Raw genomic sequence first — 56447 nt, forward strand, 5'->3', positions numbered from 1 at the left:
GAGACGCGTTACTGAAGCAAAGCAAGCTTCGCGCCATAAGCCAGGTTCTAGGCCTCGTCGTTAATTAAACTGCCAGTACCTTCAATAAACGTACGCGTGATATTTAACAGCTCTTCCGGCGGAATCTGCCGAATCACCTCACCCGATTCTGCATGAATGACCTTTAAAATGGTTCTACCGGTTACTTCATCGATAGAGAACTCAAGGTCTCGCTCGCGATCACGCATGATCTCATTGAGCTTATCCAGGGCCTGTTCGGTGCGCTCGATACGCTCTGCTGGGTCAAACTCTGCAACGAGTGCCTTCGCTATTCTGCTCAGCTCTTCGCCTTCTTTACTATCCGGATTTGCCGAAGTCACCGCGCGTGGCACCGCCGAAGGCGGCAAACTTTGTCCGTTAGCAGGTAAGCCTCTGCCGCTGTCTGGGCGCTTTGCCACCCCGTCAGCGAGGGGGCTAACCACACTGCGAACACTTGCTAGATTCAGACTGGTATCCATATGCATTCACCTTTTCAGCCCGTCACCGATTTTGCGAAGCACGTAAAGGGCCTTGCGGCCCTTATTCGAAATACATCACCCGGTGCGGGGCCAAATTACCCGCTCATTGGAGCGGGCGGTTTGCGACTTACTGGAGCAGACTCAGGGCTGCCTGGGGCAGTGAGTTTGCCTGAGCAAGAATCGCAGTGCCGGCCTGCTGGAGGATCTGCGCCTTGGTCAAGTTAGCCGTTTCAGCAGCGAAGTCTGCATCCAGAATCCGGCCGCGTGACGCTGACAGGTTCTCAGAGATCGTCTGCAGGTTGGTAATGGTGGATTCAAAGCGGTTCTGTACCGCACCGAAGGTGCTGCGCAGGTCACTTACCGAGGTCAGTGCCGCATCCACACGCTGGATGGTGTCTTCAGAGTTGGAGACGGAGGTCACGCTCACTGAGCTCAGGGTTGTTGAGTCCACCGCGATGTCGAAAGTGGCATCCGCCGCGTTCAAGCCCAAGCGCTCAGTTTCGCCCGTTACCTGAATCGCTTCAGAGGCAGACAAAGTGACGTTGCCGCTGATAACGCTGGTCAGATCACCCACTGCGGCGTAGGTGTCGTTCACACCGTCGTTGGCAACCACTGTCGCATCGGTAATACCCTGCTGTGTGGTGTTGCCGGTGGTGTTCTGATTGATGGTGATATTACGGCCATCGTCAGCGCTCAGGGTTAACACACCGCCAGTGAAGCTAGCGCGCACGCCCGTGTCATCTGCCTGGAGGTTGATGGCATCGGCAACATTAGTACCGGTGATGTTGCCAGTGGGCACACTACCGTCGTAGATGTTAACGCCATTGATGTTCAACTCGTAACCCGAGTCAGAACCGGCAGCAGTGATGGTAGTGAAGTCCAAATCCACCGATGTAGACGCTGTCGCGGTCAGACCAGTGATACCAGCAGAGTTGATCGCCTGTACTTTAGAGTAAGCACTGTTGGCTTCACGACCTGCGCCGGTTGAGGAAAGGTCTTCGCTAGCGCCGACGGAGATGGCCGTACCACCGCCAATCGAAATGCTGGTTCCACCCTCGGTCAAGGCCGCAGAAGTATCTACCAACAGTGTTTGCGCATTGCTGGTGTTGGTTGCGATTTGGCCGATCTGGTTAGAGCGTACGCCAGTGTTGAGGCTCACCGAAATGGTTTCGCCGACGTTGGCACCCACCTGGAAGCTGGCGTTGCCGAAGCTACCGTCGAGAATTTTCTGACCGTTAAAGCTGGTTTGACCACCGATGCGGTCGATCTCAGCCAAGCGCTGCTGTACTTCTGCGTCCAGTGCCGCGCGGTCTGAAGACGAGTAAGTTGAGTTGGCAGCCTGAACGGCCAGCTCACGAATTCGCTGCAAGTTGTTGGTGATCTCGTCCAATGCGGCCTCACCGGTTTGCGCGAGTGAGATACCGTCGTTAGCGTTACGCACTGCCTGGTTCAGGCCGTTGATCTGTGTAGTGAAGCGCGTGCTGATCGCCAGGCCGGCTGCATCATCTTTTGCGCTGTTGATACGCAGGCCAGTCGAGAGGCGCTGCAATGAGGTGCTGAGTGATTCCTGTGAGCGCGACAGGTTTCTCTGGGCGTTCAACGAGGCAACATTTGTATTGATGCTAAGGGCCATGATGACTCTCCTTCCACTTTATTTCGGTAAAGACGCTAGTCTTTAATCTTGCCCAGCCGCAGTGACTGCGCGTTGCTTTCAGCCTATATAACGGCGCTGGCGTGGCGAACTTTATGGTTTTTTTTGCTCTCTACGGGTAATTACGTAGTAAAGGAAGGAGAAGCTAGGTAGGGCTACGTAGTCAGCCAACGGCGGGGCTTTACCGCCATTGGCATTTTCCAAAATACTGGGGGGCGCTAGGCCTTAAAGGTAGTTAAACAATGACAACCCCTGAACTTTCGCAAAGGCTTGCTGAGCCGCCTGCAAACCGAGGCGCTGTTGCTCAAACCGCGATACCGCCTCGGCGTAGTCCAGGTCATTAATCACGCTCAGGTTTTGTTGAACCTGCAGGTTCACGCTTTCATTCACCTCGCGCTGCCGGTCCAGCGCCTGCATTCTGGCACCGCTGTCCGCCTGCTTGGCGATAAGGTGGTCGAGGGCTTGGTCAATGTTCGCCAGGGCGCCGTTTATCGATGAGGTTTGCAGAGCGCGACTTGCGCTGCCGCTGCGCGGCTCGGCAAGCGTTCGCGCTAAATCGGCAACCATTGAGAACACATCTTCGGCCTCACTGGCACGCAATGAGAAGCTGTCTCCCGCTGCTGGCTCACCCTGAATACTCACCGTCATACCCGCAACATCGATACTATCACCACTGCGATAGCTGGCCGTTGCAATAACCGCAGCGGAGCTGTCACGCAACTCATATTGATCTGGCGCGATAAAAACAATATCGATGGCATCGCCGTTATACAGCTGCTGATCGCTGACAGCGCCCGCATCGATCACCGCTTGTCCGGTATTCGAAGCCCCGGCAATAGCCTGAAAACGGCCATTGCCATTAGCAATACCGGTGAATAGCTCCGAGCCCGGGCTGGTATCTGCGAGCTGGCGGTTCGCCCCAACCTGGAGTAAACGCTGGCCGTCATCGCCATTGTAACGAAAGCCGTTTACATCTCGGCTAAACGCCTGGGTGTCCTGCTGATAGCCGGAGAAGATATAGCGGCCGTCACTGTCGCGGGTGTTGGCCAGCGCCAACAGACTGTCGACTTGTTGTTCCAGTTCCCGCGCGATCGCCTGACGCGATTCATTATCCTGGCTGGCATTATTCGCCTGCAGGGCCAGGGTGCGCACCCGCTGCATAATTTCAACGCTCTCCGCCAGGGTGGACTCTTCCATGCGCAGCCGGTTGTCCAGGATCACTGCATTGCGCTGAAACTGCTCGCTGCGGTCCAGCGAGCGACTGAGTTCCAGGCTGCGTACGGCGCCCACTGGGTCGTCGGCGGGCGACAGGCGTTTTTCCCCGGTCGCGAGCTGGGTTTGGGTATCAAGCAGCTTGCTCTGCTGTTCGAGCATCGCACTCAAGCCGCCGGCATAAATTTGCGCTGTGGAAATTCTCACCCTACTCCCCCACTAGCGAAACGAGCTAATCAAGCTCTGGAATAATTGATTGGCGATACTCGTTGCCTGAGCAGCCGCCTGATAAGCCTGCTGATATTTCAACAAATTGGCCGCCTCCTCATCGAGATTGACGCCGGAGATGGCTTCGACATTTTCACGGGTCTGACGAAGCAGGTTTTCTTGTGAGTCTCGGTTCAGCTCCGCGCTGCGCGTGGCCACCGCAATATCACCAACCAAGCCGCTCACCGCGTTTTGTACACTGCTGGCGCCGCCATCTAACAGCTTGCTGTCTTCCACAGCAGCCATGGCGAGCATATTTCGGTTATCGCCACTCGCCCCGCTGTTGGCCTCAATGTAAAAACGATCACCGGCAATGGGGCTACCGGTAATCGCCACGGCATTGCCGTTGACGACAATCTCTGCACCGGGGCTGTAACTAAAACTGCCGCTGCCATTAATTTGGTAGGTATTCGCATCCAAAAACTCAATGGCAACGCTGGCCGACAAGTTTGGATCGCTGGCATCAACAATACGCGTTTCGGTAATTTGCGCTGCGCCGGTATTGGCGCCGTCAGCGCCGCTGCGCGTTGGCGCCGCAGCCGCTAGCTGCGCCGGGTTACTCATTATCACCGATACCTGCGCGGCGGCATCGGCGGTCGGCGTCACCAAAAAGCGATCCCCAGCCGCCGCTGGGGCGTCCAAGGTCAGCGACACGCCATCAATCAGAAAGGGATCGGCGGCCGTGCCACTGCCACTCCAGGCTGAAATTTGTTGGCCATTGGCCGCGTTGCGAAACGACCAGGCAGCCCCGTCAAATTGCACCAGCAGATTTCGGCCGTCTAAGGCTGAGATGTCTTCAATCGTTGCCGAGAGTTGGGCGCTACTCGCATTACCGGTGGCCGCGATTGCCGACGGACTCAACGTATTAAAGATATCCGCGCCCAGGTTGCCATCCAGATCCAGCCCCTGACCATTTTGCTGATTGAGCGAGGTTGTTAGCGCTGTCGCAATGCGCCCCAATTCATTTTTCGTGGTATCGAGTAAGCCGTCTCGAAAGCTCAGCGACGCGCCGAGACTGCCACCTGAAAGCACCTCACTGATCGGCGACTGTGGACTCGATGCCATCGCCAGCTCTAGCCGATCTGAACCGAAAGGGCTGCGAGTAGTGGTCATTGCCCGGGACTCTTCGCCGAGCACCAACGATTGGCCGTTGCCAATGAACACATTGGTGGCGCCGTCATCCTGCTCCACTGTCTTGATGGAAACGAGATCATTCAGGCGCTGCAAGGCCAAATCGCGCTGGTCGAGCAGGTCATTGGGCGCGGCGCCAAACTTTCCTTGCGCTTCGACAACCAAACCGTTGATATCGGCCAACTCCTGAGCGAGGTCATTAATATCGTTCACATCGCTCTGAATGCGCGCATTGACCTCCTTGCTCAACCCCTCCAGTTGCGCCGAGAATTCAGCGAATCGACCACCGAGGCTCTCAGCTTCAGACAACAATAATTGCCGCGAGGGAATTGAGGCCGGGTCGTCAGCGAGATTCTGCACGCTGTCATAAAAGCGCGATAGCGCGGCGCTGATCCCCAGCTCCGGGTCGGACAGACTGTTGTCCAGTTGCGTTGCCAATTGGTAGAAGTTATCGAGCTGGCTAAATGAACCGCTGGCATTGCGCATTTGCAAGTTGGCGAACTCATCGTACACGCGGCGCACATCGCTCAACTTCACCCCAGAGCCAATGGACAGGTCGCCCATTTGCTGGGGGATTCGTGTCGCAAAGTCGACCCGCTGGCGGCTATAGCCCTCTGTGTCGGCGTTGGCGATATTGTGGCTAGTGGTCGCCAGCGCCCGCTGATATGACACCAGAGCAGATAGCGCATTACCCAACATATCTGCCATGTTAAATTCCTCGTTTCACTGCCAAGTTATCGGCCGTTAGCGGCGACACTTGAGCGGCTTTTGTTAACAGCTGCTGACGAAGTTGCGCGCCCTGCTCCGTTAACGCGGCGCCAGGGGCGACGCCATGGCCACTGAGCTGCTGTGCAATGGCATCGGCTAAACCAATGCCGCCCTGCTCTGAGAGCGTGACGGAAAGCTGTTTGTCGTGCATTTCCTGGTACAGCTCACCGCCATTACTGTCGAAGAGCCCACCCTCGGGTACGGCGTCGCGCATGCTTTTTAGCATCATTTGCAAAAACAGCGCTTCAAACTGGCGAGCCACTGGCGCAATTGCCTGTTCACTGTCGGCTTGCGCCTCACTGCGCAGCGCAGCCAGGCCAGAGAAGTCGTGGTAATTACCCGCCTTTGAAATATCCATTTAAATCACCAGCAACTCGGCGCGCAGCGCGCCAGCCTGATTCAGTGCTTCGAGAATCGCCACCAAGTCGCCGGGAGCCGCGCCGACCTGATTGATCGCCTTAACAATTTCTTCCAGGGTGACGCCGGCATCGAGTAAAAACATTCGCGAGCCGCTTTCTGCAACATCAATACTGGAGCGCCCGGCCGCAACGGTTTGGCCATCGGCAAAGGCATTGGGCTGACTGATATCGACCCGCTCGGTCACCGACACGGTGAGTGAGCCATGCGTCACCGCCGTGGGCATCACCCGTACATTGCCACCAATCACGATGGTACCGGTGCGGGAATTAACCACCACGCGGGCACGGGCTTCGGCGGGATCGACCTCAAGCTCCTCAAGCATGGAGATAAATGTCACGCGGCGGTCAGCACTGGAGGGGCCGAGTACTTTGACCGTCGCCGAATCCATTGCACTGGCCGTGCCGGCACCAAAAAACTCATTAATTTTCTCCGACAGGCGACGCGCAGTGGTGAAGTCCGGCGTTTTTAAATTCAGCATGACCTCACCATTGCTGGCCATTTGGCTCGGCGCAGGCCGCTCGACAATCGCGCCGTTAGGGATGCGGCCAGCGCTGGGGATATTCACCGTCACGCGGGAGCCGTCATTACCTTCAACGCCTAGCCCACTGACCAATAAGCTGCCCTGGGCGACGGCATACACCTGACCGTCGGCGCCCATCATCGGTGCCATCAGCAAACTGCCCCCACGCAGGCTGGCGGCGTTGCCGATCGACGACACCGTCACATCGATGGTCTGTCCCGGCTTGGCAAAGGCAGGAAGATTGGCGTGAATGGTTACCGCCGCGACATTTTTCAGCTGCGGGTTCACGTTGTCGGGAACGCGAACGCCAAAGCCGGTCAACATATTGCGAATGCTTTGTATTGTAAACGGCGCCTGACTGGTCTGGTCTCCGGTGCCGCTTAATCCCACCACCAAGCCGTAGCCGACGAGTTGGTTTTCACGCACACCCGCCACATTGACCAGGTCTTTCACGCGGTCGGCTGAGGCGGGTATGGCCAGCATAAAAAGTACGACTGCCAGCAGGCGTGGAAATAGAGATGGGCGGTGGTTGTTCATCGTTCTCACCCTCAAAATGGTGACAGTACTGACTGGAACAGACGCCCCAGCCAGCCCATGGAATTGGCATCGGCCAGCGCCCCTTTGCCGCTGTAAGTAATGCGTGCGTCGGCAACTTTGAACGAGGGCACCGAATTGTCGGCAGCGATGTCTTCCGGGCGAACAATGCCCTGAATACGGATAAACTCGTCGCCCTGGTTGATGGTTACCCACTTCTCACCGCGCACTCGCAGACTGCCATTGCGCAACACCTGTGACACGGTAACAGTGATACTACCGGTCAGACTGTTGCTCTGGCTGCTGCTGCCCTGCCCGGCAAAGTCCTGGTCGCTGGACACACCCGTCGACAGCACTGGCGTGCCGTTATGAGTCACGCCTCTGCCGAGTAGCGTCACAGTAGGTACCGAGATATTGCTCTCTTTAGCCGTCGCCGTGTTGGACTGCTTACTCGCGTCTGTCTTCTCGGACAAAATAACGGTGATGACATCGCCTACCTGCCGGGCGCGGCGATCCAAAAACAGGCTCATGCCATAGCCCGCCTGATAGATCGAACCGGGATTTTCGCTGTTGCTGTATTGCTGCTCCGGCAACTGTGACTCCCACACCTGTTCGTCGCGCTCTGGTGCTTGGGCGCAGGCCGTGAGTAAAGCCACAGTAGCGAGCAGAAAAAGGCGGAAGTAGCGTGATAGGTTCATGGCGTCGCCCACTTACAGGTTGTTATTCACGTACTGCATCATTTGGTCGCTGGTGGAAATCGCTTTGGAGTTCATCTCGTAAGCGCGCTGGGTCTCGATCATATTCACCAGCTCTTCCACCACATTCACATTGGAGCCTTCCAGCGCCCCTTGCGCCAGTGTGCCCAAACCGCTCAGGCCGGGCGTGCCAGTTTGCGGCGCGCCGCTGGAAGCCGACTCCAGATACAGGTTTTCACCGCGCGCTTCTAAGCCAGCCGGATTGATAAAGTCTGCCAACTGTATGCTGCCCAATTGCACCGGCGCGGAGTCACCGGCGATCATCGCGCTGACAACCCCATCGGTGCCGACGGTAATGCTGCGCGTATTGGCAGGCACTGTAATACCCGGCTCAACGATGTAGCCGCTGTTAGTAACGATCTGCCCTTGGTCGTCCAATTGGAATGAACCATCGCGGGTGTAAGACAGGCTGCCGTCTGGCATCCGCACCTGAAAAAAGCCGTTGCCATTGACCGCTAAATCCAGGTTGTTATTGGTTTGCGTCATGGTGCCTTGGTTAAAGATTTTCTCAGTCGACACCACTCGAACCCCGGTACCGACCTGCATACCGCTGGGCAGACGAGTTTGCTGGGAAGATTGCCCGCCCACCTGACGGTAGTTTTGATAGAGCAGATCTTCAAAAGACGCGCGGTCGCGCTTGAACCCAGTGGTATTGGCGTTCGCCAGGTTGTTACTAACCACCTGCATGCGCGTGTTCTGCGCATCGAGACCGGTTTTGGCTACCCACAATGATGAATTCATATACCTATCCTCTTATTCCATTCTCATCAGGCGCGCACCGGCTTCGGATACCGTATTTGCGGTATTCATCACCTTCACCTGCATTTCAAAACGCCGGGCCAGTTCGATCATATTGACCATTGCCTCAACGGTATTCACGTTCGAACCTTCCAAGGTACCCGGCGAAACGCGAACACTGGCATCGGCGGCTGGCGTGGTGCCATCGAGCGTTCGAATCAAACCGTCCTCGCCCTTGCGCAACTGCTCAGGTTCGGCGCTGACCAAACGAATGCGATCGACGGTTACTAATGACTCCGGCCCAAGACCCAGTGGCACTATCGACACCGTGCCGTCGCTGCCAATCGTCAAACTGTCGTGTTCAGGCACCGCCAGCGGTCCGCCATCGCCCATGACGGGCTGTCCGGCGCCATTGATCAGCATGCCATCGGCCGTCAGGTGAAGATCGCCACGGCGGCTCAGTGCCTCCTCACCCTGGGCGTCCTGCACGACAAACCAGCCCTGTCCTCGAATCGCGACATCCAGATCGCGACCGGTGGTCATCAGGGTGCCTTCACTGAAGTCGCTCAGGCGTGACTCCACCACCGAGTTGACGCGTGTTTGATGGCCCGCTCCCTCTACCGGCTTTGACATCAGCGCATGGAAGTCCGCGCGAAAGCCCGCAGTGCTGGCATTTGCCAGATTATTGGCATTGCTGGCCTGCGCCATTTCCGTGTGTTTGGCCGCGGTCATGCCGAGATAAAGTAGCCGGTCCATACCTGCCTCCTAAAGCGATGAATACCCGCCTTAGCGGATATTAATAATCGCCTGAGTAACGGCGTCAGATGTCTGGATCATCTGGGTGTTCGCCTGGAAGTTACGCTGCGCGGTGATCATTTCCACCAATTGCTCAGTAAGATCGACATTGGAGCTCTCCAATGCACCCGCCTGCAGCAGACCAAAGTTAGAGCTACCCGGCTCACCCACACGCGGACTACCGGAAGAGAAGGTTTCCGCCCAGGCCGTGTCACCCTGTTGTTGCAAACCATTGGGATTAGAGAAACCCGCCAATGCGACCTTACCCAACTGGGATGACTGGCCGTTGGTAAAGCGCGCAGACACGACGCCGTTGCTCGCCACTTCGATACCGGTCAATCGCCCTGTGGTGAAGCCGTCCTGCTGCAAGCTGTTCACACCAAACTCATTGCCGTACTGCGTTGATGAGGTGAAATCCAGCGAGAGGTCGATCGCTGCCGCGCCGTTGTTGGGGTCGTAGGAAGGCACAGTCACAATGCCCGAAGCGGGGCTTTGCAAGGTACCGGTATTATCAAATGACAGCGTATTGCCCAGGCTCACCGGGTTGTCGTCGATATAGACATTTTGCTGCCAGGTGTTTGCCGCGGGGTCTTTCACAAAGTACAGCGTTGCCGTGTGCAGGGTACCCAACGAGTCGTAGACGGTCATCGACGTGGCGTGGTTATAGCTCGACGCTACCGTTGGATCGAAAGGCGTCGAGGTCGGCACTGGCGCATCGCCGGGCAGGTTCACGCCGATATCAGCGCGTGTCGATGCTCGCGGCGCGTTCTCGGTGACCTGCAGTTGCAAATCAGACAGCGAACCGGTGGCAAAGTCGCCATTGGTGGTTGCCGGATACACCTGCAAACGGTCGTTATTGTTGTTCACCACAAAGCCTTCCCGGTCGACACTGAAGGCGCCAGCGCGCGTGTAGGTCACGCCACTTGAGCCCTTCATGGTAAAGAAGCCTTCGCCACTAATGGCAAGGTCCAGGTTGTTGTCGGTGAAGTCGATGTTGCCCTGCGAAAACTGCTGAACAATGGTATTCAAACGAACACCTGCGCCGGGCGTGGTTTTGGTTACATCGTTATTGGATGTTGCATACACATCGGCAAAGGATGTGCGGGAACTTTTAAAGCCAGTGGTGTTAACGTTGGCAATGTTGTGAGCGGTGACGTCCAGGTGCGATGACGCTGCGTTCAGTCCACTCAATGCAATACGAAAGCTCATAGTTATACTCCTGCTGCGATCACTCGCGAATTGATCAATGAATGCGCCGAAGCGCCTAGCTAATTTCCTTTATTTGCGACATCGAGACCGTACCGACACCATCAATTTGCACCGTGGGGCTACCGCCACCACTGGGCAAACTCACGCTGCGTACGGGGCTGCGAATATCCGTTTGCAAGGCCTCTACACTGTTGCCGTTCAGGTATTGCGCGCGAATTACATAATTGCCTGCGGGCAAGCGCTCGCCGTCCAGGCCGCTACCATCCCAACGAAACGACACCGGTCCCGCCGCCTGCGGTCCTAACGCCACCTTGCCCAGCACCTCACCCGAGGGCGCCAAAATCTCGACATCGACCGCTTGCGTGCTCACCGGCAGTGTTACCTGACCGCTTACCGCGCCCTCTGATGGCAGGGCGACAACATCACTGCCAACCAGCACCTCTTTACCGATCAGCGAGGACGCATCCAGCAATTGACCGCCGTACAGCGAACTCGTCAGTGCAGCCAGGTTGTCATTCATTTCGCTGATGCCGCTCACCGACGTTAGCTGCGCCATCTGGCTGATAAATTCCGTGTTGTCGGTGGGTTTAAACGGGTCTTGATTCTTAAGCTGCTGCAGCATCAGTTTCATGAAGTCGTCTTGGCCCAGCGAGGAGGCTTCTTTTTTTGCCGTACTCGCCGCACTCTGCTGCTGCAATTGTTCAAGCGTTCGCAATTCCATCATTCAGTTCCTACTGTTTACCGAGCTGCAAGGCCCGCAGGGTCAGGGTCTTCACCGTGGAAAACACCTCGGCGTTGTTCTGGTATGAACGGGAGGCGGACAGCATATTGGCCATTTCATCAACGGTGTTCACATTGGAGCCGTAGACATAGCCCTGCTCGTCCGCCATCGGGTGGCCCGGCTCATAACGCTTGGGAACAGGAGCATTGCTCTCGCTAATACCCACAACCTCGACACCGGCGACGCCCTGCTGGCGGTCCAGCACGGTGGCAAAAACCGGCTGTTTTGCGCGGTAGGCAGCCTGTTCACTGCTGGCCACCGTATCCGCATTTGCCATATTGCTGGCGGTGGTATTCAAACGCAGCATTTGCGCGTTCATCGCCGCAGCGGCAATATCAAGGGGATTCGCCATCGCTTATTGACCTCCCTGAAGAATCGATTTAATTCCAGAGAACTTACTACTCAGAAAACTCATAGTGGCCTGATAGCGCATGCTGTTATCGGCAAATGCCGCTTGCTCCACATGGCTCTCCACCGTATTGCCGTCGACTGAAGGCTGCTGAGGCATGCGGTACATCACCGGCGCCTGCCCCGCCGCTGGAGCGACCGCTTCGGTAATATGCGCCGCATTGCTGCGACTGAGCGATAACTGCTGGCCCTGCGCTGCCTGGCCCAGTGCTTGTTTAAAGTCGATATCGCGTGCCTTGTAGCCGGGCGTGTCAGCATTGGCTATATTGGCGGCCAGCAGTTCGGTACGCTGCTGGCGAAGCAGCAGTGCCTGCTGGTGTATACCGAGTGCCTTATCAAAATTAATCGCCATAAATCTGTCTCGCTAAAGTTATGGGCTGCGCTGCCGATACACTGGATAAGGGCGCAAAGCCTTTGGCGTTCGACATGTCCGACGCAAAGCGCGTGCCACTTTTTTATTCCTATATTTTTCAATATGTTATAAAACCGACGCCAACAAACCGTCGGTTTTTCGGCAAGCCCTTGCCGCCAGTTTCACCGGCGAGCGGCAAGTCTTTGTCACGCCTTCTAACACTCACTCTATTTCGCAAAACTGGCATAGCAATTGCTGCTCACCTCATAAAGCCGCCGCGCCGACAAAAACTTGGCGCCGCAAATTAGTAGTGAGGGAATAAGGTGTCATGATCTGGCGCGTAGCAATCACCATTGCTCTTCTGAGCAGCGTCTGCCCGAGCACTCTGGCAAGCGCTGGCGTGGAGTCAGCGCAGCGTATTAGTGCTACTGCCAGCCAGTTCATTGCCAAACGCCACCCCTGGCAAAACGAGAACACCCGTATCACCGTGGGCGAACTCGACCCGCGCACCCGTCTGGCAAAATGTAGTCAGCGACTACAGGCCTTTTTGCCGCCCGGCGCGAGCATCCGGCGGCGCACGACGGTGGGCGTGCGCTGCGAAGGTGTTAAGGCATGGAAGGTGTACCTGCCGGTAACGATCGCGGCATTCACTAAGGTCATGGTGAGCAAGCACCCTATCGCTGCCGGCCAGCGAGTGACTGAAGCGGATATCACTTGGACAGAGCGCGATGTATCGAGTCTGTCATACGGATACCAAAAGGGCCTTGGAGGTCAGGGAATGCTCAGCCGACGCAGTATTCCCCAGGGCGCGGTTATCACCGCGAATATGCTGGAGGCCCCAGCGATGATAAAGAGAGGACAAGAGCTCAAGCTCATTAGCCGCAGTACTGCCATTAACGTCAGCATGAAGGGCCGTGCCCTGCAAGACGCGGCGAAGGGTGCTCGAATACGGGTGGAAAATATCAGTTCAGGCAAACAGTTAGAAGGTATTGTCATTAGTGGTAATACGGTACGAATCGAATAAAAAAAAGCTAAAGTTTTATCGATAGCTGCCGTTAACTGTCATAAGGCATACCATCAACGCCAATGTAATGAGGAATTATCATGGTCGATCGAATTAATGGCGGCCCACTCGGCCAGCCAAGAAGGCTCGACAGTAACCCGTCTTCAAACGCGACCAACGCCGCGGATGCCGGTGCCACTTCGCCGCTCGAATCGGCAAGCACACCAGCTGCTGATAGCAGCCTGGTTGATCGCGCTCGAACCGCAATTGCCGGCAGCGACGGTATCGACCGTCAAAAAGTGGAGGCGATTAAAACCGCAATTCGCAACGGTGAGTTCACCGTCGACAGCGAACAGGTGGCAAAGGCCTTTGTCGATCTGGAACGACTGACAGATCCTAGCGCATGATGACCGATACCGAGCAACAGTTACTGGCCCATAGCCAGCGCTTTGAAGCGCTGTTAAACGAAGAGTTGGCGGTGCTGCGCGACCACGGCGACGCCGACCGCCTGCGCGAGCTTGCAGAACAAAAAATGGATTGCTGCCAGCAATTAGAGACGCTCGAGCGCCTGCGCCAACAGCAGCAGCCAGAGCGGGCGATGTCTGCAGAGGTGACTCAGAGCCTGCGCCGCTGTCGCGACCTGAATGAGCGTATCGGCAGCCTGCTTAGTCGACAGCAAGATTACAATGAACAGGCCATGCACATCCTCGGGCTGGGCAGCCCCGCCCTGCGCACCTATGGCGCCGATGGCCAAACAGGCGCGTCAGCCTACAGCAGACGCCTTGGCGAAGCCTGAATACAAACAACGCAATCTTATCAGCACCGCGCCGGCGCCCGCCGTCGCTAGAAAAGGCTGAGCTGCTGTTGCTCTACCGGCGCGGCGAAACGAACACCCACACCAATCAAGCGAACCGGGCAATGCAATCGCGCCCAGGCCTGTATCATCAGCGGAGGCAGGCAGGCGGGGTCAAGCTTGCCTTCCTGGCGCAATTCGATGGTCGTTACCTTAAATTCCCTGCTCTTCAACTTAACAAACGCGCCCGCGATAGCCTGTTTACTATGTGGCTGCAAACGCCGCTGTAGTTCGTCTATGAGTTGGGCAAGCGCTGCATCCGCGGCCTCCCCTGGCGACAGATCCTCGGCAAACGTGCGCTCAACGCTCAACGATTTGCGCTGCCTTTCGGCCTTTACCGGCCGCGCATCCACACCGCGCGCATAACCATATAACTGCCGCCCAAAGCGACCAAAACGCTCCACTAAGGCCAGCTCGCTCCACCCTTGCAGCTGCTCGCAGTTTTCGATGCCCAGTGCCGCCAACTTCGTCGCCATCACTTTGCCGACGCCGTGAATCTTGGTTACTGGCAGCGCACGAACAAAGTCATCGACCTGATCGGGCCGTATCACCGTAAGCCCGTCAGGTTTTTGCCAGTCGCTGGCAATCTTCGCCAAAAATTTATTCGGTGCAACGCCCGCGGAAATAGTAATTCCCACTTCGCGAGCAACCGCTTGCCGGATCGCTTCGGCAATGCGGCTGGCGCTGCCCTGAAAATGCGGCGACTCGCTGACATCCAGGTAGGCCTCATCCAGGGACAACGGCTCGATCAGCTCGCTGTAGCGACTAAATATTTCACGAATCTGCGCAGCAACATGGCGGTACTTATCCATATTCGGCGGGACCAAAATCAGCTGCGGGCAACGCTGCAATGCGGTTGCGGTCGGCATTGCCGAGTGCACACCATAGGCGCGCGCCTCATAGTTGCAGGTAGCGATCACGCCGCGCCGACTGGCCTTGCCACCAATGGCAATCGGCCTACCGCGCAAACGCGGGTCATCACGCATCTCCACCGAAGCGTAAAAACAATCGCAGTCGCAATGAATGATCTTTCTCGTGTTGAGCACCGACACCATGGCGCAGAAAACCCGCTTAAGCCAAATACTGTACAAACATACAGACTTTACGCGAGCAGCTAGCGCTTGTCACTCATGGTAGTGAGGTATACTGTGCGCCACACCACCCACGTTGAATTAAAAAGGAATGCCGTAGCAATGAGTATTGGCAGTTGGACCCCGGACTCTGAAAAAGCCGCTATCACCATTGATCGAGACTTTCTCGAGCGCTGTATAGCACTGAGCGATGACGCGTCCCTGGCAACACTCCCCTCGCCGTTCACTGAGGAGGAGCAGCAGCGCTATAGCGCCGTCATGCGACTACCCGCTGCGCCCTGGCAACTCGCTGTGGCCGATTTCGACAACGCTGAGCTACAGGCACTCATTCGCTTCTTCACTGTTGCCGAAGAACGGATTAGCGGCTGGGAAGCTGGCGCAGAATCCCCCGCCATTTGGATCAACAAAGTGTTGCGCAAACGCGGTGAAAAGCTATCTGTTGAGACACTGCGCTGGATTCGCGCAAATAGCCGCAATCGCTTTATCCCCAATGGGGGCCTCTAGGGCGCTGCTACTTCTGCTCTTTATTAAACGCTGCCAGCGCTTCGGGGCTGGCTTCTTTTTGGTATTTCGATTTCCATTGCGAATACGGCATGCCATAGACTCTTTCGCGCGCCGCGTCGTAATCCACCTCTATGCCCTGCTCTTCGGCTGCAGCCGCATACCACTTCGACAAACAGTTACGGCAAAAACCCGCCAGGTTCATTAAGTCGATATTTTGCACATCTTTGCGGCCGTCCAAATGCTCGAGCAAGCGGCGAAAAACCGCTGCCTCTATCGCATCGCTCTGTGACTTGTTCATAATTTGTTCACTCATTCGCTGCATTACTCTGTTCATTATCAGGAAATTTGCTATGTTAAGCCAACGAACAGACTTCCTGCTCGCGACGTACCCCAACACTTTATGACGGAGTCAGAAAGCATGGCTAAACAAAAACTAGACCCTGTAGCGCTGATCAACCGGGAGATTGAATCTCTGGAAGATAAAGTAGAAAAACTACGCGACCGCTTAATATCCGACGCGGATAAAGCACTGGAGCGCGCTAAGGCGCAAACTGAAAAAGCGCGAGCGAAAATTCGCCAGGAGCAGGAAAAGCTGCGCGAGCTGCAAAAGAAAGCCAAAGAAAATATGGATGCCCGCATACAGCGTCAGGTGGAGCGCGCCCACAAGGCCGTGGACTCTGCGCGCGAGCTTGAGGTGGACGCCAAGGCGCTGGTCATTATGGCCCGCGAACAAATGCAGGATTTAAAGGCTGACTATCAGCGTGCCAAGGCTCTGGCTAAGGCTGCCCGCGATGCTGCGCGCGACTTCGACAAGAAAAACCCACCTAAGAAAGCGGCCGCTAAAAAGGCAGCGGCAAAGAAAGCCCCTGCTAAAAAAGCCGCAGCCAAAAAGGCACCAGCAAAAAAAGCCGCTGCTAAAAAAGCACCAGCAAAAAAAGCTCCCGCTAAAAAGGCCGCAGCTAAAAAGGCCGCAGCCAAAAAGGCAGCCGCTAAAAAAGCGCCCACCAGCTAGTCGTGACGATCGCTGGCCGGCTCACCGGCCAGCGTGACGACACTATTCAAAATCAACTGAATTAACTGCGTTTGCCGCGCGACGCCGGTTTTCGAAAACACCGAGCTGAGATGCGACTTAGCCGTATTCCGAGAAATATTTAAGCTGAGCGATGCCTCGTCCAGGCTTTGCCCGTTAACCAGTCGCACCGCCAATTTAGACTCTGCAGGTGTTAAACCGAACAGTTCGATTAACACATCACTAGGTGCCTGACGCGGTGCCATGGGGTCACTAATGAACACCGCTACGGCCGGACGCCGCTCACCACCGTGGTCACTGTGCGGCAGGGGTCGTATCAGCAGGCTTAAGCCACTCAATGAGCTGGCACCTGCAAGGCGAAAGGCGCGAACACAGCCTGCCTCGCGCTGGTGATGCGCCTGTATTACCTCGCCAAGTAGCATTTTGAAGTCTTGCTGCTCACGCCGATTTTCAAAACTCAGGCGCCCTCCCTGCAATGCGACACCGCGCCCCTGTGCTAACAGGCGCTCGGCCACTGGGTTGCTATTTAAGCTATCGCCGTTGGCATCCAGGGTAATCACGCCCACCGACAAACTGTCGATGGTATTGGCATACAGCACTCGCTCGCGTTCACTTTCACGTAACCGGGAGTGGATTTGCACCGCCTGTTTAATATGTGGCAGCAGTTGCTTGCACAGGGCCTTTTCCCGCGCGCCAAAATCTTCGCGGCTCTCTGGCCGCGTGACGCGCAGCCGTGCCAGTAGCTCCTCACCGTGCCATAAATCAGCACCCAGGATGTGCCGCACATTGGCTGGCTCTATATAATTTTGATAGTACTCGGACGCCTCGAACTCCTCTGCCGACATGTACTCAGCCACGGTGACGACATCGCCATCGGGAAGATTCACAAAGGGGTCTAAGGCAAAATAGGTCTCGTTGTAGGCGCGATAGATTTCCGGTGAAACCACCAGCGCATTGAGTATCACGCCGGGGTCGTGCTCATTCGGCGGCCGCAGCAGCAAGGTCGCATAATTACCGCCCAAGGCGTCCCTGAGCTGATCCAGAAACGCCTGCCAGGGCGGCGTTTCCAAAGTGCCACCGTAGAGCGCGCGCAGCAGAGCGTCCATACGCGGCGAGATAGAAATCTCAGACATAGAAGATCGAGGCCATTGTGATGCAATAGCCTCGATTCTAAGCGCTGACCGCATGGAATTCATCTATAGCGCACTAAATCCTCGCAGCGGTTTAATGTGGCAAGAAATCGCCACCATTTACATCGAGCGCGGCACCGGTCAGCGCTCGAGAGTACTCCGACCCCAAAAACACAGCGGCTTTGGCGCAGTCGCCGTCATCGGGTATACGGCGCAGCGGGATATTGGCAGCTACAGCAGCTTTTTGCTCTTCGACACTGGGGCCGCCAGCCTCTGCATTCATTTGGAAATAGCCCTCGACCGACGGCCCCCACATCCAGCCCATATAGGCCGAATTCACACGAATATTGTCAGGCCCCAGTTCTAGCGCCAGGTGAGCGGTTGCACTGGCAAGCGCCGCCTTGGAGGCGCCGTAGCCGCCCTGAGTCGGCATGGGTTTGCGGGTTACCATGGTGTTGATCATCACGATCGCGCCGCCACCCTGCTTCTTCATTTGCGGCACGACTTCAAGCGTCAGCCCCATGGTGCCGAAGAAGTTCACATCCATGGCGTCTCGCCAGCTGTCCAAATCTGCCTCAGCGATAGGCCCAAAGTTTCCGGGGTTGTAGGCACTGTTAAACAACACGTCGATACGGCCAAATTCGGCAACTGTCTTGGCAACCAGCTCTGCACATTGCTTGCGGTCACTAATATCGGTAGCCACCTTCAATACCGCATTGTCTAAGCCCTCACTGCGAATCAGGGCTTCAGCATCATCGAGTTTACTGGCGGTGCGGGCACACATCGCCACTTTTGCTCCCTGGCGCGCGGCTTCAAGGGCCAGCTCCTGTCCCAAGCCCGGGCCGATACCCGACACAATGACGACTTTGTCTCTAAGCAACATTTTGACTATCCTGTTTAATTATTCGAATTACTTGTCCCTGAAGCCTACCTAGGCTCGACCCGAGCAGCACCACCCGAATGGGTGGAAGCGCCAAGCCAGAATATACAGCGAGGAAACATGCACCTACGTCGATATACCACCTCAACACTACTCTGCCTGGCCGTGAGCACGCCTGCGCTCGCCGACACATCGCTGCGCCTACAGGCTTCAACGATTGGCGGTGGCGCGGAGCTTGGATACAGCTTTACCCCGCAACTTGGCATTCGCGGTGGCGCCTTGTACGGCAGTTTTAAACTGGACTTTGAAGGGGATGACAACAACGGTATTGAGGGCGATGAGCTCAGCTACAAAAGCGATGTCGATCTGCGCAATGCCTATCTGCTGACCGACTGGCACCCCAGTGGCAAATGGTTTCGGGTAAGTGCAGGCATCTTAATTAACAACAGCTCTGCCAAGGTTATTACCCGCTGCGAAGAAAACTCTCCCGTACCTGGCACCACAAACTGTGAGTTCGGCAACAGCCGCTTTTCGCCCGCGATACTCGGAGATGTTATTACCAACATCGACTTCGAACCGGTGAGCCCCTACCTCGGTATTGGCTGGTCCAGAGCTACCGGGCAAGGTTTTCACTTCAGCGCCGACGTGGGCGTTGCCTACCTCGGGGACGCCAACGTTAAGATCCGCTCGACGGGGAGCTGCAACACCAACCAGCAATGTCGAGAGGAAGTGGCAGCCGAACAGCGCGAAGTTGAAAATGAATTGGATGACTTGAACCTGTTGCCTATCGCGATGCTCGCGCTGAGTTATCGGTTCTAAGGCCAAATTAGATATTTAAAGACCCGACGGGAAACGAATACGCACCTCAGTTCCTTCCCCTAAGGCAGACAAGGCCTCAACCTGCCCTTTCAGCTGTTGGCTGACAAGATTAAAGACAATATGCATGCCCAGGCCACTCCCGCCTGCGCCGCGCTTGGTGGTGAAAAACGGTTCAAAAATCTTTTCTCGCGCCTCTTCATCCATACCGCAGCCATCATCGCTATAGCAGATTTCAATATCGCCGTCGCATTCGGTTACCACCACGCGTATGCGGCCGGCTTCACCGCCTGGAAAGGCATGCATAAGGGAATTCATCAGCAAGTTGGTAAATATCTGCGAGATCGCGCCCGGCACGGAGTTGGCTTCCAGTGACGCCTCACAGTCTATTTCTACAGCGATCTGCGTATTCTTCAAGTTTGGTCGCAGACTCAGCAGGGTTTCATCAAAATAGCTTTTAAGATTAAATTTCCTGCGTTCAAAGCTGGTTTGATCCACCGCCACCTGTTTAAAGCTGTGCACTAAGTCTGCCGCTCTGCGCAGATTATTGAGAATAATCTCGGTGGATTGCATGCAGTGTTCGAAGTAATGCTTCAGACCACTGCCGGTCAATTTCCCGTCGTTGTAGGCCTGCTCCGCTTCTATACTCTCGGCGCGCAGCGTCGACGCGGCCGTGACACTCACACCAACGGGGGTATTCACCTCATGCGCCACACCGGCCACCAGGCCACCCAGTGAGGCCATTTTTTCAGTGGCGACCAACTGTTTCTGCGTTCGGTTCAAGTCCTCTACGGCCTTGCGAAGTTCAGTATTCGCCGCATCGGCCTGATGTATACGGAGCGTCAGCTCTTCCTTCGCTCTCGCCAAGTCGGTATCACGGGTGGCAATGTGGGAGAGCATAACATTAAAGCCATCGATTAATTCTCCGACTTCGTCGTCGCCATGCTTGTCGGCGCGCAAACTATAGTCACCCGACAGCGACACTTTTCGCGTGGTATCGAGCAACGCAAGAATCGGCCCGGCAATGAGTTTCTGTAAAGTATTGGATATAACAAAAGCAATACCCACACTGAGCAGAAGCATAAGCAGCAGCAACATAATATCGAGGCGGGTACTTGCCCACAGGTCGGATAGCTGACGTTCAATCACCAGGCGCCCAAGGCGCTCGCTGCCGAGCCAGACATCGCGATTCACTGTAAGCACCTGCAGCTTGGAGGCCTTCACGTCTAACAGGCTTAGCGGGCAGTCCTTGGCATCACTGCCGCGCACATAACTGGCAAATAGCTGCGCTTGTTTGGTTTCCCCTTGATACAAACACGCGCGATGGATTTCCGGCATGCCACGCAGCGATGACAATATTTCCTCAGCGGCCTGGGAGTCTGAAAAACTCATTGCCGCCGTTGTATTGAGCGAAAAAACCTCTGCAACGGCCAGCAAATTCTTCTGGACGGTTTCCCGTACGCTAAACCAGTTATACAGCACGAAAACCGTTTCGATCATCACCAACACGATCGTGACCGTGCCGACAATCGACACCAGTATTTTTCGCTGTATCGGCAAATCCCTTAGCATCAGGAACTACCCTTCGCAGCAGAGCGGCGCACCGTTCTCGCCAAGCTCAAAAGCCGCGAACTCACCGACATACCGGAGCGGTGGATATTGGCCTGATTGATATCAAAGCGCAGCTTACCCGACACGATAACAAAACTGATCATGCCGCCCGCATCGATAAAGTCGCCGTTATCGGCGATGGTTAAGATGTGGTCCTGGGGTAATTTTTGCAGCCAGTAGCGCTGTAGCTCTCCGCTATTATCAGCGAGGTATAGCACCTCGCACCCCTCGCTCTCTTCGGGGAGGAGTATCAATCGGCTGCGTATGCCGAGGTCATTGCTCGATTTCGACTTGATTAATGCGGAAAGCGCGATGGCAATGTCGCGGTCACCGACCACGCATATATCAATTGCCTCCTCGCCACCCCGTATCGCCGCTGGGGGCCAACTGATAAAGCGCGTGAAGTTAACCAGATACGCCGCCTTAACGCGCTGCTCCAGGCCTTGCCCAAACGCATTGCCGGCCAGGCCCAACACCAAAGCTATTGCACAGAACCGCCTGCCCCAAATCATTAGAACATCCAGCTCAATTGCGCTTGCACACTGCGCCGTATCTCTACGCCGCCACCAAACTCCGCATGAGCATCGTCATTGAGGTTACTCACGCGCACAGACGCTTCGAGCTGGTCGTTGATACGCCACATTACATTCATATCAATTGCCGCGTAGGCATCAACATTTTGATCATCCAGAGGGCCAATCCATCGTGCCGCAAGGAACAGCGACCAGCGATCATTGATATCCCAATCCATGCGCGTTTTCAGCTGATGACTGGGATCGTTGGCATCGGCATCGGCAATAGACTGATCCAAACTGCCCGGCGGAGTGGAGGCATCCAGGTCGAAATAGCGATAGCTGGTCAGTAACTCGATGTTTGCTCTTGCTCGCCATCGCGCGGTCAGCTCAACACCATGGCTGCGCGCGCTGCCAATATTATCGATTAATATCGGTGGCGGCGTCTGAGGGTTAGTCAGGTCATCAGTGAGTCCACGCAGCTCCTCGTACTCGTTATAAAAGCCGGCGATGTCTATGGACAAACTGCCGCTCAACTGCTGACGATACCCCGCCTCCAGCGCCGTCAATTCCTCGGAGTGAAAACTGCGATCACCGCCGAAAAAGCCACCCGAAAACGAGACATCTTGATCCAGACGGTTGGGAATACGAACCGCCCGAGACCAGGCTGCCCATACCGTGCTGTCGGGATTAATTTTATAGCGAGCCCGGACACTTGGTTGAAACTCATCGCCACTGTAATCGTTGTGCTCGAGTTTAGCGCCCAGAGTGAGGCGCAGGCGCTTGTTTAAAAAATTGATTTGATCTTGGATAAACAAATCATAGGTTTCGTCCTCGCGCTTGCGAGGGCTAAAGTCGGTGAGAAAGGGGTTAACATCGCCGATGTGATCGCGACTAAACCTAAAGCCACCGCCGATCACCAGCTCCTGCCGCTGCCCGATCGGGCGATTATGCTTCACTTCGAAATCCAGCAGGCGTCGCTGCTCAGAGAAATTCAGTCGATTGTTAAAAGCGCTGCGATCATAGACGAGTTGGTATTCTGAATTCGCCGTACCGGCATGCTGCTGACTTAGACGCATTATCAGATTTTCGCCGCGGTGATATTCTTGCTTGCCCCCTGTCGGCACAGCCACGTGGCCGCGGTAGGCATCACCCTGAACGGTTAAGCGCAGCGCATCCGATAATTTATTATCAGTGCGAAATCCCGCTTGGCGGTGTACCCACTCATCACCGCTATCCCCGCCACTGGCAGCTTGCTGTTCGCTGTGCCACTGACTTTTGGCATAGACACGATAGAAACCGTCGCCAGCAAACTCATCGCCGTACCTCGCCTCGGTATAGCCTCGATAGTTTCCACCGCCGCCCGCGGCAACCCACCCTCCGAGCGTGTCCTTGGCTGAGCGCGTAACGATATTCACCACGCCATTGACAGCATTCGCCCCCCATAGCGCAGCGCCGGGGCCACGTATAACCTCAATGCGCTCTATGTCGCGCATCACAGTATCTTGGGTATACCAAAATACGCCGGAAAATAACGGCGTATATAAGCTGCGACCGTCCATTAATACTTCGAGCTTATCGGCAAGTGTGCTGTTGAAACCGCGAGCGGTTACCGCCCAGCTATGTGAATCAACCCTTGCTACCTGCAGCCCTGGCACCAAGCGCAGGGCCTCGGCAAGTGTGCGCACGCCGCTGCGGCGAATATCCTCCGCGTCCAACACAAACACTGCCGCGGCGGTATCTTGCAAGGGCTCCGCCCGCCTAGAAGCCGAGACCACCTCGATATCCATTAGGTCTTCGAGACTGAGTTCGCCAAGTGTTTCCAACGACGCTAGCTGGATTGTTGACGAGGCGGCGCTCAACGAGAAAGTGACCAGGCCGAGCGCAATACCCGTTTGCAATAAAAGGCGCATAACCATTGTCCGCGTCATTGTTGTTATTTGCTTAGTGGATGACTATTGCATCCACTTTTCAAACTAGGACAAAAGCGCCTACTGCACCATTGCAGCTTTTACCTACTCAGGCCTCCACTGCTGCGGCTTGACGGTATTTTTCTTGGAGGGGTTTCTTATACATTTTCCCGTTGTCCTTCCTCGGTAACTGCGCCTCAAAGAAAAACGCCTTCGGGCACTTCAATGCCGAGACAGAGTCACGACACCAGCCTCGCAACCGGTCAGCCAGCTCAGCATTACCAGTGCACCCCTGCTCTGGCTGAACCACCGCGACCACTCGTTCGCCAAACTCCTCATCTGGAAGCCCAAACACGGCGACATCAGCGACCTCTGGGTGAGCAATCAGGGTATTCTCCACTTCTTGAGGATAGATGTTCACTCCACCTGAAATAATCATAAAGTCGCGGCGATCGGCCAGATAGAGATAGCCCTCGTCATCGACATAGCCCATATCACCAACCGTAGCCCAGCCATCTCGGTGGTGAGCACCAGCGGTCTTCTCCGGCTCATTGTGGTATTCAAAGTCGCCAAAGCCAGAGAAGTAAATCATTCCGGTTTCGCCGCAGGGCAATTCATTGCCATCGTCGTCGACGATGTGTACCTCGCCCATCAAAGACTGGCCCACTGAGCCAGGGTGTGCGAGCCACTGCGCGCTATCAATGGCGGTCATGCCAATACCTTCACTGGCGGCGTAATACTCGTTGATAATCGGCCCCCACCATTCGATCATCTTGCGCTTCACATCAGCGGGACACGGCGCCGCCGCATGCGTCGCCGCCTTCAAGGAGCTGAGATCGTATTTGCTGCGCACCGCTTCAGGCAGTTTCAGCAGGCGGATAAACATAATGGGTACCCACTGACTGCAATCCACACGGTATTTTTCGATCGCTTGAAGCGACAGCTCTGGGTCAAAACCGTCCATCATTACCACCGTACCGCCCAGAGCCATTGCCGCCATAACGCTGTGCATGGGGGCCGCGTGGTAAAGCGGCGCCGGCGTCAGATACGTCGACTCACTATTAATCCCCAGGAACGCAGCAATACCCTGCATAACGGCTGGCACCTCGTCAAAGGTTTGCTCGGGTAGGCTGGGTTTAATGCCTTTTGGCTGGCCGGTCGTTCCCGAAGAGTAAAGCATCGGAACCCCCGCACATTGCTGCGCTAGCGGTACCGACGGACACTCGGCCATCGCCGCTTGCAGGGAGTCAAAATTGGGCGCCTCACCAGTGCTGATAAACCAGTGCTGTACGGCCGGCAATGCCGACCTGTCTAGTTGCTGCGCCGTTTCAAGGTAGCGAGGTGAACAGATAAACAGCTTGGCCCCTGAATTTTCCAGGATGTACGCCACTTCGGCAGGCCGCAAATGACTGTGCAGTGGCGTGAACACCAAGCCGCTGCGCTGGGCTGCCCAGGCAATTTGAAGAAAGCAGTGGCTATTTTCCATTTGATAGGCAATGTGGTCCCCGGCACGTAAACCGCGGCTGTAAAACAGTTGGGCGAGCTGGTTGGACTGGGCATCCAACTCGGCATAAGTCATTACCTCACCCGTGTTGGCAAGGATACAAGCGGCTTTTTGCGGTTGTTTCTGGGCGTGAAATTGCGGGTGCTGCACGATAGTCACTCCATAAAAATTATTATTGTTTTCGCTCACTACTTTTCTAAGTAGCTTGCTGACGATAAGCGCGCAGCGCTCTGGGATCAAGCCTTGCTCATACCAAAAACACGAGCCAAGACAAGCGGGAATGCACGGCCGTTGTTGTCAGTGAACACATTACCTATACTGGCAAGCACTATGTACTCAAACACAGGGAATCGGCAAATGAGCGCTTTTGACCAACTCATGGCAGCGGTGCGAGGCAGCGACGGCCTTTACACAGCAAATGTTGACGAAAGCTGGCTGCAGGGCCGCACCGCATTTGGGGGGCTTAGCAGTGCCCTGATCGCCCAAGCCATGCGCAGTGAGATAGAGCCAGCCCGCCGCTTGCGCTCCCTGGCGGTAAGCTTTGTTGGCCCGGCCCCCGCTGGCAATCACCAAGTGGCACTTCGCCACTTACGCGACGGCGGCTCGGTTACCCACATTCAAGGAGAGCTGCGCTGTGAGGGTGAAGTGGCTACCGCGATCAATGCGACGTATGGCAAGGATCGTCAATCTGCGGTCGTTGTCGAGGGACCGGCGATGCCGACCTCGATTCCGGCGCCGCAGGACTGCATGCTACTGCCTTTCATTGACGGCCTGACGCCCGCGTTTACGCAACACTTTGATATGGCGCTCGCCAGCGGTCACCTGCCATTATCGGGGGGAGACAGCGCTGATTTTTCACTGTGGCTGCGTTTTCGCGATACCACTGCGCTTACCGAAAGTGCGCTGATTGCCCTGGCAGATGCACCGCCAATGCCAGGCCTGAATATGATCAAACCGCCTGGGGTTGGCAGTTCGTTGAGCTGGTATTTGGAGTTTCCCAATGCGGTAAGTGCCGGCGATACAGCCGACAACTGGTGGTTTATGGACTACCGCAGCCAAGCCGGGAGTAATGGTTACTTTTGCAACTACGCAACAATTTGGTCACCGAGCGGCGTGCCCATAATGTTTAGCCGCCAAGTCGCTACAGTGTTCGAGAAGTAATGGCGTAGGCCAGTAGAGTCGTAACCAGAAGAAAAAGAGCGAGCCTGTCACACATGGCAGACTCGCATTGAGTCGTTATTTACGGCTGAGTGTTCTGAATGCTCTGTGCCGAATGGTCTTTAAAGTAAAGACGAAATGGCACGTTGCGCTGCTTGCCCAGATAGATGTAAAAACCGTAGCGGTCGTTGGCATAGTCCTGAACGAACTCATAGCGAGGGCTGATCGCTGGTGCCTCCGGGTCAACCCGAGGGGCAGTAACCAGCACTTCCTCTATCTCGGTTGGCGGTTGATCGCCCGATGCCGGTAGCGACACCAGTACACGATATTCTGTCTTGCCGGGGACATTCTCCACCGCCTCAACGCGCGCACCCGAGACCGTATCAATAAATCCTACCTGGCTTTCAATAATACCGCTTTGTCGTGAAACCGTTTGTGCCGACGGCTGCGGCTGAGCGCAGGCGGTAACTGCCACCCCCAGCAACAATAAACCGGCGCAAGACAAGCTATGACGCATAGACATGGGCGCATTCCTTTTTATACCGATAATGCGGGAATGCTAACACCTGGCCAAAGGAATAACAGCCAGCTATTTGCGTTCCCGCGCTATCTCTAGGCGCAAAAAGCCTCGCCCACGGCTATTTTGCTGCCCAGCGCGGCAAGGCTGCGTGCGGAGCTACCCAGCATCATTTCGTTGTGACGCAACCACGTACAGTAGCGCCACAGCGGGTAGTCGCGGTCAATGCCCGTGCCACCGTGCAAGTGCTGGGCGGCGTAGCTAACCCGATGACCAACATCCCCTGCCCACACTTTCGAAATCGCCACTTCGACACTCGCGTCGACACCATCGTCGAGACGACTGATCGCCTGATAGCAATTCAAACGCAGGCATTCCACGTCGATAAAACAATTAGCCGCGCGGTGGCCCACTGCCTGAAATGTCGCAATCGGCACGCCAAACTGCTGGCGCTCGGCCGTGTAAGACGCGGTCATCCGCATCGCTTTATCACTGGCACCAAGTTGATGCGCGCACAATGCTGCCGTCGTATGCTCGGCGACCGAAGCGAGCAACTGCTGCGCCTGCTCCCCGCGGGCCAGAATATTCTCTGCGCCCACACGCACATTACTGAGCGTCAGCCGGTATTGTGGCTCGTAAGTCGTCACTTCCATCGCTTCAAGCGCAACACCCTCTGCCTGACGAGGCAGCATTACAACAACGGCCCCGTCACCGTCGGTCGCGGCCAGCAGTACATAGTCAGCTTGCGCCGCAAAGGGAACGCAGAGCTTCTCACCGCTGATCAGCACCGCCTCGCCGTCAGCCCGCGCATTGCATACACGCGGCTGAGTGGGGTCCTCATTGTTCGCTTCCATCAACGCGGCTGTGAGCAACTGTTCACCGCTCACCACTCCGGGCAGTAAGCGCTGCTTTTGCTCGGCACTGCCGAATTGCTGCACCGGCATCGCCGCCGAAATACAGTGAGAAATAAATGGCAGCGGAGCAATATTTCGCCCGACTTCTTCTGCAATCAGGGCCGCTTCAAAAAAACCGAAGCCCATACCGCCATATTGCTCTTCAATGGCAACACCCAGCAGCCCCGCCTGAGCAACCTGCTGCCATAGTTCGCGGTCAAAACGCTCCGCCGCGTAGCTGTCGTACTTGGCGAGCTTTTCCGCTGTTACCTGTTCGCCGAGAATTTCGCGCGCAAGGTTTTGCACATCGCGCTGCTGTTCTGAAAGTCCGAAATCCATAACTGTTTTCTCTCTATTCGTTCACTCTTCGCCGGGGTAAACACGACGCATCTAGCGCGATGCCCGGGGCATCCACAAACCGGCGGCGGAAATGATGTCACGCTGAATTTCGTTGGTGCCGCCACCAAACGTAATAATTGATGCCGTGCGATACAGGCGCTCAATTCGCGATGCGATGGGGTCGGCACCCGGCGTGCGACGATTAATCAGTGACGCTTGGCCAATGACCTCGCCCAACAGGCGATACACCTCGATGAAAAACTCAGACCCGTAGACTTTCGCCGCTGAGGCATCGGCCATATCCAGCTGGCCTTCGGTCATTGCCCACGCCTGCTTGTAGCACACCAGTTTAAGTGCCTCGACACCGGCACGGACTTTCGCCAGGTTGATCTGCACCCAGGGTTGGTCGATGATTTTTCCACCCTCGGGCAGGTCAGTTTGCTGGGCCCACCGCACTACGTTATTAAACATTTCTGCAGTGGGTCCAAAGTTCACCAAACTGAGACGCTCGCGGTTCAGCTGGCTGGTAATCAGCTTCCAGCCCGCGTTTTCCTCGCCCACCAGCGCGTCGTCATTCACGCGAATATTGTCGTAGTAGGTTGCGTTGGTGCGCACGCCACCCAAGGTGACCACCGGACTGCACGACCAGCCTGGATCGTTAGTGGGCACCAAAAACATGGAAATACCTTTGTGCGGTTTCGCTGCGTCGGGATCCGTTCGGCAGGCAAGCCAAACGTAGTCGCAAAAATGCGCGAGGCTGGTCCACATTTTTTGACCGTTGATCAGCCAGCCGTCGCCGTCGCGCACCGCCGATGTTTTCAAACTCGCCAGATCGGTGCCGGCGCCCGGCTCGGAGTAGCCAATCGCAATCAAACATTCACCGGCGAGGATCTTGGGTACGATCTCTCGCTTCTGCCATTCATTACCGTGCTCGGCCAGCTGCGGCCCGACCGACTCGGTTGTCAGGAATGGGAAGGGGTAACCCGCGCGCATGACTTCTTCTACGAAAATAAACTGCTCGATGGGGCTCATACCGCGACCACCGAGCTCTTTTGGCCAGCCAACACCTATCCAGCCATCGCGCCCCATTTGCTTGAGCGCCTCGCGCCATAGCGGGCCACCGCCCTCTCCCATGCTCTCGTCGCACTCGGCCTTGAGCTCCGGCGTCATCAATGCCTCGAAATACGCGCGTAATTCTTTGCGCAGCGCATTCTGCTCTGCGCTAAACTCAACTTTCATTGTTGCCTTCCTCTGTGTCGCCGCCAGTCGTTGGCAGTTTTGGTTGACGCTTGTCACCATAATAAGCGGCCGGGTCACTGCGACAATTGCAAAAGCCGTCACCCACATGACATATGCGTTCATAACGCCTTTACGCTGCCACTCAACCATTCAGACGATAGCTCGCGCCAGCAACACTTGCGATCATTTGCGGCTGTTTACCCCTCACTCAATGGTGCCAAGGTTGCACCCTCAAGCGGAGATTCGGCATGAGTGACAAGCCTGTACAGGCGGCAATCGAAGGTTGGTATACCCTCGATACTGATACGCCCCACCTTATCGGCGCAAAGTGCGACGACTGCGGCACCTACTACTTCCCCAAAAATTTGTCCTTCTGTCGCAACCCCAACTGCGAAGGCGAGACATTTAGCGAGGTACAGCTCAGTCGCACCGGAAAAATTTGGTCCTACACCGATGCGTGCTACAAGCCACCCGAGCCCTTTGTCGCCGAAGAGCCCTTCGTTCCCTACGGCATTGCCGCAGTGGAACTGGAAAAAGAACAGATGATCATTCTGGGACAAACGGTCAAAGGCGTCGGCCCCAAAGACCTGAAAGTCGGCCAGGAAGTCGAATTGGTATTAGAAACACTGCACGAAGACGACGAGTCGGTAAAAATTACTTGGAAGTGGAAGCCACTGGGCTGAGCCGCAGACTCGATGACGGGAGAATTCAATGAGTAACGATATCGCCATCTTGGGCGTCGGCATGCACCCCTGGGGCAAATGGGGCAAGAACTTCAGCGAGTACGGCGTGCACGCTGCGCGCGCGGCACTGAAAGACGCCGGCATTCCCTGGCAGGATGTGGGCTTTGTTTCGGGCGCAGCAACCATGCGCTGCGGCTATCCCGGTTATGTTGCCGGGGCGACCTTCGCCCAGGCATTGGGCTGGCAGGGTGCGCAAGTAAATACGTCTTACGCCGCCTGTGCCTCCGGCTCTCAGGCGCTCGCCGCCGCACAAGCAAAAATTCTTGCCGGCGAATGCGAAGTTGCCTTAGTTGTCGGCGCCGACACCACCCCTAAGGGCTTCCTCGCGCCGGCCAAAGGCTACCGCCCGGAAGACCCGGATTGGCTGCGTTTTTACCTGGGAATTACCAACCCCACCTACTTTGCACTGTATGCCCGCCGTCGTATGGATTTGTTTGGCGATACAGAAGAAGACTTTGCACGGGTAAAAATTAAAAACAGCGAGCACGGTTTCACCAACCCCAATGCCCGCTACAAGAAAAAATTTACCATGGAAGATGTGATGAACTCGGCCATGGTGGCTGATCCATTGCGTCTGCTGCAAATCTGCGCCACATCAGATGGCGGCGCGGCAATGATTGTATCTAGCATGGACTACGCAAAGCGCCTGGGCAAAGCCGACGCCGTCCGCGTGGCGGCCGTATCAACCGTCACACCCACCTTTGCCAGCGCCGTGGTGGAAATGCCCGATATCGCCACCGACTCAGCGGCTGCAGCGGGCGTAGAAGCTCACCGCTTCCGCGCGGCACTGCCAGCAAAGGCCTATGAGCAGGCGGGAATCGGCCCGGAAGACGTCAACGTTGCCGAAGTCTACGACCTCTCCTCAGCACTGGAAATGGACTGGTATGAAGACTTGCAGCTGTGCCCGCGCGGTGAGGCTGCACAACTGGTGCGCAATGGCGATACCAAACTCGGCGGCCGTCTGCCTGTTAACCCCTCGGGCGGTCTGGCATGCTTTGGCGAGGCTGTGCCCGCTCAAGCGCTGGCACAGGTCTGTGAGCTGACGTGGCAGCTGCGCGGCGAGGCGGGTGAGCGCCAGGTTGAAGGCGCCCGGGTGGGCATTACCGCCAACCAGGGCCTGTTCGGCCACGGCTCATCGGTAATTGTTAAGAAATAGCCACGACGGCAAACCATAAAAAACGGGGCTCAGGCCCCGTTTTTTATGCGTATTATTTCAGTCCGACAGAGCCCACTACGAACACGACACACCTGTGCCACCCAAGCCGCAATACCCCCCGGGATTCTTATCCAGATATTGCTGGTGATAGGCCTCCGCATAATAAAACGGCCCCGCGGGCACAATCTCGGTCGTGATCTCGCCATAGCCCGCTGCGGTCAGCTTTTCCTGATACGTCTCGCGGCTTTGCTCGGCAGCAGCGCGCTGCGCGTCCTGGTAGGTATAAATGCCCGAGCGGTATTGCGTGCCCACATCATTGCCCTGACGCATCCCCTGCGTTGGGTCATGGCTCTCCCAAAAGCAGCGCAGCAGGGCATCAAGGCTTAATACCGCCGGATCAAATACCACCAACACCACCTCGTTGTGGCCAGTCATCCCCGAGCACACCTCTTCGTACGTGGGATTCGGCGTATGCCCACCGCTGTAGCCCACCGCCGTGGTGTACACGCCGGGCAGTTGCCAAAACTTTCGCTCCGCCCCCCAAAAACAGCCCAGCCCCACAACCACTGACTGCAAATGGTCGGGAAACGGCCCCTTAAGCGGTGCCCCCAACACCGTGTGCCGCTCCGGCACAGGCATTTCCTCACTGCGACCGGGCAGTGCTTCGCTCGCCGCTGGAATCGCACTCGGTTTGCGCAAACGGTCGAAAATACTCATGAAAATGCTCCTGTCGGTCACTTGTCGATAGGCCCACTATGCCCTGATTCACATGGCCCTGACTAGCCCTGAAACCCGCCAGGCCCCTGGCGCTGGGCAACATTGGCCGGCATTGAAATAAACGCCTAAAATTCACCCAGTTTTTTTATTGCTATTTGCCAATAAAACGGTTTAAATCGCCGCCTCTTTCAACCCTGCGGAGGATTTATGCTAGATGAAAAGCTTGGATCTTATGCCTTCTCTGGAGGCGGGCGCTGCCACGACTAACCCGATCACTGCATCGGATGAAAATCTCGATCACTTCATCGTGCGCGATGGCGTTGCCTACGCCGGCACACACCTGATCATCGACCTCTGGGGCGCCTCCCATCTCGATGATATCCCCCGTATGGAAAAAGCCTTCCTGGACTGCGTTAAAGAATGCGGTGCAACCCTGCTGCATATTCACATGCACCATTTCACGCCCAACGGCGGCGTGTCCGGTGTTGCGGTCTTGGCGGAGTCTCATATCAGCGTACATACCTGGCCGGAGCGCGACTATGCCGCCTTCGACGTCTTTATGTGCGGTGACGCCAAACCCGAATTAGCTGTCGGCATCCTGCAAAAAGCCTTCTCCCCCTCACGCATTGAGGTCGGGGAAAATCTGCGCGGGAGAATGGACGATGTCTGAATGGTTCGACGAGACCCTTCACAGCGGATACCACCAAGGATTCCGTGTTAAAAAGGTGCTGTTCGAAAGCAAAACCGAGCACCAGCATCTCGTCATCTTCGACTCTGTCGATTTTGGCCGTGTGATGGCCTTGGACGGTGTTATTCAGACCACCGAGCGCGACGAGTTCGTCTACCATGAAATGCTCGCCCACGTGCCACTTTTGGCCCACGGTAAGGCGAAAGACGTGCTGATCATCGGCGGCGGTGACGGCGGCCTGCTTCGCGAAGTGCTTCGCCATGCCAGCGTTGAGCGCGCCGTGCAGGTCGAGATTGACCAAGCGGTTATCGATATGTGTGTCGAGTACCTGCCGCGGCACTCCAGCGGTGCCTACGATGACCCGCGCGCTGAAATCGTCATTGGCGATGGCATCGACTACGTGCAAAATTGTGGCCGTCAGTTCGATGTTATTTTGTCAGACAGCACCGACCCCATCGGGCCTGGCGAGGTGCTCTTCACCTCACCCTTCTACGAAGGGATTAAGCGCTGCTTAAAACCCGGTGGTGTATTCGCTGCGCAAAATGGTGTGGCCTTTATGCAACCCGAGGAAGTGCGCACTACCCACCAGCGCCTCTCGCCCTTATTCGCGGACTGTCACTTCTATGCTGCCGCTGTGCCCACCTACGTTGGTGGCATTATGACTTTCGCTTGGGCCAGCGATGACCCCAGCTTACGAGAGCTCGACCTGGAAACGCTGCAACAGCGTTTCGCTGACAGCGGCATCACCAGCCGCTACTACACGCCGGCCCTGCATCACGGCAGCTTTGCCCTTCCGCAATATATTCTCAATATATTGAAAGGCGACTAAAGCCCCGGCCTGTCCGCTGCGTCCAGCTGGCAGGCCCAGCCAAATTTAGGCGGCCGCCGAAATATCGCGCCGCCCTCTCATTTTTTTTGCAAATCGACTAGTCTAGTGACAGCATCGCCCGTCGACGAGCACTGATATTTTAAAGAGCACCCGCTATGAAATTTCGTTTTCCCGTTGTTGTCATTGATGAAGACTTCCGCTCGGAGAATATCTCCGGCTCCGGCATTCGCGACCTCGCTGACGCCATCGGCCGCGAGGGCATGGAGGTTGTCGGCTTTACCAGCTATGGCGACCTAACGGCCTTTGCCCAACAGGCGAGCCGCGCGTCTTGTTTTATCCTTTCAATAGACGATGAGGAATTCTGCGACGGCAGCGACGAAGCAGCCAGTCACGCGCTGAGTGCAATTCAGGATTTCTTGCAGGCTGTTCGTCATCGCAACACCGATATTCCGGTTTTTTTATACGGCGAAACACGCACCTCGCGCCATTTACCCAATGAGATTCTGCGCGAGCTACATGGCTTCATCCATATGTTTGAAGATACGCCGGAGTTTGTTGCCCGGCATATCATTCGTGAGGCCAACAAGTACCTGGAATCACTGGCACCACCGTTTTTCAATGCGCTGATGAATTACGCCAGCGACAGCTCATACAGCTGGCACTGCCCGGGTCACTCGGGCGGCGTTGCCTTCCTGAAGAACCCTGTTGGGCAAATGTTTCACCAGTTTTTCGGAGAAAACTTATTGCGTGCCGATGTGTGTAACGCGGTAGAAGAGCTCGGCCAGTTACTCGACCACACCGGGCCGGTGAGCGACAGTGAGCACAACGCCGCGCGGATATTCGGCTGCGATCATCTGTTTTTTGTCACCAATGGCACCTCGACGTCGAACAAGGTTGTTTGGCATTCAGTAGTCGCGCCTGGCGATATTGTGGTGGTTGACCGCAACTGCCATAAATCGATTCTACACAGCATTATTATGACGGGTGCGATCCCGGTATTCCTCACGCCAACACGCAACCACTACGGCATTATCGGGCCAATTCCAAAAAGCGAATTTTGCCCGGATGAAATTCGTAAGAAAATTGAAAACCACCCCTTCGCCCGTGATTTTGCCGACCGCAAGCCGCGCATTTTAACCATCACGCAGAGCACCTATGACGGCATTGTCTACAACGTAGAGGAAATTAAAGGCATCCTCGGCGCGACCATCGACACCCTGCATTTCGACGAGGCCTGGCTGCCTCACGCGGCCTTCCATCCGTTCTACAAGAACATGCACGCCATCGCCAATGATCGCCCTCGCGCCGATGACACACTGGTCTTCGCCACGCAATCCACGCACAAGCTATTAGCGGGTTTGTCGCAGGCTTCACAAATTCTGGTGCAAAACGCCGAACACAGAAAGCTGGACACTCACCGCTTTAATGAATCTTATTTGATGCATTCTTCCACCAGCCCGCAGTACGCCATTATCGCCTCCTGCGATGTTGCTGCCGCCATGATGGAGCCGCCCGGCGGCACAGCGCTGGTGGAGGAGTCCATTCTGGAAGCCATCGACTTTCGGCGCGCTATGCGCAAAGTCGATGCCGATCACGGTGACGACTGGTGGTTTAAAGTCTGGGGACCGGAGTATCTGGCTGAAGAAGGGATCGGCGAGCGCGACGACTGGGTGATTCACTCCGGCGATCGCTGGCACGGCTTCGGTGATATCGACTCGGGCTTCAACATGCTCGACCCAATCAAAGCGACAATCATCACCCCGGGATTGGATGTCGACGGCAACTTCGACGATACCGGCATACCAGCGTCGATCGTGAGTAAGTACCTGGCGGAACACGGCATCATCATAGAAAAAACCGGCCTGTACTCGTTCTTCATCATGTTCACCATCGGCATTACCAAAGGCCGCTGGAACTCCATGGTGACAGAGTTACAGCAATTCAAAGATGACTACGATGCCAACCTTCCTCTGTGGCGTGTGATGCCGGCTTTCGCTCGCAAACATCCGCAATACGACAAGGTCGGCTTACGCGATTTATGTAACGATATTCACAGCGTATACAAGGAGTACGACCTAGCTCGCATCACAACGGATATGTATACCTCGAAAATCGAGCCCGCGATGATACCTGCTGATGCGTGGGCAAAAATGGCACACCGCCAAATTGAGCGGGTCGCCATTGACGAACTGGAAGGGCGCACAACCGCCATGCTGGTAACGCCCTACCCCCCTGGCATTCCTCTGCTGATTCCCGGCGAGCGTTTCAACCGAACGATTGTCCGCTACCTGCAGTTTGTCAGGGACTTTAACTCGCGCTTCCCCGGCTTTGAAACCGATTGTCACGGGCTTGTGCGAGAAAACATTGACGGTGAAGATCATTACTTCGTCGATGTCGTCATTAACGAGGACAAAGCGTGACGACGGTCACACTTTGACACCTTAAACAGCACTTATTCCTCCAGCGCCCTCACTACGTCACAAAACGCAGCGATAATCCCATTCACGGCGTGTGCGGGGCGCTACCGCTTTTTTTCGCGATTACGCCCTTCCACAAATACCCAAATACTAAGCTCTGAGTTATCTTGGGTAGCGTATGACACACAATTTGCGACGCAAGTCGGTATTTTTCACAGGTAAGCTGTTAATTCCTGCGGAAAATACTTATAAAGTAGAGAGAGCTTTAACGCTTTTGCTAAGCCGCGGCGATACTTCACAAAGCTACCCCGGTGCGCCGCTGACCAGAATCACCATGTGCCACCACTGTCAGGAAGACCTGTTGGCAGCAACGATTGCTAAATACAAATTTTGACTGCTCGCTCCTTATTCTCAGCGAGCGGAGCGATATCAGTTTCGTTTTACATTAAAGCGCAGCGCATGCTGCAGAATGACCAGAGAGGCAACGGATATGTTCCCCCCATCACGTTTTAAGCTACGCAAATTGCTGATCGCCACCGCGGTTTGCAGCCTTGGCGCCAGCCAGTTAGCGAACGCGCAGCTATTGGGCATCATCGGTATTGGCAATGACGGTAAAGGAGCCGTGCTTATCGACCTGCCAGCGCTGCTCGGGCCCATTACCGAACCCCTCGGAGCGTCCTTAAACCCCTTAGTCGACGCGCTGGATACCACGCTAGACCCCGTCACCGACACGATAGACCAGCAACTCGCACAGCCCTTATTGGGCGCACTGAGCCCGTTGACCACCCCTCTTCTCACCGGACTCGACCCCATTGTGGCGCCCGTAGACGGCATTGTTGAAGATCTCACCGGCGGTTCACTGAGAGACGCTCTCACGAATGACGACATGTTTAACCCCGGCGACGGTGATGGCCTGGTCAACGACTTACTCGGCGCCGACGAGAACCCCAATAGCGGCACTGAGGCGGGAGAACTTTCCCCTCTTCCGGCAATCACCGCCCCCCTGGGTAAAGCGCTCACCCCACTGATCGACGCACTCGACAGCACTCTCGACCCGCTCACCGACGCACTGGATGACACCCTGCTTGAGCCCGTCCTGGATGGCCTGAGCCCGGTTACTGAGCCGCTGCTGGATGTACTGGAGCCCGTGACCGACCCCGTTGACGGCCTGGTTTCCGACCTCACCGGTGGTAGCTTGGAAGATGCCTTAACCAATAATGGCGACAACCCGGGCGACGGCAATGGCGTGGTAAACGACCTGCTGGGTGGCCCGCAAGATCCGAACAGCGGTACCGAAGCAGGCGAGGCGTCACCGCTTCCCTTAGTAACCGGCCCACTCGGCAAAGCATTGACGCCGCTGGTTGATGCGCTGGACAAAACACTCGACCCAGTGACCGACGCCCTCGACGACACTTTGTTAGAGCCCTTGCTAGACGGCTTGAACCCTGTGACAGAACCGCTGCTTGATACCCTGGCGCCGGTTACCGACCCTGTCGATGGCCTGTTAGCAGAAGTCACCGGCGGCAGCCTGGAAGACGCCCTGACCAACAACGATGACAACACCAGCGATGGTAACGGTGTTGTTAACGACCTGTTGGGCGGCCCTGAAGATCCGAACAGCGGCACCGAAGCGGGTGAAGCCTCACCCCTACCCCTCACGGCTGGCTTGGGTGAAGCCCTTGACCCGCTGCTGGAAACTGTCGACACATTGCTCGACCCACTCACCAATGTTATCGACAACCAAATTGGTGAGCCGCTGCTGGGCGCGCTGAGCCCGGTTGTTGACCCGGTTACCGACCTGCTGGAGCCCGTTACCGACCCTGTTGACGGACTGATTGGCGATGTCACCGGCGGTAGCCTGGAAGACGCCCTGACCAACAACGATGACAACACCGCCGATGGCAATGGTTTGTTAAACGACACCCTGGGCGGAAATGTTGACGCTATCGATAATGGCAACGATCTCAACGGCAACAACAACCCCGCGCTAATTGGCTTGGTCGATGCCGACAGCCTGAACGGCGGCCAGTGTGCTGACGCAGATGCCGACGGTGTCTGCGACAGCCGCGACAAATGTGCCGATACGCCAGCTGGCGCTGCCGTCCTGCCAAATGGCTGCCACCTGGACGACCTGCAACCGCTGCGTCTGGAAGGCGTGTTCTTCGAGTTTGATAAGGCGGTACTGACCCCAGAGTCGGTAGCAACACTCGACGCCGCGATCAAGGTCATCCAGGCTTCAGGCGCCGAGCGCCTGGAAGTTGCTGGCCACACTGACAGCAAAGGCAGCGATGACTACAACATGGACTTGTCACACCGCCGCGCCGCTGCTGTGCAGCTGTATTTCATTGAACACGGTATTGAAAGCGAGCGCTTACAGGCTCGTGGCTACGGTGAGAGTCAACCTACCAGCGACAACGACAGCGAAGAAGGTCGTGCACAAAATCGCCGCGTAGAACTCAAGGTTTTGAATTGATAGCGCGTTCATCGCGCTACCCATAATTTGCTGAATACAGTTTAGGAGAAAATCACATGGCAATCGATCTGCCACCCGTAATGCCACCGGTCAATGCCAGCGTTGCACAAGTGCAAGCGGCAAAAAGCGCGTCGGCTACCGTAGTAGAAGCTGACGTCAACGGGACCACTGTGCGTGTTTACGGCAATGAGTACCTGAGTGATAGCGATCTGCGCGAGTTGTTGGCCAGCGCAAAAACCCCAGCAGAAGCTGTTATTGGCCTTGCAAAGCGCTACTACCAAGACGGCCACCTGCTGATGAAAGTGGACTACGCACGCATGCTCGACAGCGTGGCGATCATAGTCAAGCAGCTGAAACTCAATGAAGTGACCGGCGCCGAAGAAATGCAGCCGTATTTCGCAGGCCTGAGTGGCGATGCAGACCTCAGCATTGCCGAGTTCCATCGCGCTAAAGTGCTTGCCGACCTGCGCTCTCGCCGCGCTGGCTACGACTATGACATCAGCTATGTTGAACAGGGCGACGACGCTGTCGACATTCAACTGAGCCGCAAGGCGATCGAAAATCACGATGCCACCGAGATCATCGTCGAAGCCAACAACAAAGGCAGCCGCTTCCTTGGTCGCTACTTCGGCTTGGCTGGTGTTAAGCACAAGTTTGAGTCCGGCACCCAGGCCTCAGTCTCTTACCAAACCGCCTTCACCGATTTGGGTGAATCGCGTGACGGCGAAGAGCTGAACCAAGTCAGCATCAGCGTTGACCACCCTTTTGCTAGCGGCCTCTACGGCATTGATATCAACTATGTTGACTATCTGCGCGAGCCAGAAGCGCGGGTAACCACGCCAGGCTCATGTTTGATCCCACTGCTCAACCTGGGGTGTACACCTGCCCAAAGTTCAATGGTGGGTATCGAACTGGACGCAGAGATCCTCCAGGCCAGCCTTCGCGGCGAGCAGGTGCTTTACAGCACGCCTTGGCAGCAATTCAGCCTGACTGAGCGCATTGAGTTCATCGACTCAACCATCGACCAGGAAGGTCGCAGCGAGAAGCTACTCGACGAAAATTACCAAGTTGTCGAGCTGGGTGGTCGCTACACGCTCAACCGCTTCCAGAGCGAGGAGCAAAACGCCGCCAGACTGAACGCGTCGCTGAAACTGCGTGCCGGCTTTGGTGACGGCGGCACCCTCGACCGCTACGACGAATATCGCGCTGCCTACCAGCAGCAAAACCCCGGGCAGCCCGTGCCCGACATCGTAGCGCCTGCACGCACAGCAGAGTTCATTGCCCTGCTGCCCTCGCTTAGCTACGAACAGCGCATTACCGACGGCGTAACCATGAAAACCACCGCTCGTGGCCAGTTCGCTGACGAGCAGCTGCCACAGCAGCAACAGTTTGTGTTGGGTGGCATGGACAGCATGAGCGCGTATCTGCCAGGCGTCCTGATTGGTGATGAGGGTTACCACCTCAAGGTATCGCTGAACAAGGCCATTAAAGCCGCTGAAGGCCTGAAACTTACGCCTTCGCTGTTCGCCGAATACGGTGGCAGCTGGTACAACAATACCAACAGCGACTTTGGTGACGAGCAAGCGCTTGCCGATGCCGGTCTGCGTCTGAAGCTGGAATACGGCGACTTCCTTTACTCTGAGCTGGTTGCCGCCAAATCCATCTACGACGATGTGGTTAACGATGACTTTATCGAAGAACTGGAAGCCGACTTCTACTGGCGCCTTCGCCTAACCTTCTAAGATAGAAATAACGCTCGGTTCGCCGGGTGTCTTATTAAAAACCACCGTCTGCCAAGCAGCCGGTGGTTTTTTATGGCGCATCCAAAATATAGCTACACAGCGGCGGAATGCCATTAAACTCCACCGAACTATAGCTGGTGGTGTAAGCGCCGGTAGACAACCAGTACAAGCGGTCACCTTCCTCAAGGTTTACGGGTAGCTGATAGCGATGATCCTCGTAAAGAATATCCATACTATCGCAGGTGGGCCCGGCAAGAATGACTTCATCCTCGCCGTCACTGTCCACTTCCCACAACACGGGATACTGTATCGCCTCGCCGAGGGCCTCAATAAGGCCACCAAATAAGCCAACATCCAGATAGACCCATCGGTCGAGTGAGTCGTGTGATTTATAGGACACTTGCACGACTTCGCTCACCAACACCCCCGCTTCTGCAACCAAGGAGCGGCCGGGCTCAATGATCACCTGAGGGGGCGAGTCACCAAAATCTTCCTCTAAGAAGCGTGCAATTGCACGGCCGTAGGTCTGCAAGTCCTGCGAGCGCTGTTTGTAATTGGCGGGCATACCGCCGCCCATATTGACCATTTTTAGCGCAATCCCGGCCTCGCGGAGCTGATCGAAAATAAAATGCACCTTCGCAATCGCCGCGTCCCAGCTACTAATATCTCGCTGCTGGCTGCCCACATGAAATGAAATGCCGTAAGGCTCCAGGCCCAGCTCCCGCGCGAGTAGGATCAGTTCTATGGCCATATCACGCTGGCAGCCAAATTTTCTCGACAAGGGCCAATCAGCGGTCTCCGAGCCTTCAGTTAGCACTCGCACACACACTCGACTGCCTGGCGCACATTTTGCTAGCTTACGAATGTCCGATTCACAGTCGCTGGCAAAGAGGCGCACGCCCTGCTCGTATGCAAAGGCAATATCCGTGGCTTTTTTAATGGTGTTGCCGTAACTGATTCGGGCACTGTCGATATTTAAGCCGCGGAGTTTTTGCAACTCATAGATGGAGGCGATGTCAAAGTTCGCACCCAGCGCGTCCAAGCAGCGAATAATATCGGCATCGGGGTTAGCCTTGACGGCGTAGTAAATATCGGCAAACGGGAAAGCGCCCTCCAGTTCGGCGTACTTTTCCCGCAAGGTGGGCAGATCGAAGATCAAACACGGCGTCGGCTTATCGCAGGAAAAACGCTGAATGCGCTGCCAAGTCGCAGCCGCCAGCAATTGTTGAGACATGGCAGGTCGCCTCTCCAGAGTACACAGGGCGAAAAAACGCGCAGTCTAGCGCAAAGTGACGCAAGTTGCTCGGTTGTCATAACACTGCAATGCACAGCCGCCATGATTAGTCACGCTGGAAACAGAAAGACAAAGAAAGGAAAGTAACGCAGCGAATAAGCGCTGCCAGGAGAACAGAAGTGAACAACCAGAATACTGAGATAGACGTTAAAAACCTATGCAGCCGCAAGCTTTGGGAGCTGCTTAAAAATGCCGAGTGGCAGAATTCTAGCGAAAAATTTGCCATTGAGCAGGAGCTGTCCGGCCGTCGTCACTATATTGATGAGCTGGAAACCCTTACCGCAAAAGAAACCAGGCATTAAGTACCACTAAATAGGGGATCAACCCCAATAGCAGGAAGGGCAGGCTAGACGCCCAAAAGTTTAACTGCTCTTCACAGCTCTGATGTATCGCCAGGCTTAATTGCGCCGGCACTTGCCGAGCATCCCCCGCCCCCGCTGCGGGCAATGCCACCCCCGCCAACGCGCCACTTCTCATGAGAGCGACAGAGAACTTTTCTCCCGCGCCCACCTCACTGGCAATGCGCTCATAGCGCGCGCTCACCGGGCTATCGGGCATACGGCGCGCCGCTTGCTTTAGCGCCTGCGCCAGCGGCATTCCCGCGGCAATACATTCACCCAAGTGATTCACGTAGTGATAACTTTGATAGCCGGCTAACGCCCGTCCGATGCCCGGCAGCCGGTAACAAAAACGCTGCACACTCGGCGACTCACGGCGATGCCAAAGCCCTGCAGCAATAGCACACAACAGCCCCAACGGCGCCAAGCCAAACACTATTGCCACCAGCGCCTCACTCGGCTGCAGTTGACGCGATACCAACAACAGCAAGGGCACCAGCAAAATAAAGCCACCCACCAACAGAAGCGGTAGGCGTGACGCGCGACGAAAGCGCTGCTGAAACTCGGTAAGCAATCGATAATGCTCGGCCAGGCGTCGATATACATTCGCCAAATTCCCAACAGCCAAGCCCAGCTGCATAAAGCGCAGCTCCCAATCCAGGAACAGCCCGCCACTGCGCAGCTCGTCTAATACCACCTGCTGGCCACTGGCAAACTTTTGTGCCAAGGCATCGAGCTGAGCGCGGTGCGCAGCCTGCTCGCCCTTGCTAAGCAGGGCAATTAGTTGATCCCAGTTATTATCACCTGACTGGCTGGCTGTGTGCAGCGACTGAAACAGCATAAAACGCTGCGCAGAGGAAGAGGCTGAGCCCATAGCATCCCATAATTATTGTGTTTGCAGCTGCGACGGTAGGGTTGCGGCCGAGAAAGCCCTATACTCTACCACAGCTTGTTTTTAATCGGCCCGCACGCTGGCCAGCACTGCGAACGGAACCACAATGATCATTCGTTTACTCATCGCCGCCGCCATCCTCTACGCCCTGTACCGCTTTGTGAAGCTAGTGCAGAGCAAACCACCGCAGCAACGGCGTTCCTACTACATCACACTGCTAGTCAGTATGGCCGCCGCCGGATTGATATTGCTTTCCATAACCGGTCGCGTCCACTGGCTGGCCGGGCTGGTTGGTGGCGCCATGCCCTTCGTGCGACAGTATGTGCTGCAGCATATCTATCATAAAATCAGCAACAAACCACAGGGTGAGGCAGAGCCAAACGCCACCACACCGCCACCCCAAATGGATATGGACGAGTCCCAAGCCCTGTCTATTTTGGGGCTGAAGGCAGGCGCTAGTGACGACGACATCATCGCCGCCCATCGCAGCCTAATGCAGAAGTTGCACCCCGACAGAGGCGGAAACGACTACCTCGCCAGCCAACTGAATGCAGCCAAAGACGTCCTGCTTAACAAGAGAACGGGCTGAGGAAAACGCTACCGAATTGTGCGACGCGGGCTCGCTCTTGCCTGTAGCGGCTACATAATCACTCACGCTCGGAAACCCCAGCCGGGCGGATGCGGCTCCCCAGCACTTGAGTCACCCCACCGCCGCGCTAAAATGGGGCCCTCCGACTTTGTATCTGTGGAACAGGCCATGACCAACGTTTTCGTCATTCAAAATCAACACGGCCACTACCTGGGCAAACAGCAACAGTGGCTGGACGGCCGAGACCGAAAACTGCTTTACCGAACCGAGCACCACGACGAGGCGATAAACACCGTCTTTGAATTAAGCAGCAAGGATATCTGGCTGCGCGCCAATGCCCTGGCATGCCCGCTTGATGAGCATCGCCAGCCGGACGTTGAACCCGGGCCAGCGATTCCTGATGACACCGAGGTGGACTCACCAGAAAGCGCGATAGTAGAGGGTGAAAACTAAACGATAATTCATCCTTATACTTGAAACCCAGAGCACTCCCCCCCATCTAAACCAAGAGTTTTTAATTCGAGGGTCCACGCAACCATGATGCGCATTTTTCTCTTTCTTGCCACCAACATCGCTATTTTGGCCGTGGCGAGTATTTCGCTGAGTTTACTCGGTGTCGACAGCTACATGGCGTCGAACAATGTCGATCTCGACCTTCGCGCACTGCTGATTTTCTGTGCGGTATTCGGCATGAGTGGCTCACTGGTATCACTGCTCATCTCTAAGTGGATGGCCAAGCGCTCAACGCGCACGCAGGTAATAACACAGCCGCGCAACAGCGAAGAGCGCTGGCTGCTGGAAACCGTTGCCGAACTATCCCAGAAAGCCGGCATCAACATGCCAGAGGTAGGCATATTCCCCTCTCCGGCTGCCAATGCGTTCGCCACCGGCTGGAATAAAAATGCCGCGCTGGTGGCGGTTTCTGAAGGTCTGCTGCGACAAATGCGTCCCAATGAGGTTCGCGCTGTGCTGGCCCATGAAATCGGTCACGTTGCCAACGGCGACATGATCACCCTGAGCCTGATACAAGGGGTCGTAAACACTTTTGTGATGTTCTTTGCGCGGATTATTGGTCACACCGTCGACCGAGTGGTATTTAAAACCGAGCGAGGTCACGGCATCGGCTTTTACGTGGTCACCTTCATCACAGAAATGGTGTTGGGCATTCTGGCATCAACCATCGTCATGTGGTTCTCTCGCTGGCGCGAGTTCCGCGCCGACGCGGCGGGCGCTCACCTGGCGGGCAGGCAAGATATGATTGCGGCCCTGCAACGCCTGCAGGCGCAACAAGGCTTGCCCAACGATATGCCCGATGAACTTACCGCGTTTGGCATCCGCACGGGCGCTAAGAAAGACTTTGCCGCCCTGTTCAGCTCCCACCCGCCGCTTGAGAAGCGTATCGAAGCGCTTCGCAACGGTAGCTAACGGTGATTGCCAGCCACCGCGCCCTGTTAGATGCGCTCCATGAAATGGGTGCGGCGGGCCTGAGCCCAGGAGCATCGGGCAATATCTCTGTGAGGGTCGACGATGGGATGATAATCAGTGCCAGCGGTGCCGTTGCCGGTAAGGCCACTGACAACGACATCGTGTTTGTTGCCGAACAAACCACCAGCCTTATCGACTGGCCGGACGATCAGCCCCGCCCTTCCAGCGAATGGCAAATGCACCAGGCCCTGTATCGCAGCCACCCGCATATCAACGCCGTCGTGCACTGCCACTCCACCCACGCTACCGCGCTGGCCTGCATGCGCCGCCCGATTCCCGCCTTCCACTACATGGTCAGTGTTGCCGGCGGCGACGATATTCCGTGTTGCGACTACGCCTTGTTTGGCAGCGAGGCATTGTCGACAGCGGTTTGCCAAACTCTGGAGCATCGCCACGCTTGCCTGATGGCCAACCACGGGCAGATCTGTATCGCTGACGATGCCACTCGCGCCCTTGCCCTCGCCAAAGAAGTCGAGGCATTAGCAGCAAGCTATTTACTGTGCCTGCAAAGCGGTGAGCCCGTGCTGTTGAGCGACCAACAAATGGCCGAGGTCATGAACGCTTTTTCTCACTATGGCCAACGTCTGAAATAGTCGCCGGCTATTTTTAATCTGCCCTACTCCCACCCTTACATCGACTGTTGCACTGCTATAAAACAGTGGTAAGCTCAGCCTCGGACGCACTAATAGCGTGCAGCTAATGCACCGTAACAAGGCGTTCATCTTTGATCAGTATAAACACAACAAGAAATGTAACGGGCCAAACTGGTGCCGACAGTAAAACCAAAACGGGGAAAGACATGAAAAAAACGCTACTGGCTATCGCCATTTCAACTGCTGCTGCCGCAGCGAGCGCTGATTACCAAATGGAAGCGGGCGCTTTCTACGGTCAGGGTGAAGTGGGTGATGCCGTTGACTACGATGTAATGGGTGTTGCCGGCCGCTACAACTTCGAATCTGTCGACACTAGCAAAGGTCCTCACGCTGAAGCCGCGTTCCTGGATAAGAGTTCATCTGTTGGTTTTGGCTACAACAGCCTGGAGCCTGATGTCGCAGGTGCCGACGACGTAGACAGCTTCGACTTTGATGTTCGTGTCGTTACAGATACCAACCTGATTATTGAAGCGGCCTACGAAGAGTCTGAAGCCGGTGACGACGAATCTGATACATTCGGCGTGGGTGTGGGTACCTACCTGAATGACAACACCGACATCGTTGTTAGCTACCAAACTACTGACGATGACGGCGAAGATATCGACCAGCTCAATGTCGCCGTTCACGGTGTAAACCCGCTGACTCAGGGCGCAACACTGGCCTATGACGCGGCACTGTCTTACGTAGACACAGACGAAGACAGCGGTCACATGATCGAATTGGGTGCAACTTACTACTTCAACAAAGACCTCGGTGTTGGCCTGTCAGCCGACCTGACGGAAGTGGGTGACTACAACACTGACACCGTGTCTCTGGACGTAAGCTACTTCCCCCAGCCAAATGTCGAGCTGATGGCTGCGTACTTTGACCAAGGCGGTGACGTTGACGCCGACGGCATTATGTTCGGCGCTGCAGTGCGTTTCTAAACGCTAGCGCAACGAAAAAGGGCTGCTCTCGGGCAGCCCTTTTTTTATGCCTATAAAAACCTATTCCGTTATCCGATTTGGGTAATCGATATAACCTGCGGGCCCCGGCGTATATAGCGTTTTAGGGTCGATATTGGCCAACGCCCCTCCCATCGCCAAACACCGCGGTAAATCAGGGTTGGCAATAAATGCCCGACCAAACGATACCGCTGCGATCTGCGAATCGCCACACAAGGCGCCCTCGGCTTCGTCAGCGGTATAGCTGTCGTTAACGATCAATGGACCGGAGAAATTCTCTTTGGCCAATGCAATGTGATCGCCAATCTTGGGCATGCGAATAACATGTAAGTAGGCCAGACCGATCGCGTCCACCGCTTTTAACAGCGCCGCAAACGTCTGCTGGTAATCCTCATCGTTTAAGTCGTTAAAGGGGTTCCCCGGACAGATTCGCATGCCGACCTTTGATGCCCCGTCGACCTCCGCCATCGCCTCGAGCACTTCCAATACAAACCGCAAACGATTAGCCAAGGTGCCACCGTAGTCATCGCCACGCTGATTGGTGCCTGTGGAGAGAAACTGCGCGGGCAGATAACCGCTGGTGCAATGCAGCTCCACACCGTCAAAACCTGCCGCATAGGCGCGCTGTGTCGCCGACGCATAATCGTTAATCGTACGCCGGATATCCGCGCGACTCATCTCCTCGGGCACGGGGAAATCCTGCATACCTTGCTCGGTATATATCTGCCCTTTTGCGGCAATGGCCGATGGCGCCAAGGTACGCACACCCGGTGCTTTATTGTCCGGGTGAGCCACGCGACCACAGTGCATTAATTGCAGAACAATTTTACCGCCCTCGCCGTGCACTGCCTCGCAAATCTCGGCCCACGCGGCCTGCTGCGCGTCAGTGTATATTCCTGGGGTTCGGCAGTAGCCTTTACCCTCTGCGCTGGGGTGGGTACCCTCGGTGATAATCAAACCCGCTGTGGCGCGTTGGCGGTAGTATTCGCGCATCAGGTCATTGGGCATGTCACCACTCTCATCGGCGCGCGAGCGCGTCATGGGCGCCATCACAACACGGTTGCTGAGCGCTAAACCGCCCAGTTGCACCTCGCTTAATAACTTCATCATCTCACCCGAATTTTCGGTGCAGGCGCGCCGCGCCGCATGCGATTTAAAAACTCATTTACCGGCGCAGGCTCGGCCACTTCGGCCAGCCCCTCAGGGCGGTTTAGCCAAAATTCCTTCCAGCTGGGAAAGAGCTCATGGAACGCCCCTTCATAGGGTTCGCGGCCGGGCCAACGCATTTTCATATCCCCAATCGGTGGTTTATTGAGGTCTGTGGCATACCAGTAGCACGGCAAGCGGCGACGGAAAAACCAGCGGCCGTCTTTGCGCTCGTAATCGTCCCAGTAGAGCATTTGCATAATTACCCACTCACCGCCGCATTCGTGCTCGTTCTTGGAATACAGCACGCCGTGGGCATGGTCAGGGTCACTGAACTCGATGATGTGGTTGCCGGTATGGTGAGACGTGCCGGTAAACTGCAAACGCAGAGTATCATCGACCCACGCCTTCAAATGCGCGCGGCCGCTGAGCTCGCGGCTCACTCGAATATCCTCAGCAAATAGATTCACATGGGCGTCCAGGTCGCGCATATCCAGCGACAGGGCATACTTCGCCACCAGCTGGCGAATCTCATCCAGCGACTCAAGGCGATCAATACGTTGTTCCAGAGAGTGTGTCACGCCTTATCCTCCCAGCGCGCGCTACCGGTATTCAGTTCTGCCATGCGCCCGCCGTCGACATTCAACACGGCGCCGGTTACGTAAGACGCTTCGTCACTGGCGAGAAATAAAATCGCGTTGGCACATTCACGCGGGTCGCCAATGCGGCCCAGTGGAATCGTTTTCCCCGTGGCGCGCTGAGTCTCTTCGTCCGGGTTCACCGTTTCCAAGGCCGGTGTGAGAAACGCACCCGGTACCACCGTGTTGACGCGGATCGCAGGCGCCCATTCAATCGAAGCACTCTTACTCAGGGCAATTACGCCCGCCTTGGCCGCGCTGTAGCCAGCCGTGGCCACCGAGCCCGCCAAACCGCATACCGACGACACATTGACCACGGCCCCGCGGTGTTTCTTGAGCTCGCTGTAAGCCTCGCGCATGAGGAACATCGCGCCATCCAGGGAAACCTGAAAGTTTTGATGCCAGGCCCTGGTGCTGTGATTCGCCAGCATACCGGGCACCATCAGCACCGCATTATTCACCACAATATCGATGCGACCGAAGGTCGATAGCGTATCTGCCACCAACTGTTTTACTGCCGCCTCATCGCTCACATCCACCGACAGGGGCAGGCACTCACCACCGGCCTCGCGAATTTGCTCGGCAACAACTTCCAGCGGCTCAAGGCGGCGACTACAAATCACCACCTTGGCCCCTTCCTCGGCAAAGCGCAGCGCCGTTGCCGCACCGATGCCCTGCCCGCCGCCAGTGATGATCGCCACCTTGTTGTGCAGTCTATCCGCCATGTCTCTCTCCTTAACTAAATCGATATTTCAACGCAGGCACTGCTGCTGATCGCGCTGGTAATAACAGCGCCCACCAATCCACAGCTGTTCCACCTTGAAATTGAGTAATTGCTCAGGGCCTTGCAGAGGGTCGCGATCAAGCAACACCATGTCGGCCAGTTTGCCGGGCTCCAATGAACCCAGTTGTTCTTCTTGGAAGCTCTGCCATGCGGCGTCGATCGTTACCGAGCGAAGCGCCTGCATAATGGAAACTCGCTGATCGTCACCCAACACCTTGCCGCTGCGGGTTTCCCGTGTAACGGCTGACCACAACAGGCGGCCAATATCCATTGGCACTACGGGGGAGTCTAAGTGGGTGGTGAATCGCAGCTCGCGATCCAAGGCGTTTTTCAGTGGGCTGATCGCGGCGGCGCGCGCTGGCCCAAGAAATTGATCGCGGTGCCGGTCGCCCCAGAAGAAGGTATGCGCCACAAAGAAACTCGGCGTCATTCCCAATGACTTCATCCGGTCTAACTGGTCGGGCCTCGCTGTTTGCGCGTGAACCACGATGGCTCTGGGGTCGGCGTTTGGGCATTGCTGCTGGGCACGCTCGAAGGCGTCCAACAGCATATCGATAGCCGCATCGCCATTGCCGTGGATGGCCAATTGATAACCGCGGCAGTGATACGCAGCCACATCGTCGTCGAGCTGCTGCTGGGCATAACGGGCGAAGCCAACAAAATCGGCATCGCTATGACGGTGATACGGCATTGCCAGATATGCGGTGTATCCCTGAATGGAGCCGTCCGCCACTAGTTTAACGGCCGGTGTCGCGAATTTTTTTGACTGAAAACGCTGTAGGTTCAAATCACCCGTCAACATCTGTTCACCCACCTGTTGCCCCATCGGCCAGGCAATCACACGCTGGGGAACGCGGTTCAGCATCGACAAACCGTAAAGCCCCTGCAACATTCGGCCATCCACGCCGCCGCTCTGCACCGTGGTGACACCCGCTTGCAGGTATTGCTGGGTCGCCATGTCTGCCATGGCGACAAAATCCAGCAAGGTAAAATCCATCGCCAGCGGCGCAACCAGGTCCGTTGCATGCTCTAGCAATAGGCCGGTAGCGCGACCACTCTCATCGCGTTGAATTTCGCCGCCCTCGGGGTCGGGAGTCTCTGAACCAATCCCCGCCAATGCCATCCCGGCACTATTGGTCACCGCCAAGTGACCGGAGCTGTGCATCAGATAGATCGGCCGCTGCGTTGACACAGCATCTAATTCGTCGCGGGTGGGGTGGCGCGCCTCGGTCAATAGCGAATCATCATAACCGAAGCCAAACAACCACTGCCCCTCTTTCAAAGCCGACTCAGCGGCGCGTAACCGCGATTGAATATCGGCAATCGAATTCACGTTGCCGATTGGCGGGCTGCTTAAGTCGACACCCCGCGCGGAAAGTCCGGTGCCGGGAAAATGGCCGTGGGCGTCAATAAAGCCGGGAAGCAAGGTTCGGCCCTGCAAGTCGTAAACGGTGACATCGTCATCGATCAACGCGCGGATTTCCGCATTGCTCCCCACGGCCTCAATGCGCTCGCCGTTAAGCAGCAGCGCTTCGGCAGTGCGATTTTCCGCATCCATCGTGAGAATATGGCCGTTAACGAACGCTTGCTGGCTCGGTAATGGTGGTTGCGGCCCCCGCCAACTGAACCACAATGCCGCCGCCAGTAAGGCGAGTAAAACCAGCAGCAACGACAAGCTCTTTATTACTAAACGCATCAGCGCTTCTCCTTATGCCGACCTAATCTCGATCAACTAGCAATAGTTCACTCACAGAGAAACCGCCAACTCACGTGCACTGCGCACCGCGCCTTCGATGTAGCCGATCTGCGCGCTGTCGCCAATATTGTGCACATCCAGCCCGCTTGCACGCAGCGCTTCTTCAAGCGCGGTGTTCGCGTCTGCGCCCTGAGCAATAATGACGGTGTCGGCAGCAACGCGCTGGCTCTCGCCTTCTCGCTCGAACACCACCTCACTGGGCGTGATGGCACTCACCGTGGCATGGGCCAGCAACTGCACACCGTGCTCAGACAGGCCGTGCAATACCCGCCAGCGGCGCACTATGCTGAGCTCAGAGCCAAAGTCCCTGCCGGGCTCAAGCACGGTGACATCCCGGCCACGCTCTACCAGCAGTTCCGCCACTTCCACACCAACCAGACCGCCGCCGATGATCACCACGCGGCGACCAATGGGCATATACAAGCGGCTGAGACGGCGCATGCGTTCAATACTGCGGTTCAGGCGAAACGCGTGCATCAACCGCAGCATCAGTCGCTGTACAAGCGTCAGCTTGCCGTGGGCATCCCCTGCAAACAACATATCGCGTAGCGCCTCACCATCTAAAACGTGTGGTAGCTCCTTACCTTGCAGCGGCGGTGCCTGGCGACGTGCGCCCACCGCAAGCACAACAGAATCCGGGCGCGCCGCTCGAATATCGTCAGCACTTGCCATTTTATTCAACACCACCTGAGCAGAAGAGGCTCCAAGCCCGCGCGCAAGATAATCGATGAGTTTGCCATTGGGCTCATAGGCGAGCGCTGCCACGCGCAAGGTGCCGCCGAGCTGGTCGTCTTTCTCCCACAGGGTCACCGTATGACCGCGCTCGGCCAATACCCGCGCCGCCTCCATTCCCGCTGGGCCGCCGCCGACAACCAATATGCTCTTAGGCTGCGCTGCAGGCACGCTGCGCATCAAGCTTGCCTCCTCACCTGTTGCGGGATTTACTGCGCAGCACAGCGCCTTGTTGATAAAAATCTGACTGACGCAAACGTAGCAGTATATACAGGGGCGAATATCCTGCTGACGGCCGTCGCGCAGCTTATTGGGCAGCTCCGGGTCAGCAAGCAATTTGCGCCCCATTGCCAAGAAATCGAAATCGCCTTGGGCAATGTGCCGCTCCGCAACATCGGGCTCTATACGCCCCACCGCAATAACGGGAATAGTGACCGCCGAGCGAATCGCCCTGGCAAAATCGATATAGCCACCGGGCTGGTGAACCAGCGGCCCCTCGGTAAAGCCAATGGCGCTGTTGTTTGAATACGCACTAACATTTATTGCGTGGCACCCGGCTTTGTCCAACCACTGCGACACCTGCACGGCATCGTCCAGCCTTATCCCGCCCTCGGTGCGATACTCACAGGCATCGAGCCGCACCATAATGGGAAAATCATCCCCCACGGCAAGCTTGATCGCGTCCACCACTTGCAGCAGCAAACGCGCTCGGTTGGCTAGCTCACCGCCGTATTCATCCTCTCGGCGATTGGCATAGGGTGATAAGAAAGACGACAGTAAGTAGCCGTGACCGGCGTGAATTTCCACCGCATCAAAACCCGCCTTAGCAACACGCGTAGCGGCAGACGCGAAACATTCGATTACCCAATCGATGTCCGCCTGGTCCATTTCTTTGAAACGCGGGCCCTTGCCATCAGGCCCCGCAGCACGAACAAAATTGGCCATCTCAGCCATCGTCAGACCGTTACCCATATCGTTGGCTGCGGGCTTGGGTATAGACGGCACCAGTATTTGCCGCCCTTCGACCACATCGTAAGCAGAGACTTTTCCGCTGTGATTCAGCTGCGCGGCAATGCGGCAGTCATGACGATGAACCCGCTCAGCGAGGGTGCGCAAGCCCGGTAGAAACTCATCTGAAGACAGGCCCAACATGCGCGGCATCGACATTCCCAACGGCCACGCCACCGAGCTGGTCTCAAGCACGATCATACCCGCGCCGCCAGCAGCCCGCGCTTCGTAGTAGTCCATCGCTCGGTCACCGAGGCTGCCATCTTCCAGAATATACTCGGTGCCCATTGCGGCTAATATGGTGCGATTGCGCAGCCGCATACCGGCGATATCGCCCTCAGACATTAAATGTGGATGGCGGCACTCGCCCACTTCACGCACATCAATCATCGCGGGTCTCCGCTACCAGAAATTGTCCGTACCAGCGCCGAAACTTGGCAAAGGGGCCGTCGCCATCGCACAACATTGGTTTTTCAAGATAGCGTTTACGCGCCCAAATAATACGGTCTTCTTCCATTTGCTGGCGAATATCATCAATAATCGCCTGCCCCACGCGGCCCACTTTTTGGCCATTGCCATCGCGCTGAATAAAGGCGTACATCGCCTTGGTGTTGTGGGCGTCAATCGGCGTTAGATTCGCCATTAGCACCGTTTCACAAATGCCGCTGAAGCGCACGGTGGAGATCCCTGGGCCGATACTGCTGTTCTCAATCCGGCCTTCGATACGCCCCTTGGGAGTTTCCATTTCCGTTTCGAGCAACCCAAAACGGCAGTGTTCCTCAAAGCGCATCACCGTCGGCTCAGGCACTTCCGGTGTGCCGTGCACAAAGCGAAAGTGGGCAGCATCCACCGCATTTTCGCCAATCTCTTGCGGGTGAGTCGCAATATCCCATTCATAGATTTTTAGCTCTCCCCAATCATCTGTATCGGGCATCGCTTCATCAATCTGCGGCGGCTCAAACAGTGGCTCGACCCCCTCAGGGTGATACCAAACATAAATACACTGGTTTTGCTCGCGCACCTGCCAACTGGGTATCACCTGCTCACACTTGGCAACGCGCGGCGGCATTCTTTCAGCGTAGGGAATGCCCGTGCACTCACCGTCGCCATTAAATTGCCAACCGTGAAATGGGCAGACAATACTGTCGCCCACCACACGCGAGCCTCCACCTGCGTGGTCGCGAATACCATAACCAAGGTGCGCGCCCATGTGTGGGCAATAGGCATCTAGTACCTTGGCCTCACCGGCTTCGGTACGAAAAATCACCAATTCCTGGCCAAAGTATTCCAGCGGCAGCGACTGCCCCACTGCCAGTTGCTGGGAGTACAGCACCTGAAACCAGCCGTAGGGCATGGGCAGCTCAACGCGAGGCCGTTTTGTAGAAGCAATAATCGTCATAATCCTATCCTCGCACTGCACCGCCGCCGTCGACAGACAGCAGCTGACCGGTAATAAAAGACGCTTTGTCAGAGAGCAAAAACGCCACGGCATTGGCAATTTCTGCGGGCTCACCCAGGCGTTGCATCGGGGCGACCTTCCGCAATTGCTCCGCCATTTTGGGCTGCTCTTCAAAATACTTTTCCAAGCCTGGAGTACGAATAACGCCGGGCGACACGGCATTAATGCGAATACCCTGTGTGGCGTATTCAGTGGCGGCACTTTTCGTCAGAATATTCACACCACCTTTTGCCGACGCGTAAGCAGTATTAAATGCCTGGCCACGCAGCGAGGCGTTGGACGAAATATTCACAATGCTGCCACCGCCGTTAGCGAGCATGGCGTCGATCTCATACTTCATACACAGCCAGGTATTGGTCAGGCACAGCTCCAGCGTTTGGTCGAACACCTTGCGCTCAAACTGATGAATGGGGCCACTACCGCGACTCACCGCCGCGTTATTGCATGCCAGATCGAGTCTGCCAAAGCGCGCCCGGACGGCCGCGACAACTTGCTTCACCTCGTCCTCGGCACTGACATCACAGTGCATATATACCGCACGCTCCCCTTCCTGATTTAGCTCCGCAACACAACGCTGACCGGCCTCATCATTCACATCCAAAACCGCAACCCTGGCTCCCTGAGCAATCAATTCTTCGCAAATCGCGCGGCCAATTCCTGTCGCGCCGCCGGTGACTAATGCGACTTTATCCTGCAATGCTATAGACACTTTCTATCTCCTTAGGAAGCATGAACGCGGCGCACAGGGTGCATCGCGAATAAAACAATAAGCGGTACCACCAGCGCGGCAACCACCCCGGTATACACCGACTTCAACAAGGTAAAATCGACTCGGCTGAGCGTCTCCACGCCTGCCACAGAAAACAATGCGGCGAGCACCGGTACGCTCAACAAGGCCGCCACTAGCGCCAGCGCTAGGGCTTTTAGCGCATCGCGATGGGGCGCCAGCCAGCCCAGGTAGCGAATAAATGCGAATGGCGGTTGCACTGCCGCCAAGCCCAGCTTGGCAACTTTGCGGCGCTGCAGAGGCAGTACGATCAAACTGAGAATAAAAACCAGAATGGCGGCCGTTGCGATAAAGTCGACGATCACGCCCTGACCGCCCCACACCGCAAGGGTGGTTTTTTCCTCGCTGAGGTACCAGGCAAAGGCGCCGTTTACACAGCCATTAATCACACCGTTGGTGGACGCTTCCTTATAAATATGGCGGCTACCTGAAGTCATACCTACTCCAATTGCGTAATTGCTTTTAATTATTAGGCTCTTAGTATTGTTGGGTACACGCATTTGCTAAAGCACAAAAACTTTCAGAAACGCCGACATTAAATACCAATAACGCGGCGCAAAGAGTGTCCTATGACCATGCCTCAACCGACAGCCATGCACGAAATGCCCGTGCGCAAATTCCTGCGATTGCTCGACTATTTGGACAAAGTCGGCATCGACCAGCGCGCCATCGCCAAACGCTCTGGCTTGAATATCGACGATTTAATGGCGGCCGACGACGATAAAATGCTGCCCGGCTACCGTTATTCCAGCCTCTATGAATTGGCTGCCGAAGCCATGCAACAACTCAATATTGCGGTGCCCTGGGGCTCAGGAATAGGCAGCGATGTGTTTCGCTTTATGTGCTACAGCATTATCAATTGCCAAACCCTTGAAGATGCCCTGCACCGCGCACAGCGCTATCAGGAAATGCTCTACAGCATGACCGGCTATCGCATAGAACTGATTGTTGATGCCGGTACTGCAGAGCTGATCTATCACTTTGATGCCGACAAAATCAGCCCAGAATTTTTGCCTGACAGCTGGGATCGCACGGAGTTTTCAGACACCGTTGCGAAAGCATCGGGTATGCGGGTATGGCACGCCTTTATGGGCTGGCTGGTCGGGCGCGACATTGAGCTGAGCGGCCTGAAAATTGCCGCGCCAGAATTCTCCTACGCCTACTCAGACAGCGTGAACAGCGTGATGGGCGTGCCGCCGCAATACGACTGCGACTACACCGCGATTTGTTTCCCTGCTGAGTGCCTACGCTACCGCACAGTTCACACCAACGAATCGCTGGAGGCCTTTTTGCGCAACGCGGTTTACGCCCTCATTTCACAAGACTCGCGGCCTGCAAGTACCGGCGCCGCTATCCGCTCCCTGTTGGCCAAAAGCGGCGCAGGGGCACTGCCTAGCTTTGAAGATATGGCCGAAAACCTTCACATGTCGCCATCCAGCCTGCGCCGCCGGTTAAACAGTGAGGGCACCAGTTACCAGGAACTGAAAGACCACTATCGCCGCGACATCGCCATGCGCCACCTGCGCGATGACAAACTAAAAATTCACGAAATCGGCGAGCTACTAGGCTTTCTTGAATCCAGCTCGTTTATTCGCTCATTCCGCAACTGGACCGGCCTAACGCCAAAGCAGTACCGATCCGAGTTCATTGAAGAGCAATAAAAAACGCCATCTTTCCTCAGATACAAAAAAGGCGAGCCTAGGCTCGCCGAAATACTGGGGGGAGGTAATTCAACAATTAAAAGCGGTAACGCAGCTCTAGACCATATGTACGAGGTGCGCCGTATTGCTCTGTTTCGAGTCCCAAGGCCTGAAAGTTAATGCCATAGGCGGGGTAATCATCATCTGTCAGGTTGTTACCCCACAGCGAAACCATCAACTCACCTTTGTCCACGGGAATGTTGCTCAAGCTCAAGCGACCGTTGATAACCGTCCTTTCGTCCATTGAGCGCACAGGGAAGGAGTAAACACCTTGCCCGCCCATGCCGTCAGAGATAATCGCAGGCGCCAGACTGACTTGTTCCCAAGTGTCCTGCCAATTGGCATCCACGAACACACTGAAATCACCGATAGAAGTTTGCGCAAAAGTGTAATCAACGCTCAGGTTCACCTTATTGCTTGGTGAGTTGCCGCGTTTCGACTCTTTTGAC

At 56.0% G+C, this 56447-nt stretch carries 58 protein-coding genes (1 of these 58 only partly in view); 22 read left to right on the plus strand and 36 right to left on the minus strand.

The window, feature by feature from the left end; all coding sequences use genetic code 11:
• Positions 1-47 precede the first annotated feature (47 nt).
• The 13 genes from ABNS66_RS02700 to flgB all read right to left on the minus strand — a co-directional run bounded on the left by ABNS66_RS02700 (position 48) and on the right by flgB (position 12038).
• Positions 48-497: a flagellar protein FlaG gene (locus ABNS66_RS02700; protein WP_286694813.1), complete on the minus strand. Its 450-nt coding sequence runs from the start codon at positions 495-497 to the stop codon at positions 48-50.
• A 127-nt stretch (positions 498-624) separates the two neighbouring features.
• Entirely contained in the window at positions 625-2130 is a 1506-nt protein-coding gene (locus ABNS66_RS02705) for a flagellin (RefSeq protein ID WP_286694812.1), read from the minus strand.
• A gap of 243 nt (positions 2131-2373) precedes the next feature.
• Entirely contained in the window at positions 2374-3567 is a 1194-nt protein-coding gene (gene flgL, locus ABNS66_RS02710) for a flagellar hook-associated protein FlgL (RefSeq protein ID WP_286837684.1), read from the minus strand.
• 12 nt (positions 3568-3579) lie between these two features.
• On the minus strand, positions 3580-5466 hold the full coding sequence (flgK, locus tag ABNS66_RS02715) for a flagellar hook-associated protein FlgK (RefSeq protein WP_286837682.1): 1887 nt from the start codon (positions 5464-5466) through the stop codon (positions 3580-3582).
• Position 5467: 1 nt separating this feature from the next.
• Entirely contained in the window at positions 5468-5884 is a 417-nt protein-coding gene (locus tag ABNS66_RS02720; RefSeq protein ID WP_286694809.1) for a rod-binding protein, read from the minus strand.
• Positions 5885-7003 carry a flagellar basal body P-ring protein FlgI gene (locus tag ABNS66_RS02725; RefSeq protein WP_286694808.1) on the minus strand — a complete coding sequence of 373 codons (1119 nt, stop codon included), beginning with the start codon at positions 7001-7003 and terminating at the stop codon, positions 5885-5887.
• An 11-nt stretch (positions 7004-7014) separates the two neighbouring features.
• Positions 7015-7698, minus strand: coding sequence for a flagellar basal body L-ring protein FlgH (gene flgH, locus ABNS66_RS02730; protein WP_286837680.1), 684 nt, complete (start codon positions 7696-7698; stop codon positions 7015-7017).
• Positions 7699-7710: 12 nt separating this feature from the next.
• On the minus strand, positions 7711-8496 hold the full coding sequence (gene flgG, locus ABNS66_RS02735) for a flagellar basal-body rod protein FlgG (RefSeq protein WP_027872889.1): 786 nt from the start codon (positions 8494-8496) through the stop codon (positions 7711-7713).
• Positions 8497-8508: 12 nt separating this feature from the next.
• Positions 8509-9249, minus strand: a complete 741-nt coding sequence (locus tag ABNS66_RS02740) for a flagellar basal body rod protein FlgF (RefSeq protein WP_027872890.1) — start codon at positions 9247-9249, stop codon at positions 8509-8511.
• A 30-nt stretch (positions 9250-9279) separates the two neighbouring features.
• Positions 9280-10497, minus strand: a complete 1218-nt coding sequence (flgE, locus tag ABNS66_RS02745; protein ID WP_286694806.1) for a flagellar hook protein FlgE — start codon at positions 10495-10497, stop codon at positions 9280-9282.
• Positions 10498-10552: 55 nt separating this feature from the next.
• Complete coding sequence (locus tag ABNS66_RS02750) at positions 10553-11221, minus strand: flagellar hook assembly protein FlgD (protein ID WP_286694805.1); 669 nt, start codon at positions 11219-11221, stop codon at positions 10553-10555.
• A 7-nt stretch (positions 11222-11228) separates the two neighbouring features.
• On the minus strand, positions 11229-11630 hold the full coding sequence (gene flgC / locus ABNS66_RS02755; protein WP_286694804.1) for a flagellar basal body rod protein FlgC: 402 nt from the start codon (positions 11628-11630) through the stop codon (positions 11229-11231).
• Between the two features lie 3 nt (positions 11631-11633).
• The gene (flgB, locus tag ABNS66_RS02760; protein WP_204996955.1) at positions 11634-12038 is read right to left on the minus strand and encodes a flagellar basal body rod protein FlgB; all 405 of its coding nucleotides are present in this window, start codon (positions 12036-12038) and stop codon (positions 11634-11636) included.
• Between the two features lie 328 nt (positions 12039-12366).
• Here flgB and flgA point away from each other — a divergent pair, with 328 nt between their 5' ends.
• From flgA to ABNS66_RS02775, 3 genes are all read left to right on the plus strand, one after another.
• Positions 12367-13062, plus strand: a complete 696-nt coding sequence (gene flgA / locus ABNS66_RS02765) for a flagellar basal body P-ring formation chaperone FlgA (protein ID WP_286837679.1) — start codon at positions 12367-12369, stop codon at positions 13060-13062.
• Positions 13063-13142: 80 nt separating this feature from the next.
• Positions 13143-13448: a flagellar biosynthesis anti-sigma factor FlgM gene (gene flgM / locus ABNS66_RS02770; RefSeq protein WP_286694801.1), complete on the plus strand. Its 306-nt coding sequence runs from the start codon at positions 13143-13145 to the stop codon at positions 13446-13448.
• Positions 13445-13837: a flagellar export chaperone FlgN gene (locus tag ABNS66_RS02775; RefSeq protein WP_286837677.1), complete on the plus strand. Its 393-nt coding sequence runs from the start codon at positions 13445-13447 to the stop codon at positions 13835-13837. Before flgM ends, ABNS66_RS02775 begins: the two co-directional genes overlap by 4 nt.
• 47 nt (positions 13838-13884) lie before the next feature.
• Here ABNS66_RS02775 and dinB read toward each other — a convergent pair whose 3' ends face one another.
• Positions 13885-14949 (minus strand): DNA polymerase IV, encoded by a 1065-nt coding sequence (dinB, locus tag ABNS66_RS02780; protein ID WP_286837740.1) that lies wholly within the window; start codon positions 14947-14949, stop codon positions 13885-13887.
• A gap of 138 nt (positions 14950-15087) precedes the next feature.
• On the opposite strand from dinB, the gene ABNS66_RS02785 reads away from it, so the two are divergent.
• The gene (locus tag ABNS66_RS02785) at positions 15088-15489 is read left to right on the plus strand and encodes a hypothetical protein (RefSeq protein WP_286837675.1); all 402 of its coding nucleotides are present in this window, start codon (positions 15088-15090) and stop codon (positions 15487-15489) included.
• Between the two features lie 7 nt (positions 15490-15496).
• On the opposite strand, the gene ABNS66_RS02790 is transcribed toward ABNS66_RS02785, so the two are convergent.
• Complete coding sequence (locus ABNS66_RS02790) at positions 15497-15787, minus strand: DUF1244 domain-containing protein (RefSeq protein ID WP_286695034.1); 291 nt, start codon at positions 15785-15787, stop codon at positions 15497-15499.
• 120 nt (positions 15788-15907) lie between these two features.
• Between ABNS66_RS02790 and ABNS66_RS02795 the strand changes: the two genes are divergently transcribed.
• Positions 15908-16501 (plus strand): hypothetical protein, encoded by a 594-nt coding sequence (locus ABNS66_RS02795; RefSeq protein WP_286837674.1) that lies wholly within the window; start codon positions 15908-15910, stop codon positions 16499-16501.
• Here the strand turns inward: ABNS66_RS02795 and ABNS66_RS02800 are convergent.
• Together ABNS66_RS02800 and ABNS66_RS02805 are read right to left on the minus strand one after the other, a co-directional pair.
• Positions 16498-17652 carry a helix-turn-helix transcriptional regulator gene (locus ABNS66_RS02800; RefSeq protein ID WP_286837673.1) on the minus strand — a complete coding sequence of 385 codons (1155 nt, stop codon included), beginning with the start codon at positions 17650-17652 and terminating at the stop codon, positions 16498-16500. The two genes, ABNS66_RS02795 and ABNS66_RS02800, sit on opposite strands and share 4 nt — an antisense overlap.
• 91 nt (positions 17653-17743) lie before the next feature.
• Positions 17744-18532, minus strand: a complete 789-nt coding sequence (locus tag ABNS66_RS02805) for an SDR family oxidoreductase (protein ID WP_286837671.1) — start codon at positions 18530-18532, stop codon at positions 17744-17746.
• A gap of 117 nt (positions 18533-18649) precedes the next feature.
• Between ABNS66_RS02805 and ABNS66_RS02810 the strand changes: the two genes are divergently transcribed.
• Positions 18650-19348 (plus strand): hypothetical protein, encoded by a 699-nt coding sequence (locus ABNS66_RS02810; RefSeq protein ID WP_286837670.1) that lies wholly within the window; start codon positions 18650-18652, stop codon positions 19346-19348.
• 15 nt (positions 19349-19363) lie between these two features.
• On the opposite strand, the gene ABNS66_RS02815 is transcribed toward ABNS66_RS02810, so the two are convergent.
• The 4 genes from ABNS66_RS02815 to ABNS66_RS02830 form a co-directional block, all read right to left on the minus strand.
• A complete protein-coding gene (locus tag ABNS66_RS02815; RefSeq protein WP_286837668.1) occupies positions 19364-20917 on the minus strand; it encodes an ATP-binding protein in 1554 nt (517 codons plus the stop codon).
• A complete protein-coding gene (locus tag ABNS66_RS02820; RefSeq protein ID WP_286694795.1) occupies positions 20917-21468 on the minus strand; it encodes a YfiR family protein in 552 nt (183 codons plus the stop codon). The genes ABNS66_RS02815 and ABNS66_RS02820 overlap by 1 nt, the downstream gene beginning before the upstream one ends.
• Positions 21468-23381, minus strand: a complete 1914-nt coding sequence (locus ABNS66_RS02825) for a TonB-dependent receptor (protein WP_348655199.1) — start codon at positions 23379-23381, stop codon at positions 21468-21470. Before ABNS66_RS02825 ends, ABNS66_RS02820 begins: the two co-directional genes overlap by 1 nt.
• Before the next feature lie 106 nt (positions 23382-23487).
• On the minus strand, positions 23488-25032 hold the full coding sequence (locus tag ABNS66_RS02830) for an acyl-CoA synthetase (protein WP_286838493.1): 1545 nt from the start codon (positions 25030-25032) through the stop codon (positions 23488-23490).
• 207 nt (positions 25033-25239) lie between these two features.
• On the opposite strand from ABNS66_RS02830, the gene ABNS66_RS02835 reads away from it, so the two are divergent.
• On the plus strand, positions 25240-26043 hold the full coding sequence (locus ABNS66_RS02835) for a thioesterase family protein (RefSeq protein ID WP_204996943.1): 804 nt from the start codon (positions 25240-25242) through the stop codon (positions 26041-26043).
• A 79-nt stretch (positions 26044-26122) separates the two neighbouring features.
• On the opposite strand, the gene ABNS66_RS02840 is transcribed toward ABNS66_RS02835, so the two are convergent.
• The 3 genes from ABNS66_RS02840 to ABNS66_RS02850 all read right to left on the minus strand — a co-directional run bounded on the left by ABNS66_RS02840 (position 26123) and on the right by ABNS66_RS02850 (position 29028).
• Positions 26123-26563, minus strand: coding sequence for a hypothetical protein (locus ABNS66_RS02840; RefSeq protein WP_204996942.1), 441 nt, complete (start codon positions 26561-26563; stop codon positions 26123-26125).
• A gap of 89 nt (positions 26564-26652) precedes the next feature.
• Positions 26653-27789: an acyl-CoA dehydrogenase family protein gene (locus tag ABNS66_RS02845; protein WP_286838496.1), complete on the minus strand. Its 1137-nt coding sequence runs from the start codon at positions 27787-27789 to the stop codon at positions 26653-26655.
• A 51-nt stretch (positions 27790-27840) separates the two neighbouring features.
• Entirely contained in the window at positions 27841-29028 is a 1188-nt protein-coding gene (locus ABNS66_RS02850) for an acyl-CoA dehydrogenase family protein (RefSeq protein ID WP_204996940.1), read from the minus strand.
• Between the two features lie 248 nt (positions 29029-29276).
• On the opposite strand from ABNS66_RS02850, the gene ABNS66_RS02855 reads away from it, so the two are divergent.
• Both ABNS66_RS02855 and ABNS66_RS02860 read left to right on the plus strand, forming a co-directional pair.
• Positions 29277-29711, plus strand: coding sequence for an OB-fold domain-containing protein (locus ABNS66_RS02855; RefSeq protein WP_286838498.1), 435 nt, complete (start codon positions 29277-29279; stop codon positions 29709-29711).
• A gap of 28 nt (positions 29712-29739) precedes the next feature.
• Positions 29740-30927, plus strand: coding sequence for a lipid-transfer protein (locus tag ABNS66_RS02860; RefSeq protein ID WP_204996939.1), 1188 nt, complete (start codon positions 29740-29742; stop codon positions 30925-30927).
• Between the two features lie 75 nt (positions 30928-31002).
• Here the strand turns inward: ABNS66_RS02860 and msrA are convergent, their stop codons facing one another.
• Positions 31003-31644, minus strand: coding sequence for a peptide-methionine (S)-S-oxide reductase MsrA (gene msrA, locus ABNS66_RS02865; protein ID WP_286694790.1), 642 nt, complete (start codon positions 31642-31644; stop codon positions 31003-31005).
• A gap of 214 nt (positions 31645-31858) precedes the next feature.
• Here msrA and speD point away from each other — a divergent pair, with 214 nt between their 5' ends.
• From speD to ABNS66_RS02895, 6 genes are all read left to right on the plus strand, one after another.
• Positions 31859-32314, plus strand: a complete 456-nt coding sequence (gene speD, locus ABNS66_RS02870) for an adenosylmethionine decarboxylase (RefSeq protein ID WP_027872911.1) — start codon at positions 31859-31861, stop codon at positions 32312-32314.
• Positions 32307-33161: a polyamine aminopropyltransferase gene (speE, locus tag ABNS66_RS02875; RefSeq protein WP_204996937.1), complete on the plus strand. Its 855-nt coding sequence runs from the start codon at positions 32307-32309 to the stop codon at positions 33159-33161. Before speD ends, speE begins: the two co-directional genes overlap by 8 nt.
• A 155-nt stretch (positions 33162-33316) precedes the next feature.
• Positions 33317-35581, plus strand: a complete 2265-nt coding sequence (locus ABNS66_RS02880) for an Orn/Lys/Arg decarboxylase N-terminal domain-containing protein (protein WP_286838500.1) — start codon at positions 33317-33319, stop codon at positions 35579-35581.
• Between the two features lie 175 nt (positions 35582-35756).
• On the plus strand, positions 35757-35972 hold the full coding sequence (locus ABNS66_RS02885) for a hypothetical protein (protein ID WP_286838501.1): 216 nt from the start codon (positions 35757-35759) through the stop codon (positions 35970-35972).
• A 96-nt stretch (positions 35973-36068) separates the two neighbouring features.
• Entirely contained in the window at positions 36069-38051 is a 1983-nt protein-coding gene (locus ABNS66_RS02890; RefSeq protein WP_286838503.1) for an OmpA family protein, read from the plus strand.
• Between the two features lie 56 nt (positions 38052-38107).
• A complete protein-coding gene (locus ABNS66_RS02895; RefSeq protein WP_286838505.1) occupies positions 38108-39793 on the plus strand; it encodes a ShlB/FhaC/HecB family hemolysin secretion/activation protein in 1686 nt (561 codons plus the stop codon).
• A 70-nt stretch (positions 39794-39863) separates the two neighbouring features.
• Here ABNS66_RS02895 and ABNS66_RS02900 read toward each other — a convergent pair whose 3' ends face one another.
• A complete protein-coding gene (locus ABNS66_RS02900; RefSeq protein ID WP_286838507.1) occupies positions 39864-41027 on the minus strand; it encodes a type III PLP-dependent enzyme in 1164 nt (387 codons plus the stop codon).
• A 179-nt stretch (positions 41028-41206) separates the two neighbouring features.
• On the opposite strand from ABNS66_RS02900, the gene ABNS66_RS02905 reads away from it, so the two are divergent.
• Complete coding sequence (locus ABNS66_RS02905) at positions 41207-41389, plus strand: hypothetical protein (RefSeq protein ID WP_204996932.1); 183 nt, start codon at positions 41207-41209, stop codon at positions 41387-41389.
• Here the strand turns inward: ABNS66_RS02905 and ABNS66_RS02910 are convergent.
• A complete protein-coding gene (locus ABNS66_RS02910) occupies positions 41364-42299 on the minus strand; it encodes a type II secretion system F family protein (RefSeq protein WP_286838509.1) in 936 nt (311 codons plus the stop codon). The genes ABNS66_RS02905 and ABNS66_RS02910 overlap by 26 nt on opposite strands.
• 124 nt (positions 42300-42423) lie before the next feature.
• Between ABNS66_RS02910 and ABNS66_RS02915 the strand changes: the two genes are divergently transcribed.
• The 5 genes from ABNS66_RS02915 (at position 42424) to ABNS66_RS02935 (ending at position 45970) form a co-directional block, all read left to right on the plus strand.
• The gene (locus ABNS66_RS02915; protein ID WP_286838511.1) at positions 42424-42906 is read left to right on the plus strand and encodes a DnaJ domain-containing protein; all 483 of its coding nucleotides are present in this window, start codon (positions 42424-42426) and stop codon (positions 42904-42906) included.
• A 168-nt stretch (positions 42907-43074) separates the two neighbouring features.
• Positions 43075-43359, plus strand: coding sequence for a hypothetical protein (locus ABNS66_RS02920; RefSeq protein WP_204996929.1), 285 nt, complete (start codon positions 43075-43077; stop codon positions 43357-43359).
• Positions 43360-43446: 87 nt separating this feature from the next.
• Positions 43447-44331: a protease HtpX gene (htpX, locus tag ABNS66_RS02925; protein ID WP_286838553.1), complete on the plus strand. Its 885-nt coding sequence runs from the start codon at positions 43447-43449 to the stop codon at positions 44329-44331.
• Positions 44332-44333: 2 nt separating this feature from the next.
• Positions 44334-44984: a class II aldolase/adducin family protein gene (locus tag ABNS66_RS02930; RefSeq protein WP_286838514.1), complete on the plus strand. Its 651-nt coding sequence runs from the start codon at positions 44334-44336 to the stop codon at positions 44982-44984.
• A gap of 206 nt (positions 44985-45190) precedes the next feature.
• Complete coding sequence (locus tag ABNS66_RS02935; protein WP_286838515.1) at positions 45191-45970, plus strand: putative porin; 780 nt, start codon at positions 45191-45193, stop codon at positions 45968-45970.
• A gap of 60 nt (positions 45971-46030) precedes the next feature.
• Here the strand turns inward: ABNS66_RS02935 and ABNS66_RS02940 are convergent, their stop codons facing one another.
• The 8 genes from ABNS66_RS02940 to ABNS66_RS02975 are packed head-to-tail and all read right to left on the minus strand — an operon-like array spanning position 46031 to position 54735.
• The gene (locus tag ABNS66_RS02940; RefSeq protein ID WP_286838516.1) at positions 46031-47095 is read right to left on the minus strand and encodes an alkene reductase; all 1065 of its coding nucleotides are present in this window, start codon (positions 47093-47095) and stop codon (positions 46031-46033) included.
• Positions 47095-47715 carry a nuclear transport factor 2 family protein gene (locus tag ABNS66_RS02945; protein WP_286838517.1) on the minus strand — a complete coding sequence of 207 codons (621 nt, stop codon included), beginning with the start codon at positions 47713-47715 and terminating at the stop codon, positions 47095-47097. The genes ABNS66_RS02940 and ABNS66_RS02945 overlap by 1 nt, the downstream gene beginning before the upstream one ends.
• The gene (locus ABNS66_RS02950; protein WP_286694778.1) at positions 47712-48497 is read right to left on the minus strand and encodes an SDR family oxidoreductase; all 786 of its coding nucleotides are present in this window, start codon (positions 48495-48497) and stop codon (positions 47712-47714) included. Before ABNS66_RS02950 ends, ABNS66_RS02945 begins: the two co-directional genes overlap by 4 nt.
• 27 nt (positions 48498-48524) lie before the next feature.
• Positions 48525-50252: an amidohydrolase gene (locus ABNS66_RS02955; protein ID WP_286838519.1), complete on the minus strand. Its 1728-nt coding sequence runs from the start codon at positions 50250-50252 to the stop codon at positions 48525-48527.
• 51 nt (positions 50253-50303) lie between these two features.
• On the minus strand, positions 50304-52442 hold the full coding sequence (locus ABNS66_RS02960) for an FAD-dependent oxidoreductase (RefSeq protein WP_286838521.1): 2139 nt from the start codon (positions 52440-52442) through the stop codon (positions 50304-50306).
• Entirely contained in the window at positions 52435-53451 is a 1017-nt protein-coding gene (locus ABNS66_RS02965; RefSeq protein ID WP_286838523.1) for a Rieske 2Fe-2S domain-containing protein, read from the minus strand. Before ABNS66_RS02965 ends, ABNS66_RS02960 begins: the two co-directional genes overlap by 8 nt.
• Before the next feature lie 4 nt (positions 53452-53455).
• Entirely contained in the window at positions 53456-54220 is a 765-nt protein-coding gene (locus ABNS66_RS02970) for an SDR family NAD(P)-dependent oxidoreductase (RefSeq protein ID WP_286838525.1), read from the minus strand.
• Between the two features lie 11 nt (positions 54221-54231).
• The gene (locus tag ABNS66_RS02975) at positions 54232-54735 is read right to left on the minus strand and encodes a hypothetical protein (RefSeq protein ID WP_286838527.1); all 504 of its coding nucleotides are present in this window, start codon (positions 54733-54735) and stop codon (positions 54232-54234) included.
• Between the two features lie 132 nt (positions 54736-54867).
• Here ABNS66_RS02975 and ABNS66_RS02980 point away from each other — a divergent pair, with 132 nt between their 5' ends.
• Positions 54868-55959: an AraC family transcriptional regulator gene (locus tag ABNS66_RS02980; protein WP_286838529.1), complete on the plus strand. Its 1092-nt coding sequence runs from the start codon at positions 54868-54870 to the stop codon at positions 55957-55959.
• 76 nt (positions 55960-56035) lie between these two features.
• Here ABNS66_RS02980 and ABNS66_RS02985 read toward each other — a convergent pair whose 3' ends face one another.
• A protein-coding gene (locus tag ABNS66_RS02985; protein ID WP_286838531.1) for a TonB-dependent receptor crosses the window boundary here: on the minus strand, positions 56036-56447 show its 3' portion. The gene runs 2111 nt beyond the window's last position; only the last 412 of its 2523 coding nucleotides appear in the window; its start codon lies beyond the right edge, outside the window; it ends in the stop codon at positions 56036-56038.

It is taken from the genome of uncultured Spongiibacter sp. (genome assembly GCF_964011655.1).
Taxonomy (GTDB): Bacteria; Pseudomonadota; Gammaproteobacteria; order Pseudomonadales; family Spongiibacteraceae; genus Spongiibacter; species Spongiibacter marinus.

Coding starts and splice junctions, on each gene's coding strand:
- ABNS66_RS02700 (WP_286694813.1), bottom strand. CDS start 497: ATGGATACCAGTCTGAATCTAGCAAGTGTTCGCAGTGTGGTTAGCCCC.
- ABNS66_RS02705 (WP_286694812.1), bottom strand. CDS start 2,130: ATGGCCCTTAGCATCAATACAAATGTTGCCTCGTTGAACGCCCAGAGA.
- flgK (WP_286837682.1), bottom strand. CDS start 5,466: ATGGCAGATATGTTGGGTAATGCGCTATCTGCTCTGGTGTCATATCAG.
- ABNS66_RS02720 (WP_286694809.1), bottom strand. CDS start 5,884: ATGGATATTTCAAAGGCGGGTAATTACCACGACTTCTCTGGCCTGGCT.
- ABNS66_RS02725 (WP_286694808.1), bottom strand. CDS start 7,003: ATGAACAACCACCGCCCATCTCTATTTCCACGCCTGCTGGCAGTCGTA.
- flgH (WP_286837680.1), bottom strand. CDS start 7,698: ATGAACCTATCACGCTACTTCCGCCTTTTTCTGCTCGCTACTGTGGCT.
- flgG (WP_027872889.1), bottom strand. CDS start 8,496: ATGAATTCATCATTGTGGGTAGCCAAAACCGGTCTCGATGCGCAGAAC.
- ABNS66_RS02740 (WP_027872890.1), bottom strand. CDS start 9,249: ATGGACCGGCTACTTTATCTCGGCATGACCGCGGCCAAACACACGGAA.
- flgE (WP_286694806.1), bottom strand. CDS start 10,497: ATGAGCTTTCGTATTGCATTGAGTGGACTGAACGCAGCGTCATCGCAC.
- ABNS66_RS02750 (WP_286694805.1), bottom strand. CDS start 11,221: ATGATGGAATTGCGAACGCTTGAACAATTGCAGCAGCAGAGTGCGGCG.
- flgC (WP_286694804.1), bottom strand. CDS start 11,630: ATGGCGAATCCCCTTGATATTGCCGCTGCGGCGATGAACGCGCAAATG.
- flgB (WP_204996955.1), bottom strand. CDS start 12,038: ATGGCGATTAATTTTGATAAGGCACTCGGTATACACCAGCAGGCACTG.
- flgA (WP_286837679.1), top strand. CDS start 12,367: ATGATCTGGCGCGTAGCAATCACCATTGCTCTTCTGAGCAGCGTCTGC.
- flgM (WP_286694801.1), top strand. CDS start 13,143: ATGGTCGATCGAATTAATGGCGGCCCACTCGGCCAGCCAAGAAGGCTC.
- ABNS66_RS02775 (WP_286837677.1), top strand. CDS start 13,445: ATGATGACCGATACCGAGCAACAGTTACTGGCCCATAGCCAGCGCTTT.
- dinB (WP_286837740.1), bottom strand. CDS start 14,949: ATGGTGTCGGTGCTCAACACGAGAAAGATCATTCATTGCGACTGCGAT.
- ABNS66_RS02785 (WP_286837675.1), top strand. CDS start 15,088: ATGAGTATTGGCAGTTGGACCCCGGACTCTGAAAAAGCCGCTATCACC.
- ABNS66_RS02790 (WP_286695034.1), bottom strand. CDS start 15,787: ATGAACAAGTCACAGAGCGATGCGATAGAGGCAGCGGTTTTTCGCCGC.
- ABNS66_RS02795 (WP_286837674.1), top strand. CDS start 15,908: ATGGCTAAACAAAAACTAGACCCTGTAGCGCTGATCAACCGGGAGATT.
- ABNS66_RS02800 (WP_286837673.1), bottom strand. CDS start 17,652: ATGTCTGAGATTTCTATCTCGCCGCGTATGGACGCTCTGCTGCGCGCG.
- ABNS66_RS02805 (WP_286837671.1), bottom strand. CDS start 18,532: ATGTTGCTTAGAGACAAAGTCGTCATTGTGTCGGGTATCGGCCCGGGC.
- ABNS66_RS02810 (WP_286837670.1), top strand. CDS start 18,650: ATGCACCTACGTCGATATACCACCTCAACACTACTCTGCCTGGCCGTG.
- ABNS66_RS02815 (WP_286837668.1), bottom strand. CDS start 20,917: ATGCTAAGGGATTTGCCGATACAGCGAAAAATACTGGTGTCGATTGTC.
- ABNS66_RS02820 (WP_286694795.1), bottom strand. CDS start 21,468: ATGATTTGGGGCAGGCGGTTCTGTGCAATAGCTTTGGTGTTGGGCCTG.
- ABNS66_RS02825 (WP_348655199.1), bottom strand. CDS start 23,381: ATGCGCCTTTTATTGCAAACGGGTATTGCGCTCGGCCTGGTCACTTTC.
- ABNS66_RS02835 (WP_204996943.1), top strand. CDS start 25,240: ATGAGCGCTTTTGACCAACTCATGGCAGCGGTGCGAGGCAGCGACGGC.
- ABNS66_RS02840 (WP_204996942.1), bottom strand. CDS start 26,563: ATGTCTATGCGTCATAGCTTGTCTTGCGCCGGTTTATTGTTGCTGGGG.
- ABNS66_RS02845 (WP_286838496.1), bottom strand. CDS start 27,789: ATGGATTTCGGACTTTCAGAACAGCAGCGCGATGTGCAAAACCTTGCG.
- ABNS66_RS02850 (WP_204996940.1), bottom strand. CDS start 29,028: ATGAAAGTTGAGTTTAGCGCAGAGCAGAATGCGCTGCGCAAAGAATTA.
- ABNS66_RS02855 (WP_286838498.1), top strand. CDS start 29,277: ATGAGTGACAAGCCTGTACAGGCGGCAATCGAAGGTTGGTATACCCTC.
- ABNS66_RS02860 (WP_204996939.1), top strand. CDS start 29,740: ATGAGTAACGATATCGCCATCTTGGGCGTCGGCATGCACCCCTGGGGC.
- msrA (WP_286694790.1), bottom strand. CDS start 31,644: ATGAGTATTTTCGACCGTTTGCGCAAACCGAGTGCGATTCCAGCGGCG.
- speD (WP_027872911.1), top strand. CDS start 31,859: ATGAAAAGCTTGGATCTTATGCCTTCTCTGGAGGCGGGCGCTGCCACG.
- speE (WP_204996937.1), top strand. CDS start 32,307: ATGTCTGAATGGTTCGACGAGACCCTTCACAGCGGATACCACCAAGGA.
- ABNS66_RS02880 (WP_286838500.1), top strand. CDS start 33,317: ATGAAATTTCGTTTTCCCGTTGTTGTCATTGATGAAGACTTCCGCTCG.
- ABNS66_RS02885 (WP_286838501.1), top strand. CDS start 35,757: ATGACACACAATTTGCGACGCAAGTCGGTATTTTTCACAGGTAAGCTG.
- ABNS66_RS02890 (WP_286838503.1), top strand. CDS start 36,069: ATGTTCCCCCCATCACGTTTTAAGCTACGCAAATTGCTGATCGCCACC.
- ABNS66_RS02895 (WP_286838505.1), top strand. CDS start 38,108: ATGGCAATCGATCTGCCACCCGTAATGCCACCGGTCAATGCCAGCGTT.
- ABNS66_RS02900 (WP_286838507.1), bottom strand. CDS start 41,027: ATGTCTCAACAATTGCTGGCGGCTGCGACTTGGCAGCGCATTCAGCGT.
- ABNS66_RS02910 (WP_286838509.1), bottom strand. CDS start 42,299: ATGGGCTCAGCCTCTTCCTCTGCGCAGCGTTTTATGCTGTTTCAGTCG.
- ABNS66_RS02915 (WP_286838511.1), top strand. CDS start 42,424: ATGATCATTCGTTTACTCATCGCCGCCGCCATCCTCTACGCCCTGTAC.
- ABNS66_RS02920 (WP_204996929.1), top strand. CDS start 43,075: ATGACCAACGTTTTCGTCATTCAAAATCAACACGGCCACTACCTGGGC.
- htpX (WP_286838553.1), top strand. CDS start 43,447: ATGCGCATTTTTCTCTTTCTTGCCACCAACATCGCTATTTTGGCCGTG.
- ABNS66_RS02935 (WP_286838515.1), top strand. CDS start 45,191: ATGAAAAAAACGCTACTGGCTATCGCCATTTCAACTGCTGCTGCCGCA.
- ABNS66_RS02940 (WP_286838516.1), bottom strand. CDS start 47,095: ATGAAGTTATTAAGCGAGGTGCAACTGGGCGGTTTAGCGCTCAGCAAC.
- ABNS66_RS02950 (WP_286694778.1), bottom strand. CDS start 48,497: ATGGCGGATAGACTGCACAACAAGGTGGCGATCATCACTGGCGGCGGG.
- ABNS66_RS02955 (WP_286838519.1), bottom strand. CDS start 50,252: ATGCGTTTAGTAATAAAGAGCTTGTCGTTGCTGCTGGTTTTACTCGCC.
- ABNS66_RS02960 (WP_286838521.1), bottom strand. CDS start 52,442: ATGATTGATGTGCGTGAAGTGGGCGAGTGCCGCCATCCACATTTAATG.
- ABNS66_RS02965 (WP_286838523.1), bottom strand. CDS start 53,451: ATGACGATTATTGCTTCTACAAAACGGCCTCGCGTTGAGCTGCCCATG.
- ABNS66_RS02975 (WP_286838527.1), bottom strand. CDS start 54,735: ATGACTTCAGGTAGCCGCCATATTTATAAGGAAGCGTCCACCAACGGT.
- ABNS66_RS02980 (WP_286838529.1), top strand. CDS start 54,868: ATGACCATGCCTCAACCGACAGCCATGCACGAAATGCCCGTGCGCAAA.